General features: G+C 35.0%; 61 protein-coding genes, 7 tRNA genes, 1 rRNA gene and 1 other annotated feature (1 of these 70 running past the window's edge). Of the genes, 63 read left to right on the forward strand and 6 right to left on the reverse strand.

The window, feature by feature from the left end; genetic code table 11:
• The 8 genes from NTU58_01015 to NTU58_01050 form a co-directional block, all read left to right on the forward strand.
• Positions 1-901 (forward strand): M50 family metallopeptidase (locus NTU58_01015; protein ID MCX6764272.1); only part of this gene is annotated, 901 nt, incomplete at its 5' end.
• Positions 902-928: 27 nt separating this feature from the next.
• A complete protein-coding gene (gene ppsA / locus NTU58_01020) occupies positions 929-3,319 on the forward strand; it encodes a phosphoenolpyruvate synthase (GenBank protein MCX6764273.1) in 2,391 nt (796 codons plus the stop codon).
• A 23-nt stretch (positions 3,320-3,342) separates the two neighbouring features.
• Positions 3,343-4,236 carry a fructose-1,6-bisphosphatase gene (locus NTU58_01025; protein ID MCX6764274.1) on the forward strand — a complete coding sequence of 298 codons (894 nt, stop codon included), beginning with the start codon at positions 3,343-3,345 and terminating at the stop codon, positions 4,234-4,236.
• A 22-nt stretch (positions 4,237-4,258) separates the two neighbouring features.
• Positions 4,259-5,503, forward strand: a complete 1,245-nt coding sequence (locus NTU58_01030; protein MCX6764275.1) for a class II fructose-bisphosphate aldolase — start codon at positions 4,259-4,261, stop codon at positions 5,501-5,503.
• A gap of 42 nt (positions 5,504-5,545) precedes the next feature.
• Positions 5,546-6,016, forward strand: a complete 471-nt coding sequence (locus NTU58_01035) for a hypothetical protein (GenBank protein MCX6764276.1) — start codon at positions 5,546-5,548, stop codon at positions 6,014-6,016.
• A 68-nt stretch (positions 6,017-6,084) separates the two neighbouring features.
• Positions 6,085-6,309 carry a ferredoxin gene (locus NTU58_01040; protein MCX6764277.1) on the forward strand — a complete coding sequence of 75 codons (225 nt, stop codon included), beginning with the start codon at positions 6,085-6,087 and terminating at the stop codon, positions 6,307-6,309.
• 12 nt (positions 6,310-6,321) lie between these two features.
• On the forward strand, positions 6,322-7,032 hold the full coding sequence (locus NTU58_01045) for a 50S ribosomal protein L25 (GenBank protein MCX6764278.1): 711 nt from the start codon (positions 6,322-6,324) through the stop codon (positions 7,030-7,032).
• Positions 7,033-7,037: 5 nt separating this feature from the next.
• Positions 7,038-8,468 carry a lytic murein transglycosylase gene (locus tag NTU58_01050; protein ID MCX6764279.1) on the forward strand — a complete coding sequence of 477 codons (1,431 nt, stop codon included), beginning with the start codon at positions 7,038-7,040 and terminating at the stop codon, positions 8,466-8,468.
• 57 nt (positions 8,469-8,525) lie between these two features.
• Here the strand turns inward: NTU58_01050 and NTU58_01055 are convergent, their stop codons facing one another.
• Together NTU58_01055 and rpmE are read right to left on the reverse strand one after the other, a co-directional pair.
• The gene (locus NTU58_01055) at positions 8,526-9,275 is read right to left on the reverse strand and encodes a PCRF domain-containing protein (protein ID MCX6764280.1); all 750 of its coding nucleotides are present in this window, start codon (positions 9,273-9,275) and stop codon (positions 8,526-8,528) included.
• Positions 9,276-9,277: 2 nt separating this feature from the next.
• Positions 9,278-9,508 (reverse strand): 50S ribosomal protein L31, encoded by a 231-nt coding sequence (rpmE, locus tag NTU58_01060; GenBank protein ID MCX6764281.1) that lies wholly within the window; start codon positions 9,506-9,508, stop codon positions 9,278-9,280.
• A gap of 225 nt (positions 9,509-9,733) precedes the next feature.
• Between rpmE and rpsB the strand changes: the two genes are divergently transcribed.
• The 20 genes from rpsB (at position 9,734) to NTU58_01160 (ending at position 28,281) form a co-directional block, all read left to right on the forward strand.
• Positions 9,734-10,495 (forward strand): 30S ribosomal protein S2, encoded by a 762-nt coding sequence (gene rpsB, locus NTU58_01065; GenBank protein MCX6764282.1) that lies wholly within the window; start codon positions 9,734-9,736, stop codon positions 10,493-10,495.
• A 21-nt stretch (positions 10,496-10,516) separates the two neighbouring features.
• Entirely contained in the window at positions 10,517-11,101 is a 585-nt protein-coding gene (gene tsf / locus NTU58_01070) for an elongation factor Ts (GenBank protein MCX6764283.1), read from the forward strand.
• Between the two features lie 6 nt (positions 11,102-11,107).
• Positions 11,108-11,470 carry a hypothetical protein gene (locus NTU58_01075; GenBank protein ID MCX6764284.1) on the forward strand — a complete coding sequence of 121 codons (363 nt, stop codon included), beginning with the start codon at positions 11,108-11,110 and terminating at the stop codon, positions 11,468-11,470.
• A 156-nt stretch (positions 11,471-11,626) separates the two neighbouring features.
• Positions 11,627-11,698, forward strand: a tRNA-Thr gene (locus NTU58_01080).
• A gap of 405 nt (positions 11,699-12,103) precedes the next feature.
• A 16S ribosomal RNA gene (locus NTU58_01085) occupies positions 12,104-13,608 on the forward strand.
• Positions 13,609-13,869: 261 nt separating this feature from the next.
• Positions 13,870-13,941 (forward strand) — tRNA-Ile (locus NTU58_01090).
• Between the two features lie 121 nt (positions 13,942-14,062).
• Positions 14,063-14,137 (forward strand) — tRNA-Ala (locus NTU58_01095).
• Positions 14,138-14,284: 147 nt separating this feature from the next.
• On the forward strand, positions 14,285-14,542 hold the full coding sequence (locus NTU58_01100) for a hypothetical protein (protein MCX6764285.1): 258 nt from the start codon (positions 14,285-14,287) through the stop codon (positions 14,540-14,542).
• A 198-nt stretch (positions 14,543-14,740) separates the two neighbouring features.
• Positions 14,741-15,556: a hypothetical protein gene (locus NTU58_01105; GenBank protein ID MCX6764286.1), complete on the forward strand. Its 816-nt coding sequence runs from the start codon at positions 14,741-14,743 to the stop codon at positions 15,554-15,556.
• Positions 15,557-15,700: 144 nt separating this feature from the next.
• Positions 15,701-16,324, forward strand: a complete 624-nt coding sequence (locus NTU58_01110) for a hypothetical protein (GenBank protein MCX6764287.1) — start codon at positions 15,701-15,703, stop codon at positions 16,322-16,324.
• 147 nt (positions 16,325-16,471) lie between these two features.
• The gene (locus NTU58_01115; protein MCX6764288.1) at positions 16,472-17,608 is read left to right on the forward strand and encodes a hypothetical protein; all 1,137 of its coding nucleotides are present in this window, start codon (positions 16,472-16,474) and stop codon (positions 17,606-17,608) included.
• A 250-nt stretch (positions 17,609-17,858) separates the two neighbouring features.
• Positions 17,859-18,524, forward strand: coding sequence for a hypothetical protein (locus tag NTU58_01120; GenBank protein ID MCX6764289.1), 666 nt, complete (start codon positions 17,859-17,861; stop codon positions 18,522-18,524).
• Between the two features lie 124 nt (positions 18,525-18,648).
• A complete protein-coding gene (gene lysS, locus NTU58_01125) occupies positions 18,649-20,106 on the forward strand; it encodes a lysine--tRNA ligase (GenBank protein ID MCX6764290.1) in 1,458 nt (485 codons plus the stop codon).
• A 29-nt stretch (positions 20,107-20,135) separates the two neighbouring features.
• Positions 20,136-21,401, forward strand: coding sequence for a serine--tRNA ligase (serS, locus tag NTU58_01130; GenBank protein ID MCX6764291.1), 1,266 nt, complete (start codon positions 20,136-20,138; stop codon positions 21,399-21,401).
• A gap of 14 nt (positions 21,402-21,415) precedes the next feature.
• Positions 21,416-22,138: an alpha/beta hydrolase gene (locus NTU58_01135; GenBank protein MCX6764292.1), complete on the forward strand. Its 723-nt coding sequence runs from the start codon at positions 21,416-21,418 to the stop codon at positions 22,136-22,138.
• Positions 22,135-23,595 (forward strand): Mur ligase family protein, encoded by a 1,461-nt coding sequence (locus NTU58_01140; GenBank protein MCX6764293.1) that lies wholly within the window; start codon positions 22,135-22,137, stop codon positions 23,593-23,595. Before NTU58_01135 ends, NTU58_01140 begins: the two co-directional genes overlap by 4 nt.
• Before the next feature lie 179 nt (positions 23,596-23,774).
• Positions 23,775-25,046, forward strand: a complete 1,272-nt coding sequence (locus NTU58_01145; GenBank protein ID MCX6764294.1) for an aminotransferase class V-fold PLP-dependent enzyme — start codon at positions 23,775-23,777, stop codon at positions 25,044-25,046.
• 8 nt (positions 25,047-25,054) lie between these two features.
• The gene (locus NTU58_01150; GenBank protein MCX6764295.1) at positions 25,055-26,455 is read left to right on the forward strand and encodes a L,D-transpeptidase family protein; all 1,401 of its coding nucleotides are present in this window, start codon (positions 25,055-25,057) and stop codon (positions 26,453-26,455) included.
• Positions 26,456-26,458: 3 nt separating this feature from the next.
• Positions 26,459-27,502, forward strand: coding sequence for a peptidoglycan bridge formation glycyltransferase FemA/FemB family protein (locus tag NTU58_01155; GenBank protein ID MCX6764296.1), 1,044 nt, complete (start codon positions 26,459-26,461; stop codon positions 27,500-27,502).
• Positions 27,499-28,281 (forward strand): cell division protein FtsQ/DivIB, encoded by a 783-nt coding sequence (locus tag NTU58_01160; GenBank protein ID MCX6764297.1) that lies wholly within the window; start codon positions 27,499-27,501, stop codon positions 28,279-28,281. The genes NTU58_01155 and NTU58_01160 overlap by 4 nt, the downstream gene beginning before the upstream one ends.
• Before the next feature lie 31 nt (positions 28,282-28,312).
• Here NTU58_01160 and NTU58_01165 read toward each other — a convergent pair whose 3' ends face one another.
• Both NTU58_01165 and NTU58_01170 read right to left on the reverse strand, forming a co-directional pair.
• Entirely contained in the window at positions 28,313-30,097 is a 1,785-nt protein-coding gene (locus NTU58_01165; protein ID MCX6764298.1) for a glycosyltransferase family 39 protein, read from the reverse strand.
• Positions 30,098-30,141: 44 nt separating this feature from the next.
• Positions 30,142-31,743, reverse strand: coding sequence for a glycosyltransferase family 39 protein (locus NTU58_01170; protein ID MCX6764299.1), 1,602 nt, complete (start codon positions 31,741-31,743; stop codon positions 30,142-30,144).
• 110 nt (positions 31,744-31,853) lie between these two features.
• On the opposite strand from NTU58_01170, the gene NTU58_01175 reads away from it, so the two are divergent.
• The 10 genes from NTU58_01175 (at position 31,854) to rpmG (ending at position 37,067) form a co-directional block, all read left to right on the forward strand.
• The gene (locus NTU58_01175; GenBank protein MCX6764300.1) at positions 31,854-32,180 is read left to right on the forward strand and encodes a hypothetical protein; all 327 of its coding nucleotides are present in this window, start codon (positions 31,854-31,856) and stop codon (positions 32,178-32,180) included.
• 40 nt (positions 32,181-32,220) lie between these two features.
• Positions 32,221-32,838 carry a dTMP kinase gene (tmk, locus tag NTU58_01180; GenBank protein MCX6764301.1) on the forward strand — a complete coding sequence of 206 codons (618 nt, stop codon included), beginning with the start codon at positions 32,221-32,223 and terminating at the stop codon, positions 32,836-32,838.
• On the forward strand, positions 32,835-33,506 hold the full coding sequence (gene deoC / locus NTU58_01185; GenBank protein ID MCX6764302.1) for a deoxyribose-phosphate aldolase: 672 nt from the start codon (positions 32,835-32,837) through the stop codon (positions 33,504-33,506). Before tmk ends, deoC begins: the two co-directional genes overlap by 4 nt.
• Before the next feature lie 5 nt (positions 33,507-33,511).
• Entirely contained in the window at positions 33,512-34,987 is a 1,476-nt protein-coding gene (gatB, locus tag NTU58_01190; GenBank protein ID MCX6764303.1) for an Asp-tRNA(Asn)/Glu-tRNA(Gln) amidotransferase subunit GatB, read from the forward strand.
• A gap of 171 nt (positions 34,988-35,158) precedes the next feature.
• Entirely contained in the window at positions 35,159-35,488 is a 330-nt protein-coding gene (locus tag NTU58_01195) for a KH domain-containing protein (GenBank protein MCX6764304.1), read from the forward strand.
• 82 nt (positions 35,489-35,570) lie between these two features.
• Positions 35,571-36,242: a tRNA (guanosine(37)-N1)-methyltransferase TrmD gene (trmD, locus tag NTU58_01200; protein MCX6764305.1), complete on the forward strand. Its 672-nt coding sequence runs from the start codon at positions 35,571-35,573 to the stop codon at positions 36,240-36,242.
• 122 nt (positions 36,243-36,364) lie between these two features.
• Positions 36,365-36,449, forward strand: a tRNA-Tyr gene (locus NTU58_01205).
• Between the two features lie 92 nt (positions 36,450-36,541).
• A complete protein-coding gene (locus NTU58_01210; protein ID MCX6764306.1) occupies positions 36,542-36,799 on the forward strand; it encodes a GIY-YIG nuclease family protein in 258 nt (85 codons plus the stop codon).
• 7 nt (positions 36,800-36,806) lie between these two features.
• Positions 36,807-36,878, forward strand: a tRNA-Thr gene (locus NTU58_01215).
• A 24-nt stretch (positions 36,879-36,902) separates the two neighbouring features.
• Positions 36,903-37,067, forward strand: a complete 165-nt coding sequence (gene rpmG, locus NTU58_01220; protein ID MCX6764307.1) for a 50S ribosomal protein L33 — start codon at positions 36,903-36,905, stop codon at positions 37,065-37,067.
• A gap of 226 nt (positions 37,068-37,293) precedes the next feature.
• Here the strand turns inward: rpmG and NTU58_01225 are convergent, their stop codons facing one another.
• Positions 37,294-37,584 carry a hypothetical protein gene (locus NTU58_01225; protein ID MCX6764308.1) on the reverse strand — a complete coding sequence of 97 codons (291 nt, stop codon included), beginning with the start codon at positions 37,582-37,584 and terminating at the stop codon, positions 37,294-37,296.
• 205 nt (positions 37,585-37,789) lie between these two features.
• Between NTU58_01225 and prs the strand changes: the two genes are divergently transcribed.
• From prs to NTU58_01335, 22 genes are all read left to right on the forward strand, one after another.
• Entirely contained in the window at positions 37,790-38,731 is a 942-nt protein-coding gene (prs, locus tag NTU58_01230) for a ribose-phosphate diphosphokinase (GenBank protein ID MCX6764309.1), read from the forward strand.
• 91 nt (positions 38,732-38,822) lie between these two features.
• A tRNA-Trp gene (locus NTU58_01235) sits at positions 38,823-38,893 on the forward strand.
• A gap of 140 nt (positions 38,894-39,033) precedes the next feature.
• The gene (locus tag NTU58_01240) at positions 39,034-40,440 is read left to right on the forward strand and encodes an FIST C-terminal domain-containing protein (GenBank protein ID MCX6764310.1); all 1,407 of its coding nucleotides are present in this window, start codon (positions 39,034-39,036) and stop codon (positions 40,438-40,440) included.
• A 52-nt stretch (positions 40,441-40,492) separates the two neighbouring features.
• On the forward strand, positions 40,493-40,813 hold the full coding sequence (locus NTU58_01245; protein MCX6764311.1) for a hypothetical protein: 321 nt from the start codon (positions 40,493-40,495) through the stop codon (positions 40,811-40,813).
• A gap of 130 nt (positions 40,814-40,943) precedes the next feature.
• Positions 40,944-41,765, forward strand: a complete 822-nt coding sequence (locus NTU58_01250) for an orotidine 5'-phosphate decarboxylase (GenBank protein MCX6764312.1) — start codon at positions 40,944-40,946, stop codon at positions 41,763-41,765.
• Positions 41,766-41,778: 13 nt separating this feature from the next.
• Complete coding sequence (locus tag NTU58_01255; GenBank protein ID MCX6764313.1) at positions 41,779-42,450, forward strand: hypothetical protein; 672 nt, start codon at positions 41,779-41,781, stop codon at positions 42,448-42,450.
• Positions 42,451-42,555: 105 nt separating this feature from the next.
• A complete protein-coding gene (locus tag NTU58_01260; GenBank protein ID MCX6764314.1) occupies positions 42,556-43,317 on the forward strand; it encodes a phosphatidate cytidylyltransferase in 762 nt (253 codons plus the stop codon).
• A 125-nt stretch (positions 43,318-43,442) separates the two neighbouring features.
• Complete coding sequence (locus tag NTU58_01265; protein ID MCX6764315.1) at positions 43,443-43,658, forward strand: hypothetical protein; 216 nt, start codon at positions 43,443-43,445, stop codon at positions 43,656-43,658.
• 77 nt (positions 43,659-43,735) lie between these two features.
• The gene (locus tag NTU58_01270; protein ID MCX6764316.1) at positions 43,736-44,089 is read left to right on the forward strand and encodes a hypothetical protein; all 354 of its coding nucleotides are present in this window, start codon (positions 43,736-43,738) and stop codon (positions 44,087-44,089) included.
• A gap of 97 nt (positions 44,090-44,186) precedes the next feature.
• On the forward strand, positions 44,187-44,321 hold the full coding sequence (locus tag NTU58_01275; protein ID MCX6764317.1) for a hypothetical protein: 135 nt from the start codon (positions 44,187-44,189) through the stop codon (positions 44,319-44,321).
• Positions 44,322-44,327: 6 nt separating this feature from the next.
• The gene (locus NTU58_01280) at positions 44,328-44,993 is read left to right on the forward strand and encodes a DUF1648 domain-containing protein (protein ID MCX6764318.1); all 666 of its coding nucleotides are present in this window, start codon (positions 44,328-44,330) and stop codon (positions 44,991-44,993) included.
• A gap of 114 nt (positions 44,994-45,107) precedes the next feature.
• A complete protein-coding gene (locus tag NTU58_01285) occupies positions 45,108-46,724 on the forward strand; it encodes an efflux RND transporter periplasmic adaptor subunit (protein ID MCX6764319.1) in 1,617 nt (538 codons plus the stop codon).
• The gene (locus NTU58_01290) at positions 46,724-47,431 is read left to right on the forward strand and encodes an ABC transporter ATP-binding protein (GenBank protein ID MCX6764320.1); all 708 of its coding nucleotides are present in this window, start codon (positions 46,724-46,726) and stop codon (positions 47,429-47,431) included. Before NTU58_01285 ends, NTU58_01290 begins: the two co-directional genes overlap by 1 nt.
• A gap of 213 nt (positions 47,432-47,644) precedes the next feature.
• Entirely contained in the window at positions 47,645-48,829 is a 1,185-nt protein-coding gene (locus NTU58_01295; protein MCX6764321.1) for an ABC transporter permease, read from the forward strand.
• A 2-nt stretch (positions 48,830-48,831) separates the two neighbouring features.
• Positions 48,832-49,491 (forward strand): protein-L-isoaspartate O-methyltransferase, encoded by a 660-nt coding sequence (locus NTU58_01300; GenBank protein MCX6764322.1) that lies wholly within the window; start codon positions 48,832-48,834, stop codon positions 49,489-49,491.
• A gap of 128 nt (positions 49,492-49,619) precedes the next feature.
• Positions 49,620-49,817: a hypothetical protein gene (locus tag NTU58_01305; protein MCX6764323.1), complete on the forward strand. Its 198-nt coding sequence runs from the start codon at positions 49,620-49,622 to the stop codon at positions 49,815-49,817.
• A 252-nt stretch (positions 49,818-50,069) separates the two neighbouring features.
• Positions 50,070-50,660, forward strand: a complete 591-nt coding sequence (locus NTU58_01310) for a hypothetical protein (protein ID MCX6764324.1) — start codon at positions 50,070-50,072, stop codon at positions 50,658-50,660.
• Positions 50,661-50,687: 27 nt separating this feature from the next.
• Positions 50,688-51,398, forward strand: a complete 711-nt coding sequence (locus tag NTU58_01315; protein MCX6764325.1) for a PAS domain S-box protein — start codon at positions 50,688-50,690, stop codon at positions 51,396-51,398.
• Positions 51,395-51,946 (forward strand): DJ-1/PfpI family protein, encoded by a 552-nt coding sequence (locus NTU58_01320; GenBank protein ID MCX6764326.1) that lies wholly within the window; start codon positions 51,395-51,397, stop codon positions 51,944-51,946. Before NTU58_01315 ends, NTU58_01320 begins: the two co-directional genes overlap by 4 nt.
• A 52-nt stretch (positions 51,947-51,998) precedes the next feature.
• Positions 51,999-52,123, forward strand: a sequence feature (ribosomal protein L10 leader region).
• A gap of 7 nt (positions 52,124-52,130) precedes the next feature.
• Entirely contained in the window at positions 52,131-52,649 is a 519-nt protein-coding gene (rplJ, locus tag NTU58_01325; protein MCX6764327.1) for a 50S ribosomal protein L10, read from the forward strand.
• An 11-nt stretch (positions 52,650-52,660) separates the two neighbouring features.
• Positions 52,661-53,116: a 50S ribosomal protein L7/L12 gene (gene rplL / locus NTU58_01330; protein MCX6764328.1), complete on the forward strand. Its 456-nt coding sequence runs from the start codon at positions 52,661-52,663 to the stop codon at positions 53,114-53,116.
• Positions 53,117-53,118: 2 nt separating this feature from the next.
• Positions 53,119-53,799, forward strand: coding sequence for a PHP domain-containing protein (locus NTU58_01335; GenBank protein ID MCX6764329.1), 681 nt, complete (start codon positions 53,119-53,121; stop codon positions 53,797-53,799).
• Positions 53,800-53,804: 5 nt separating this feature from the next.
• On the opposite strand, the gene NTU58_01340 is transcribed toward NTU58_01335, so the two are convergent.
• On the reverse strand, positions 53,805-55,871 hold the full coding sequence (locus NTU58_01340) for a hypothetical protein (GenBank protein ID MCX6764330.1): 2,067 nt from the start codon (positions 55,869-55,871) through the stop codon (positions 53,805-53,807).
• A gap of 131 nt (positions 55,872-56,002) precedes the next feature.
• Here NTU58_01340 and NTU58_01345 point away from each other — a divergent pair, with 131 nt between their 5' ends.
• The 3 genes from NTU58_01345 to NTU58_01355 all read left to right on the forward strand — a co-directional run.
• Entirely contained in the window at positions 56,003-56,248 is a 246-nt protein-coding gene (locus NTU58_01345; GenBank protein ID MCX6764331.1) for an Lrp/AsnC ligand binding domain-containing protein, read from the forward strand.
• 45 nt (positions 56,249-56,293) lie between these two features.
• A tRNA-Val gene (locus tag NTU58_01350) sits at positions 56,294-56,365 on the forward strand.
• Between the two features lie 95 nt (positions 56,366-56,460).
• Positions 56,461-56,795, forward strand: the start of a protein-coding gene (locus NTU58_01355) for a hypothetical protein (GenBank protein MCX6764332.1). 553 nt of this gene lie beyond the right edge of the window; the window shows 335 of its 888 coding nt (coding positions 1-335); its start codon is at positions 56,461-56,463; the stop codon falls past the right edge of the window.

Genomic DNA, 56,795 nt, shown 5'->3' on the forward strand with positions numbered 1-56,795 from the left:
TCCATTTGGCGCTTTTGTTAAGATTTGCGGAGAAGAGGGAGAAGGAAACAAGGAACCTTGGAATTTTTTAGCTAAACCAATTTGGCAAAGAATGTTGATTATATTAGGAGGAGTAGTCAGTTTCTGGATAATTGCTGTAATTATTTTATCTTTTGTTTCGGCTCTGTGGGGGATACCTACGGGAGTAGACGATGATGAAGAATACGATGCTTTAAATCCAAACATTATAATCTCCGAAGTTTTAAAAGATTCGCCAGCCCAAAAAGCAGGAATAGAAATGGGAGATTCTATCAGAATAATGAAATTTGAAAATAATGAAATTTCTGTTAACAAAGTGAAACAAGTGCAAGATTTTTCTGCTTCGCATAAAGGAAAAGAAATTACATTAATTTTAGATAGAGGAGAAAAAAATTTACAAACTTCATTGGTTCTATCTTCTTCCTCTGCTCCTATGGGCGTTGGCTTGACAAGGGTAATTTTTATAAGATCTCCTTGGTATAAAGCTCCCATTGAGGGCGTTGTCGTAACAAAAAAATTAACAATAGGCGCAATTAACGGTTGGATTCAAATCTTTTCAAGTTTAATTAAAACAAAAGAATTGCCGCCAGGAGCGGAAATAGTGGGACCGGTAGGAATTACCCATCTTTTTTATAAAATGTCGAAATTGGGCGTTAATTATATTTTAATGTTTATATCGCAAGTCGCTATTTTTCTGGCCTTAACCAATCTTTTGCCGATTCCGGCTTTAGATGGCGGAAAAATGCTTTTTTTGACAATAGAAGCTATAAAAGGCAAGGCCGTAGATTCCAGGTTGGAACAAAAAATAACAACTGTTTGTTTTGTTCTGTTGATTTGTCTTTTAGTGGTCGCCACCATTAAAGACATAATCAGAATATTTTAAAAATTAAACTCTAAATAATAAATAAATATGGAAAAAAAATATATTCTTTGGTTTGAAGAAATTACCTCAAAAGACGTTCCTTTGGTTGGAGGAAAAAACGCTTCTTTAGGAGAAATGTTTTCTCAATTAAATCAAAAAGGAGTAAGCATCCCAGACGGGTTTGCGTTAACAGCCGAAGCTTTTTGGTATTATTTAAAGGAAAATAAAATTGATATTAAAATAAAGGAAGCTTTTGGCAGATTTAACCCAAAAAGCTTGGAAAGTTTAAAAATAACCGGAAAAACTTGCAGGCAATTGATTTTAAAATCCGAATTCCCCGAAGACCTTAAAAAAGAAATTTTGGAGAGTTATCAAAAATTATCTCAAAAATATAATAAAAAACAGGTTGACGTGGCGGTAAGAAGCTCGGCCACTGCCGAAGATTTGCCGTCGGCTTCTTTTGCCGGCCAGCACGAGACTTTTTTAAATGTTTCCGGCTCCGAAAAATTATTAAAAGCCATCAAGGATTGCATGGCTTCTTTGTTTACCAATAGAGCGATTTCTTATCGGGATGAAAAAGGATTTGACCATCTTAATATTGCCTTATCCGTTGGAGTGCAAAAAATGGTGAGGTCGGATTTGTCATCGGCCGGTATTATGTTCAGTTTGGATACGGAAACCGGTTTTAAAAACGTGATTTTAATTAACGGAACTTTTGGTATCGGAGAAATGATTGTCAAGGGTCAAATAACTCCCGACCAATTTTATGTTTTTAAACCCACCCTGAAGGAACCCTTTAAGCCGATAATTTCCAAAAGCATAGGCAGAAAAACAAAAAAATATGTTTACGGAAAAGGCGGCGGATTAAAAGAAGCAAAAGTTTCCAAGAAAGACCAGTTAAAATTTTCCATAAGCGACGAGGAAGTTTTAACCTTGGCAAAATGGGCCTTGATTATCGAAGACCATTATTCCCAGAAAGCCGGAAAATGGATGCCCCAAGACATGGAATGGGCAAAAGACGGAGAAACCGGGAAAATTTTTATTGTTCAATCCAGGCCCGAAACAATTCACGCAATAAAATCCAAGGTTAGCGTTGAAGAATATCATATAAAAACAAACCAAAAAGCGCTCCTAGAGGGTATTGCGGTGGGGAACAAGGTTGTTCAGGGGAAAGTTAAAATAATTTCCGATATTTCCAAGATGATGCAATTTACAAAAGGGGAAATTTTGGTAACTAAAATGACAGACCCTGATTGGGTTCCCTTAATGAGAATATCTTCGGCGGTTATTACTGACGAAGGGGGCAAAACCTGCCACGCGGCGATTGTAGCTCGGGAATTGAGCATTACTTGCATTGTCGGGGCCAAGAGAGCCACCAAGGTTTTAAAAAACGGCCAATTGGTGACTTTAGATTGCAGCCAGGGACTTTCGGGCCGGGTTTTTTCGGGAAAAGTTCCCTTTAAAATCGAAAGATATAATTTAGATGAGATTCCCAAGCTACCGGTAAAAATAATGGCGAATATCGGAGCTCCGGAAATTGCTTTTAAGTTTGCTTCTTTACCCGTTGACGGGGTCGGATTGGCCAGAGAAGAATTCATTGTTGCCGAAAAAATAAGGATTCATCCTTTAGCTTTGTGTCATTTAAATAAAATAAAAGATAAAAAAATAAAAAAGGAAATAGAAGAAATCACTTTCGGATACAAAGATAAAAAACAATATTTTATTGATAAACTGGCCGAAGGCATTTCCCATATTGCCTCAGCTTTCTATCCCAAGCCCGTTATTCTTCGTTTGTCCGATTTTAAAACGAATGAATACAAGGGATTGATTGGCGGCGAATATTTTGAAGGAGAAGAATCAAACCCGATGCTGGGTTTTCGGGGCGCTTCGAGATATCTTGACCAAGAATTTCTTCCGGCCTTTGAAATGGAGTGCCAGGCTATTAAAAAAGTGAGAGAAACTTTTGGATTGGATAATATTGTCGTAATGATTCCTTTTTGCCGGACTCCCGAAGAAGGAAAAAAAGTAATTCAGCTAATGCAAAAAATGGGATTGGAAAAAGGAAAAGACGGCTTAAGGGTCATTGTAATGTGCGAGATTCCTTCAAACGTGATTTTAGCGGAAGAATTTTTAGAAGTTTTTGACGGGATGAGCATAGGCTCCAACGACCTGACCCAGTTAACAATGGGCATGGACAGGGACAATGCCAGGATTTCTCATATTGCCGATGAAAGAAATTTAGCCGTTAAAAAAATGATAAGAAAGGTGATTAAGCTTTGCAAAGAAAAAGGAAAATATTCGGGAATTTGCGGAGAAGCGCCCAGTATTTGGCCGGAATTCGCCCAATTTTTGATTGAGGAAGGAATTGAAAGCATTTCTTTGAATCCGGAATCCGTGATTAAGACCATTTTAAGCTTGGCTCAGCTTAATAAAAAATGATATAATGATATAATAAAAATTTTATGAATCTCGACGATTATTTGAAAAAAAACGGGCATTCTAAAGAGCTGAGAGGTTTAGTTAATGTTATTGTTGACCAGATAAAACCCATTAAAGATGAATTTTTGGGTGGCGGCGAAAAAACCAGTATTTATAATATTTATGGGGAGGAACAGATAAAGCTTGATAAAAAAGCCAATGAAATATTGCTCAAAGCTTTTCTTGATTCTAAGCTGGTCAAACAAGCAGGCAGCGAAGAAGAAGAAAGCGTGATTCAAATGGATTCTAAGCGAGGCCATTTTGGCGTTACAATTGACCATCTTGACGGGTCATCTCTTATTCCCACTGATTTGGCCGTAGGAATTATCGTTTCTATCTACGAAAATGGCGATATAATGAGCGGACCAAAAAATATTACTCAGGCTTTCTACATTTTATTGGGCCCGCTTAACTTAATGGTTTTTGCCGATAAAAATGGCGTATCTCAATTTGTTTATAATAAAAAAGGAGTTTTTAATTTGGTAAAAGAAAAATTAATTATTCCGGAAGGAAATTTATATTCTCCGGGCGGACTCAGGAAGGAATGGACAAGTTCTCACAATTCCGTTATTGGTGATTTAGAAAAAGAAGGCTTTAAACTTCGCTATAGCGGTTCATTTGTGCCTGATTTTCATCAAGTATTGATTTATGGCGGTATTTATACTTATCCCGCCTTGATTGATAAACCGAAAGGAAAGCTCAGATTGCTTTTTGAAGTGGGACCCATGGCTTTTATAGCCGAAAAAGCTCAGGGAGCAGCTATTGACGGCAAGAACCGCATTTTGGAAATTATTCCCACCGAGGTTGATCAAAGAACCCCGGTATATATCGGGTCAAAGAAATTAACAGAAAAATTGAAAGAAAAGCTATCATTATAGCTAAAATATTTTTTAATAAAAAATGAAAGAAAATATTGAAAAGTTAGTCTATGAATTAGTTTTTGAAAATAATAAAGAGGCAGCCGAAGAAATCAAAAAAAGAGCCAAGGCCCAAGGAATAAAATTGGCCTCCACTTATAATTTATACAAAGCCAGGGCAAAAAACGAATGGAAGGGCTTTTCTGTTCCGGCTTTTAATATCAGGACTTTGACCTTTGATACCGCTAGGGCGGTCTTCAGGCAAGTTTTAAAGAAAAAAGTAGGAGCTTTCATTTTTGAAATAGCCCGTTCTGAAATTAGCTATACCGACCAAAAAATGTCGGAATATGTTCCTGTAATATTGGCAGCGGGAATAAAAGAAGGATTTAAGGGAAATTTGTTTTTTCAAGGAGACCATTTTCAAATTAAGGCCGAAAAGTTTTTCGATGATAAGCAAAAACAGGAAGAACTTTCAGTTGTGAAAAAACTCATTAAAGAATCAATAGAGGCTGGAGCTTATAATATTGACCTTGATTGTTCCACCTTGGTCAAGTTGGACGAAAAAGACCTAAGGGAGCAGCAAAAATATAATTTTGAGTTGACAGCTCTGCTGACTTCTTATGTCCGGGAAATAGAGCCAAAAAACATTGTAATTTCAATTGGAGGGGAGGTGGGAGAAATTGGAGGAAAAAACAGCACTCCAAAAGACCTTAAAGTTTTTGTTGAAGGATACAACGAAGAAATTAAAAAATTCGGCAAAATGAAAGGCTTGATAAAAATAGCAGTCCAAACCGGAGCAACCCATGGAGGAATTGTCCTGCCCTCGGGAGAGATTAAAAAAGTGGATATTGATTTTGAGACCCTAAATAAACTCTCAAAGGAAGCTCGAAAACATGGGATGGGAGGAGCGGTCCAGCACGGAGCATCAACCTTGCCGGAAGAATATTTTGATAAGTTCGTTAAGGCGGAAGCGGTAGAAATTCATTTGGCAACCGCTTTCCAGAATATAGTTTATGACAGCCCTTATTTTCCGGCTCAATTAAAAGAAAAAATATCCGACTGGTTGAAGAAAGAAGCGGAAGGCGAACGAAAGCCGGACCAGACGGAAGAGCAATTTTTTTATAAAACCCGGAAAAAAGCCTTGGGACCGTTTAAAAAAGAAATATGGGCCATTCCTCAAAAAGCCAGAGATAAAATTTCTGAAGAATTAGAAAGTAAATTTGCCCTTATCTTCGATGAATTAGATGTGGAGGGTACCGTAGATTTGGTTGAAAAATATTCTTTTTAAAATTTCAAAAAACTTTTTATTAAAAATAAAAAAATAAAAAAAATGAAAACCAAAGTCAAAAGCAAAAATGCTTTTAAAATTATTTTATGGATTTTATTATTATTTTTGACAATCGTTCTTTTTTGGCTGGTTAGAAATTGGATAATTTTGAAAAATTACGAGGCACAAAACGTTGCCATTTCTACCGACAAAGCGAATTATCAGGAAGAAGAAGCTTTAAGATTAAAAATAAAAAACGAATCCAGGGATACGCTTTGTTTTTCTAATTTTTTTCCTTATTTTTTGGAAAGAAAAGAAGACAGCAGGTGGTCGCTTTATAAATACGTGCCCTTGCAAAATAAAGATTTAATTGTAAAATGCATGACAGCCGGAGAAATCAAAGCTTTTGAAACAATATTGTTCGGGGGAAAGGGGATTCATCGCATTGCTATTCCTTTTTGCGCCAATTGTCAGGTTGGAGCGGAGTTTCAAGCCAATAAAATATATCATTCTAACGAATTTACAATCGAGTAGAATGTAAATTCGTTTACGATTAAATAATATAACCAGTTTATATAATTAAGCAGTATAAATCTAAAAAAATGAAAATTATTCAAGAAGAATCAAAATGTATCGGTTGCGGCACTTGCGCGAGTTTGTGCGCTAAATACTTTGAAATGAGGGATGACGGCAAGGCCCATTTGATAGGGTCAAACTTGATAGACAAGGAAAGCGAAAAATACGAGAAAACAATAGAAGAGCTTAGTTGCGCCAAAGACGCGGCCGAAGGATGCCCGGTTCAATGCATTGAAATAAAAAATAAATAAAAAAATAATAAAATGTTAGAAATTAACGCCAATATCAGAAAGGAGGCCGGCAGAAAAACAAAAAAACTCCGAAAAAAAGGAGTTTTGCCTGCCGTTGTATACGGGTCAAAAATGAAACCCGTATCTTTGGAAGTGGAAAGCAAAAGTTTCGGAAAAACGTACAGCAAAGCCAAGGGAAGTTCTCTTGTGTCTTTAAAAATAGAAGGAAAAAAAGAAAAATACTTGGTTTTAATTCATGATTTCCAGAAAGACCCTTTAACCGGGAAATTTATTCATGTTGACTTTTATCAGCCTTCCTTGAAAGAAAAAATTCAAATTAAAATTCCTTTAGTTTTCGAGGGAGAATCGGAAGCAGTAAAGAGCTTGGGAGGTACTTTGATTAAAAACATTGCAGAACTGGAAGTCAGGGCTTTGCCTGAAAATCTTCCCCATGAAATTAAGGTGAATATAGGAAAAATTAAAACCTTTGAAGACCATATAAAAATTTCAGACTTGGAAATTCCGGAAAACGTGGAAATATTAAAAAACCTCGGAGAAATTGTGGCTTCCGTGGTACCGCTGGCAAAAGTGGAGGAAGAACTGGAAAAACCGATAGAAGAAAAAATAGAAGAAATAGAAAAAGTAGAGAAGAAGAAGGAAACGGAAGAGTTAGAAACAGAAGAAGAGAAAAAAGAGAAAAAAGAAGAGAAAAAAGAAGAAAAATCTCAAAAAAATAAACAATAAAAAATATGAAGCTTAAAATTTTACAAATACTCCTGGTATTTGTTTTGGTTTTGGGCTTTGCTTTGCCGGCTTCCAAGTTTTTTTTAAAAGCAAACGAAAATTTGGAAGAAATTTGCCAGATAGATAAGCTTGATAAGGACTGTGAAAGTCTTTCGGCGACTGATTGCCGGCAACTTTTAGAAAAATGCGAAATTTATTTTCAAGAAAAAAGCGATAAAATCGCAGAGGATATCGGCAAAACAGAAGCTGAAAAGAAAACCTTAAAGAACCAGATTTCTGTTTTATCCGGCAAGATTACAAAGCTGAATTATCAGATTGACCAAAATAATATTATGATAAGAGACTTAGGTCTCCAGATTAACGACACCCAAGGTTCTATTGACAAAACTACCCTAAAAATTGAAGAATCAAAAAGCCAGTTGGCTGAGGTTTTAAGAGAGGTTTACGAACAAGACCAAAAATCAACGATAGAAATTTTAATCGGCAATGAAAAACTTTCTGATTTTTTTGATAACCTGACAGCCTTGGAATCTTTGAATGAAAAAAACCAGCAGCTTTTAGAAGATATTAAAAATTTAAAAAATTCATTAGAAGATCAAAAGAAGTCTTTAGGGGATGAAGAAGGACAACTAGAGTCAACGGTTAAATTGCAAATTCTTCAGAAAGCAGAGAACGATAAAAACAAAAAAGATCAAGAATATTTTTTAAAACTGACCGAAGCTGAATACCAAAAATATTTAAAAGAAAAAACAGAGGTTGAGAAGCAAACAGCGGAAATCAGGTCTCGAATTTTTGCGTTAATTGGAGTTGCCAAGGCTCCAAGTTTTGGAGAAGCGGTTGAACTGGCTAAGTATGTTGAAAAAAGTACAGGGGTTAGGGCTGCTTTTCTTCTAGCTATTATTAGCCAAGAATCAGCCATTGGAAGGAATGTTGGCCAATGTGTGCTTACTGATCTTAAAACAGGAGATGGAAAAAAGTTATCTAGCGGGGACTTAGCTATTAGGGTAATGAAACCGACCAGAGACGTTTCTCCTTTTTTAGAGTTAACATCATCCTTAGGAAGGGATCCGTATAATACCCCAGTTTCTTGTTGGATACCCATGTATTCTAAGGGAAGCCCTTATGGCTGGGGTGGGGCAATGGGTCCTGCTCAATTTATTCCTTCAACATGGAACTTGTATGCTGATAAATTAAAAACTCTTCTTGGGTTGTTTGCCGACCCCTGGGCAATAAAAGATTCTTTCACGGCAGCAGGGCTATTTTTAGCTGATTTGGGAGCTTCAGCCCAGACTTCGGCAAAAGAGAGCAGTGCGGCTTCAAGGTATTATGGCGGGTCATCCGGTTACACGGCTGGTGTAAAGGCAAGAGCAACTTGTATCCAGAGTTTTATAGACAACGGAACCATGTCTTCAAATTGCCAGGATATGATTTTTTAGTTGGATTCGTGTAATAAAAAATCTGCCTTTCGGCAGATTTTAATTACCAATTACTCATTACGCGTTACTGTTTTTAAAAGCCTTGACTATTGGCTCTAAATTTCCATCTAAAATTTTTTCCAGATTATGCCAGGATTTTTTTATTCTATGGTCGGTTATCCGGTCTTGGGGAAAATTATAAGTACGTATTTTCTCTGACCTTTCAGCCGAACCTATCTGATTTTTTCGCTCTCCCGTAATTTTTTCTTGCTCCAGTTGTTTTTGTCTTTCAAGAAGCCTTGCCGCCAAAATGCTCATTGCGTTTTCTTTATTTTCCAGCTGATTTCTTTCGGTTTGAGAGGTGACTACCAAGCCGGTTGGCAAATGAGTAATTCTGATGGCTGTTTCTCTTTTATTTACATTCTGTCCGCCCGGTCCCGATGCTCGGTAAACGTCAATTTTTAAATTTTCCGGCCGGATTTGAATTTCCGTTGGTTTTGGTTTCAATAAAACGGCACAGGTGATAGTTGAAGTATGGACTCGGCCGTTTTTTTCGGTTCTTGGAATACGTTGAACCCGGTGAACGCCGCCTTCATGTTTTAAGCTATCCCAAGCTCCCTCTCCTTTTAGTTCGAAAATTACATGTTTTAGCCCCCTCAAAGAAGTAGGATTTATATCCAAGGTTTTTTGCTTCCAACCTCTATATTGAGCGTAATTTGAGTACATTCTGAAAAGGTCTTTGACAAACAAAGCCGCTTCCTCGCCGCCGGTTCCGGCTCTAATTTCAAAAATAAGGGCCTGGGATTCTTTTTTAACTTCATTTTCCATGCTTATTTTTTGCTTTTTTCTTTGGTTTTAGCCTTAGCCAATCTTTTTTTGAATTTTTCGACTCGTCCCATCTTGTCTAGAATTTTATCTTTTCCGGTATAGAAAGGGTGGCATTTAGAGCAAATTTCAGTTTCAATGTATTCTTTTGTTGAACCAACCGTAAAAGAGTTGCCGCAGGCGCATTGGACCTTGGCATTGGGGTAGTATTTGGGATGAATTTCTTTTTTTGCCATAAATTTTTATGATACTTTTAAGTATAATTTATAAAGACAATATAATATTCTAATTTAAATTAATAAAAAAATCAAGAAAGGCAAAGGAAAACGACATGTGTTCCTAAGAGGTCTCTTGATTAATTTTTTAGTTTTGATATATTACACTTATATTGATTTTTGATATATTATTATATATTAGTTTTTGATATATTATTATATGTTTATTATTTTAATAGATTATATATGGCCATATTAAGAGAAGAAAAAGAAATTTTAGCCCATTCTAAAAACGTCTCGGCAGGAGGCGATTTTCAGATTAATGCCGATGAAATGACCAATTGCGGAGTTCATTTCGGTCATCGTACTTCCGGCTCCCATCCCAAGATGAAACCTTATGTTTCCGGGGTAAGAAATAGCGTAAACATTATTGACTTGGAAAAAACAACCGAACGCCTTGAAGCGGCTCTAAAATTCATTCAGGGCTTAATTTCTCAGAATAAAATTTTAATGATAGTCGGCACTAAAATTCAAGTTAAAAGCTTGGTCAAAGAAACGGGCCAAGAACTTGATTTGCCTTATGTTAACGAAAGATGGCTTGGCGGAACCTTCAGTAATTTCAGCGTCATTAAAAAAAGAATAGACTATTTCAAAGATTTAGAAAGAAAGAAAGCGGAAGGGGAGCTTGAAAAATATACTAAAAAAGAGAGAGCCGATTTTGACCAAGAATTAAAAAAATTGGAAATAAAATTCGGCGGTCTTAAAAAAATGGATAAACTGCCCGACGCCGTGCTGCTCTTAGATATGAAAAAAGACTGGGTGGCTTTGGAAGAGGTGAAACAAAAAAAGATTAAAATAATTGCAATCGCCGATACTAATGTGGACCCTACTTTGGTTGATTTTCCAATCCCAGCCAATGACGATGCTTTGTCTTCTGTAAGATATATTTTAGACAAAGTAAAAGAAGTGGTTAAAAAAGCAAAAAAAGAAACGAAAAGCGAGAAATAGTAAAAAATTATTTTTTTAAATATGATTTTAATTGATAAATTAAAACAACTCAGAAAGGAAACTTCCATCTCCATGAGCGATTGTGAAAAGGCCTTGAAAGAAACAAACGGAGATATTGATAAAGCAAAAGAAATTTTAAGAAAATGGGGGAAAGAAGTCTCTTTAAAAAGGGTAAGCCGGGAAACAAAACAGGGAATGGTTGATATTTATTTGCATCCCAACAAAAAAGTCGGGGTAATGCTTCAAATCCACTGCGAAACTGATTTTGTGGCAAAATCCGAAGAATTTAAAAAACTAGCGCACGAAATTTCTCTTCAAATAGCGGCTATGCACCCAATGTTTTTAAAAGAAGAAGAGATACCCGCAGAATTTTTAGACGGTGAAAAAAAGATTTACCAGGAACAGTTTAAAAACTCCGGCAAACCTCAAAAAATAGTTGACCAGATAATTGAAGGAAAATTAAAAAAATACAAAGAAGAGGTTTCTCTTTTATCTCAAGTTTGGATAAAAGATGAAAACAAAACCATAAAGGATTTGATTGATGAGTCTATAGCAAAGATAGGCGAGAATATGGCAATAAAAAAGTTTGTTCGTTACGAAATTTAGTTTTTTATGGAAGAATTAATTGCCAAAATTATATTGGGAACAAGTCTTACCGGAATAGGCGCCATTTTAATCAGAAAAATTCCGCTTTTGAAGGAGCCGGCTTTTCAGCAGATCGACATTTTAGAAGGAAAAAACATTTTTTTAAAAATAAAAGATAAAATCTTAACTTTTAAAATTTTTTCCTCGCCTGAACTATTCTTGCAGAAAATTCTTTCTAAAGTCAGGGTTTTTACTTTAAGATTCGAAAAAAAAATTGAGGACCAGCTTAAAAATTTAAGAGAAAAAGCAAAAGAAAAAAATAATTTAGGAAAGGATGACTATTGGGACGAGGTTAAAAAAAAGAAAGAAGGCGAAGATAAAAAATTTTGAAATAATAATTATGAGTTGTCTCCGGGGATAGCTCAATGGTAGAGCAATCCCGATGTTGCCACCTTAGCTCAATTGGTAGAGCAACAGTTTTGTCCCAGAAGTATCTTTCCCGATGAAATCGGGATTAGAACTTCGGGATCCCGTAAATCTAAACTCGCCGTCCTAGCTCAATGGTAGAGCAACAGTTTTGTAAACTGTAGGTTGTCGGTTCAAATCCGACGGACGGCTCACGAAATGTATGGCGAGTAAGATTTTACTGGGATAAACTGTAGGTTCGCGGTTCGAGCCCGCGAGGTGGCTTTACGGAATTTTAAGAACATCGGGATAAACTGTAGGTTGTGGGTTCGAATCCCTCTCCCGGCTTGAATTGCTTGACCCCCCCACTAATTTTACTAATAAATTTTATGCGCAGTGCGTATGCCCAATAGCTCATAAACCTTTTTTGGCGAAGCGTTGCGCCTCAAGACGGGATGTGGCTATTCGCCACTGGCGCTTCGCAAATAACTCCCGAAGTAAAATTAGTGGGGGGGTTGACAGAGGTTTTTAAAAAAGTAGTATTGAATATACAAGAACATTAAAAATTTATTGTTGTTAATTAAGTGTTAGTGTTTTAGAGTCGTTTCGAACTCTATTTTTATTGAGAGTTTGATCCTGGCTCAGGATGAACGCTGGCGGCGTGGATAAGGCATGCAAGTCAAACGGTTCCGGTTTGCGCAAGCGAATCGGAATAGTGGCGAACGAGTTAGTAACACGTAGCTACTTTCCCCGAACACGGGCATAACTCCGAGAAATCGGAGCTAATTCCCGATAGTCCCCGAGCGTAAGCGAGGGGTAAAGGCGTAAGCCGGTACGGGATAGGGCTGCGGCCTATCAGCTTGTTGGTAAGGTAACGGCTTACCAAGGCTATGACGGGTAGGGGGTGTGAGAGCACGATCCCCAACGAGGGCACTGAGACACGGGCCCTACTCCTACGGGAGGCAGCAGTCGAGAATCTTCGTCAATGGGCGAAAGCCTGAACGAGCGACGCCGCGTGCTCGAAGAAACATTGTTGTGTAAAGAGCTTTTCTGGGGGATTAATCCCGATTTATCGGGATGAATGTACTCCAGGAATAAGGGGTCTCTAAACTCGTGCCAGCAGAGGCGGTAATACGAGTGCCCCAAGCGTTATCCGGATTTACTGGGCGTAAAGTGTCTGTAGGCGGTCGAAAAAGTTTCTGGCTAAATACTTAAAGCTTAACTTTGAGGATGCTGGAAATACTGTTCGACTAGAGGATGTTAGGGGTTGTTAGAACCGACGGTGTAGGGGTGAAATCCGTTGATATCGTCGGGAATACCAAAAGCGAAGGCATTCAACTAGAACAATCCTGACGCTGAGAGACGAAAGCGTGGGGAGCAAAAAGGATTAGATACCCTTGTAGTCCACGCTGTAAACGATGGATACTGGCTATTGTAAGTGTCGACCCTTGCAGTGGCGAAGCTAACGCGTTAAGTATCCCGCCTGGGAAGTATACCGTAAACGTCGAAACTCAAAGGAATAGACGGGGACCCACACAAGCGGTGGACCATGTGGCTCAATTCGACAACAAACGAGGAACCTTACCAGGACTTGACAGACTAGTGAAACCTCTGAGAAATCAGAGACTACCCACAAGGACACTAGTTCAGGTGCTGCATGGTTGTCGTCAGCAGGTGGCTTGAGTTGCTCCCTTAAATGGGGAAACCTGCGCAACCCCTACTCTGTGTTTTATATGTCACAGAGAACTGCCCGAGACGATCGGGAGGAAGGCGGGGATGACGCCAAATCAGCATGGCCCTTTGATGTCCTGGGCTGCACACGTGGTACAATGGCCGGTACAATGGGTTGCTAAACGGCAACGTGGAGCTAATCCCACCAAAACCGGTCTCAGTTCGGATTGAGGTCTGAAACCCGACCTTATGAAGCTGGAATCGCTAGTAATCGCCAATCAGCTATGTGGCGATGAATATGTTCCTGGGTCTTGTACTCACCGCCCGTCACGTCAGAAGAGCTAATAATACCCAATATGCCTGCTTTAGCAGGTCTTAAGGTAGGATTAGTAATTAGGACGAAGTCGTAACAAGGCACCCCTAGGGGAACCTGGGGATGGATCAATTATTTAATTTTAAGTGTCGGCTATAATTGAAATCGGAAATTTGGATTTTAATTATAAGGTATTAATCGAACCGCGGAAAATTGTTTTTAACAATTCCGCGCCTGCGTGAATAGAGAGTATATTCTGCGCGGTACCTTCAAAGATCGATTGCTTAGTTCGAAACGACTCTAAGATACTAACTTAAAAAACAAAAGCCTTTACCCCCCTCCCTTATTATAAGGGAGGGGGTTTACAGTTTTTGTATTTTTAATTAAAATCATGTTATAAGGGCGTGTGGCTCAGTGGTAGAGCGCGTTCCTGATAAGAACGAGGTCGAAGGTTCGATTCCTTCCACGCCCACTTATAAAAGGGCCTATAGCAAAACAGAATTTTGATATATCAAGCTTCAGCTTGCTATAGTTTAATGGCAGAACACTACATTTGTCCCGATTGGAAATCGAGGATTCCTGATAACTTTGGTGGGCCCGTAGTTTAGTGGTAGAACGCCTCATTTGCAATGAGGAGATTGTGGGTTCGATTCCCGCCGGGTCCACCAAAGTTATCGGAACAAGTAGGGATGGAACAGTTCCCTGCCTGCCGGCAGGCAGGGATTCTGCCTAGGTCCACTGAAAGTTCGAGTCCCGTAGTCCCCGCCGACAACACCGCTTTTTAATAAGGCGGTTTTTTGGTAGAATAAAAGAACATGAAAAAAATAAGTAAATTAGCAATTCTTAGTTTTATTTTTTCAACTTTTGTTTTTCTTATTCCATTTATTGATAGATATATTCCTTATCCTTTTCCTCGCGAAACTGTTTATAGCCTTTTAGATTATGGTGGTAATTTTGCAGCTTTAATATTAGGAGTAATAGCTTTAATTTATGTTAAGAAGAAAGAATTGAAAGGACAGTGGTTTGCGATATTAAGTATTATTTTAGCGGCTATTGCTTCTCTCTATGTATAACAGGCTCTAACATGGTTCGGTAAGAAAACCTAAATTTATCACAAAAATCCCCATTATTCTCCCTAATCCTGGTTCTAACCCTTCGGCAGGCTCAGGACTAAGTCCTTCGGGGGTACTCAGGACTTATGCTACGTCTACAAGTCCCCGCAAACAACAGCCGCTTTTTAATGAGGCGGTTTTTTGGTAGAATAGGGGAATATGAACAAGAAAATATCTACACCAATAGCCATAGGGATTATTTTAATCCTATCTGTTGCATTAATAATATTTACTTATTGGCAGATTGCAGAGATAGAGAAAAATGCGAGCCAAATAATAGAAATTAAGGTTCCAGAGAAAGAAGAAATGGCGACATCAACGATAATAACGGTAACTAATTTTGAAGAATGTGTTGCTAATGGATATCAAGTTGATAATGATACTTATTCACATTATCCTTATTCTTCCTTATGTAAGACTCCTGGCGGAGATGTGTTTATAAAAGGAATTGATAATAATAGAATATACGTTGAAAAAGAGAATGGTAAGATTGTTGCGATTAATGTAGGAGAAAAAGAATTAAAAATAAATGAGATTATTCCTAACCTTGTTGAGAAGCAGGAAATATCGGCAGGAGTTAAAGAAGAGTTAGAAAGTAAAGCAAAAGAAGACCACAAAGAATGCTCTACCGAATATGAGAAATCTTTTATAGTAAAAATTTTTAAGATTGAATTAGATGACAATTTAGAAACAGAAGAATATGTTGTTGACTATTGGTGTGGAGGTCAGATTGAATTTTCTAATGTTTATAAGAAGATTGGGAATGAATGGAAAACAATTTTAGATGTTGGAGGATGGGTTGATAAGATTGAAAAAACGAAAATAAACGGAATGCATAACCTTTTGATATTTGAAGAAATGGGGCTCAACAGCCCTGGAATAGAAACTCGTTATAAATGGAACTCTTTTCTTAACATATATGAAGAAGACCAAAAATGGGATGTAATTTGGAATGTTTCAAATTTCACACAGTAAAACAGGTTCTAACATCGTCAAATTGTCGCCAAATCTACCATATAGACCCCTCCATTCTCCCTAATTCTGGTTCTAATGTCGTCTACGAGTCCCCGCTAAGCAAAACCTTTTTAATAGAGCGGTTTTTTGGTAGAATTAAATAATATGGAAATTAAAAATACATCAATAATTGAATGGGAAATAACGCCTTCGGAAAAAAGAGAAAGACTACAACAATTTATTTCAAAAACATGGTGGATAATTCTTTCTTTTATTATTTTTTCTTTCTTTAGTTTCTATTCAGGATTTTGGTCTACTAAAATTCAACATGGCACTAACGCTGCTTTAAAAGAGCTTTTATTTATTGTAATTGCAGTAGCTGTAGGTATTTTACTTATATATTTCTTTAATAAGATTAATCCATATCAATTAAGAACTTTTCGTTTAGACAATGCAGGAGTTCAAATTTCTAAAGGAAAAAAGAAGAAATCTTATTCTTGGAACGAATTTGAATGTTTTTATGTTTACACAACTTACAGGGGCTATACGCCCAATAAAGAAACGGATTTAGGAAAAATATTTAAAGCAGAAGAACAAATAATGGGTGATATTTTCTATCTTAAGAAAAAACAAACAACTTTTTTGTCTAAATTATATAAAACTTTTATTGTTATTTACTCCGAACCCAATAACCTAGGAGATATATTTAGCTTCTTAAAAGATAAACTGCCACAAAAAATAATGACAGCGACCACTGATTTTGGATTAATTTTTTATGAATTTAAATAAAGTAGTTCCTAACATAGTTCATTAATGGACTAAATCCATCATAAAAACCCCATTATTTTCCCTAATCCTGGTTCTAACGTTGTCTACGAGTCCCCGCAAACAACAACCGCTTTTTAGTAAGGCGGTTTTTTGGTAGAATGAAACAATATGAATAAAAAAATATCTACACCAATAGCAATTGGTATTATATTAATCTTATCTGTTCTTTTGGGCGGTTTTACCTTGTGGCAATGTTCAGAGATACAGAAAGAGAAAATTGAACCAACATTATTAGAGAATAAAGAGCAAACAACAGATTTGAAAGAAACGGCACAAAATCTTTTTAGTGATTATTTAGATAAATATAAAAATACAGATACGACCCTTAATGACAGAATTAAAAGTTATATAATTAATGATATTAAAATAGATATGACCGAAGACGATTGTTTTGGATTTACTGTTAATTATTCAGTTGAGACCCTTAAAGACCAAAATAATAATTTAACTAATTGGGTGGCTGGTAATGGTAAAGAGGATGGCAATTGGGTTAAAAATAAACAAGAATTTGTAGATGCAATTAAAGAAAATGGGAATTATAAAATTAGAGAAATGGGAACGGGCAGAGGTTCAATAAGTTGTATGGGTGAGCAAGACGAAACCGCTGATTGGAAGACTTATAGTAATGAGGAGTATGGGTTTGAGATAAAGTATCCCGAAAAGTGGCCTATAGACGAGGATTATAATAACGAGAATTATTACGCTAATGTTACCATTAGAGAGCAAAATGGTGAAGGTAAAATGGTTGACTTATATATTTATAATAATCCCAATAATTTATCTCTTACTCAATGGCTTGATTTTTATGACCAAAATATATGCGGTTCCGTTGGAGAAAGAAAACCAATTTCAATTGCTGGTGTTGAAGGAATTAAAGGCGCACATTACTGCGGCGATTCTTATTTAGAGGGAATTTTTTTATTAAAGGAAAATAAAGTTTATAATATCAATTTTCTGTGGGGTGGGATGGAAGAAACCGTAGGACCTATCAAAGATGAAGAAGGAATTTATAACCAAATGCTTTCTACTTTTAAGTTTATTGAAGAAACTACTGATAATATGAAAAATTGTGAAATTGATTCAGATTGCGTTGGTTCGGCTTGCTGTCACCCTGATTCATGCATTAATAAAGCATATAGAGGAGTGTGCAATGTGTTCTGTACTCAAAGTTGTGAAGGACCGTTAGATTGCGAAAAGGGAAATTGTGCGTGTGTTAATAACAAATGTGTAATAATAGCTAAATAATTTTCATAGTTTTTATCAATTTCTACCCACCCAAAGGTTCTAAACGTGTCCCGTAGTCCCCGCAAAAAAATCGCCATTTAGACGGTTTTTTGTTTTAAATAAAGTTATCCACAATCACTTTAAGGCTATTTTTGCTAAAATAACATAAACTTAATAAATTTGATTTTTCCTATTTCATTAGGAAAATATTGAATTATTTTAAAGGTCGAAGCAAAAAAAATAAAAATTTAAAAACATGACAAGTTGGTCTATGATTATCCGTGAAAGTTTACAAGGTCTTTTACAAGATTCAATATCTTATCTTCCTAAAATCCTTATAGCATTGATTGTTGTAATAATCGGTTGGCTTGTGGCCGTAGGGATTGGAAAGGTAGTAACAGAAATTTTGAGAAGAATAAAATTTGACACTCTTTTTGAAAAAGGAGTTTGGAAACACGCTTTACAAAAAGCTGAATGGAAAATCGACCCTTCAGGGTTTATCGGAGCCATAGTTAAATGGGTTTTATTCGTTTCTTTTTTAATAGCAGCCGTAGAGATTTTAGGGTTTATTCAATTTGCTATTTTTGTCACCAATATAGCTGCTTGGTTGCCGAATATTATAGTGGCAGCGGCTATTTTTGTGGTAGCGGTAATTGTCGCAGAATACTTGCCAAAAATCATCAGAGCCGGGATTGAAGGATTGGAAATAAAATACGGCAGTTTATTGGAAACATTGACAAGAGGAGCGATTTGGGTTTTTGCCGTTCTGGCCATCTTAATTCAGCTGGGAATTGCCGAGGAATTAATTATGACTTTGTTTACCGGTTTTATAGCATTTTTGGTGATTGCCGGAGGTTTGGCTTTTGGTTTGGGAGGGAAGGATGCTGCCGCAGAATTTTTGGAAGACGTGAAAAAGAAAATGAAAGAAAAAGAATAATTAAACTTTTTTACTTTTTAGCGCTAAGAAGTTATAAAAGTTGAATTTTATTTTCGGAATTGAGCCCTTTAAGAGGGCTCAATTCTTTTGACTTATTGGGCAAATAAAGTAAAATAAAAATAATATGTTAAACGCGGATATTAGAAAAATTAGATTAGAAAAACTGGAAAAAATAAGAAAATCAGGCACCAATCCCTATCCCGGAACAACCAAAAGAACCCACCAAATCAGCGAGGTTTTAGCTGATTTTAAAAAATTAGCTTCTTTGAAAAAAGAGGTGATTTTGGCCGGACGAATTAAATCGCAAAGAGGCCATGGCAGCTTAACTTTTTTAGACATTGAGGATGGTACCGGAAAAATCCAAGGTTTTTTAAAAAAAGACGGCCTGGGCGAGAAAAGCTATCAATTTTTTACAGATAATTTTGACATCGGTGATTTTGTTGAGCTAAGAGGCATTTTGTTTGAAACGAAAAAAGGGGAGAAAACCATCGAGGCCCGGGATTTTAAAATGTTAGCAAAATCCCTTTTACCTTTGCCGGAAAAATGGCACGGGATTCAAGATGTTGAAGAAAGATTAAGAAAAAGATATTTGGATATTTTGTTTAACGCGGAAGTAAAAGATATGATTTTGAAGAGGGCTGTTTTCTGGAATTCAATGAGGGAATTTTTGGTAAAAAAAGGATTCTTGGAAGTTGAAACTCCGGTTTTTGAAGTTACTGCCGGCGGAGCCGATGCAAGGCCTTTTATAACCCACCACAATGCCTTAGATTTGGATGTTTATTTGCGTATTTCAATGGGCGAACTTTGGCAAAAAAGATTAATGGTTGCCGGTTTTGAAAAAGTTTTCGAACTTGGGCGCCAATTCAGAAACGAAGGAATGGATGCGGAACACTTGCAAGACTATGCTCAAATGGAATTTTATTGGGCCTACGCTGATTATGAGCAGGGAATGGAGTTGGTTGAAGAAATGTACAAATACGTCGCTAAAAAAACATTCAGGACCTTAAAGTTTAAGACAAGAGGTTTTGATATTGACCTTTCAAAAAAATGGGAAAAATATGACTACGGTAAAATTATTAGTAAAGAAACCGGCATAGATATTTTTCAGGCAAGCTTAACTGAAATGGAAACTATTTTAAAAAAACTTGGCATTGATTATGACAAAAAAGGATTTAATAAAAAAAGAGCAATTGATAATTTATGGAAATATTGTAGAAAAAATATTTCAGGCCCCGGGTTTTTAATCAATATTCCAATTGAAGTGTCTCCTTTGGCAAAAAGAAAAGAAAAAGATCCAAAAGTGGCCTTAAGATTCCAGGTAATTTTGGCCGGTTCTGAAAACGGCAACGGCTATTCAGAGCTTAATGACCCAATTGATCAGGCGGAAAGATTCAAGGAACAGCAAAAATTGCGCGACAAAGGCGACCAGGAAGCCCAAATGTTTGACGCTGAATTTGTGGAGGCTTTGGAATACGGGATGCCGCCAACCTGCGGATTTGGAGTATCTGAGAGGTTGTTTTCATTTTTAATGGATAAACCCATGAGAGAATGTCAGATTTTTCCCTTAATGCGTCCTAAATAAATTTAAAAAATAAAATTTAAATAAATATCGTGTTAGACATTAAATTTATTCGCGAAAATATTGATAAAGTTAAAGAAGGTTGCCAAAATAAAAAGGCAAAAGTCGACATTGACCTGCTTTTAAAATTGGACGAAAAAAGAAAAGAAGCTTTAATTAGCCTCGAAGGGTTAAGAGCAAAAAAGAACAAAGCCACCAAAGAGATAGTCCAAAGTAAAACAAAAACAGAGAAGCAAAAGATTGTTTCTGCAATGAAAAAAATCGACAAAAAAGAAGAAGTTTTGCAGGAAAAATTTAATAAACTTGAAAATGATTTTAACGATTTAATGTTGAAGGTTCCCAACTTGCCCTCAAAAGAAGTGCCTTTAGGCAATGATCAAACCGGAAACGTTGTTTTAAGAGAAGTGGGCGAAAAAACTAAATTTGATTTTAAAATAAAAGATTATTTTGAGATAGCGAAAACGTTTGACCTGATTGACACGGAAAGAGCGGCTAAGATTTCCGGAACGAGATTCGGCTTTATAAAAAATGAAGCAGTTTTTTTACAGTTCGCTTTGATAAAATTTACTCTGGACATTCTAATTAAAAAAGGTTTTTTACCGATTCTTCCGCCGGTTATGTTAAGTCCGGAGATGATGAAGGGAACGGGACATCTGTCGGAAAAAGATTCAGAGGAGAAATATTTTATAGAAAAAGACAAACTTTACTTAACAGGCTCCGCTGAACAGCCGTTAGTTTCGATGCACAGCGGAGAGGTTTTCCAAGAAAAAGACTTGCCAAAGAGATACGTTGGTTATTCAACTTGTTTCAGAAGGGAAGCCGGTTCCTATGGGAAAGACACTAAGGGAATTTTCAGAGTTCATCAGTTTGATAAAATTGAGATGTTCAGTTTTTGTCTTCCTGAAAAATCGGAAGAAGAACATAAAAATCTTTTATCAATTCAAGAAGAATTGATGGGGCTTTTAAAAATTCCCTACCGAGTAGTTCAAATTTGTACCGGAGACTTGGGTTTTCCGGCAGCAGCTGCCTATGACATCGAAGCTTGGCTGCCCAGCGAAAATCGATACCGTGAAACTCACACCACCTTTAACGACACTGATTTTCAAGCAAGAAGGCTGAATATCCGTTTTAGGAATTCAAAGAACAACAGGCTTGAAATTGTCCATGCTTTGAATGGCACGGCTTTTGCTTTAGGCAGAATTTTAATTGCCATAATTGAGAACAATCAGCAAAAAGATGGAAGCATTAAAGTGCCGGAAGCTCTTTGGGAATATTTAAATTTTAAAGAAATCAGATAAAATTTCTTTTAAAAATGGAAAATAATCAAAAATCCATTGTTATTCTCCATGGATGGTATAGTTTAAAAGAAAGATGGCAAAAAGTGAAAGAAATAGTTGAAAAAGAAGGAATAAAAGCCGAAATTCCGGATTTACCCGGTTTTAAAGAAGAAACGAAATTGAATAATCCATGGAGCTTAAATGATTATCTTAATTGGATGGAAAAATTCATTGAGGACAAAAAAAATTCAGGAGAACTAACTGAACCATTTTTTTTATTAGGTCATTCTTTCGGAGGGAGAATTGCCATTAAATTTGCAATAAAACATCCTGAAAAATTAAAGGGTTTAATTCTGTTGTCTGCTGCCGGAATTAAATCTAAAGAAAATTTCATTGCAAATTCTTCATTAATTTTTAAACAATTACATTTTTTGCCGGGCTATGATTTATTCCGAAAATTTTTTTATAAGTTTATTTTAAGAAAAACTGATTATATAAAATTAGAAGGTATAATGAAAGAGACTTTTAAAAATGTGATTAACGAAGATTTGAGTGATTTATTAGCTGAGATTAAAGTAAAAACCTTAATTTTATGGGGAGGGAAAGATAATGTAACTCCTCTTTCTGACGCTTATTTTATGAAAGAAAAAATCGTAAATTCAAAGCTGGAAATTTTAGAAGGTTTAAATCATACGGCTTATTTTGAAAATCCGGAAATTGTAGGACCTAAAATTTTAGATTTTATTGAAGAAAAATGAAATATTTAATTATTTTTTTATGGTTTTTGCTTTTTTTCAAAAAATTATTTTTTTGGGTTTGGCTTTGGCAATTAAAAGAATATCACGTCGGAAGATTTAAAGCTCATTTTCAGACGACAAAAGGCAAAAATATAATAAACAAATATTTATTGATTGCCGAGGCGGTTTTGATCTTGGGTTTGTTTTTTTATGATTTTTTTGTTTATGTTTTAGTTTTGGTTTTCCTGGCGGAAATATTAAAAAGTTTTTATTCCCGCGATTTAAGAATTCCGGTTATTACCAAAAAAACTTCCTTAATTTTGGGAGCCGGATTTATTTTGGAAATTTTAATTATAATCTATTTTTCAATCTTGCCCGATAGAATTTTTTATATTGCCTTATTGACCCTCAGTATTCTTTCCCCTTTGTTTTTTTCGGGCTTGATTTTTTCTTTTGAGCCTTTTGCTATTTTCTGGCGGAATAAAACAATTAAAAAAGCGACACAAAAAATAAAAGAATTCAAAAATTTAAAAGTCATCGGCATTACCGGAAGCTACGGGAAAACCTCAACCAAAGAATTTTTAGCTCAAATTCTTTCCGAAAAATTTAAAGTAGTAAAAACCAAAGAACATCAAAATTCGGAAGTTGGAGTTTCAAGGTGTGTTTTAAACGATATAAAGGCAGAACATCAGATTTTTATTTGTGAAATGGGGGCTTATCAAAAAGGGGGAATAAAGCTTTTGTGCGATATTGTAAGCCCCAAAATTGGCATAGTGACCGGCGTCAACGAACAACATCTGGCAACTTTTGGGAATATGGAAAATTTACTTTCAGCCGAGGGCGGCAAAGAATTGATTGATAGTTTGCCCAAAGAAGGAGTAGCGTTCTTTAATGAAAAAAACGAATATTGTCGTGATTTGTATGAAAAGAGTACCATCAGAAAAATTCTTTATGGAAGAGAAGCCGCTTTTTCGGGCGGAGAAAACATTTTGGGAGCTATGGCGGTGGCAAAAGAAATTGGGATGAAGGACGAAGAAATTTTTTCCGTCGTAAAAAAGATTAAAAATAAATTTCCGGGCATTGAAATTAAAAAAATCAGTAATTTAAATATTATAGATGCTACTTATTCCGCTAATCCCAATGGAGTGCTGGCTCATTTGGAGTATTTAAAAAGCTTTAAAGGCAAAAGAGTTATTATTATGCCTTGTTTAATTGAGTTGGGAGAAAAAGCCAAAGAAATTCATTTTAAAATAGGGGAGAAAATCGGGGAAGTTTGTGATTTGACGATTATAACAACCGAAGATTTTTTTGAAGAAATAAAAGAAGGGGCAATGAAAAAAGAAATGAAAGAAGAAAATATTTTATTTATGGAGAGCCCGAAAGAAATTTTTGAAAGAATAAAAAATTTTTCCAACAAAGAAGACGTGATTTTATTGGAAAGCAGAATCCCTAAAAAATTATTTAATTTTTTTAAATAAAAAAAGAGGGTGTAATTTAATTACAACCCCCGGTTGTTTTAAAGGATCAGCGTTTTTTCAGAAGATATTCCGGTATTCCTGCAATATGATATATTACTATCTTAGCTGCTAGAAAACGGAGAGCTATTCTTTCTTTAATTAACCACATATCCATCTTTTCACCTCTTAATTAATATACCATGAAAAAAATATTTAATCAAGAACCAAAAACAATATTAATATCTTTATCTCCCAATACTGAAAAAGACGATGTTCAGCTGGCCAAAAAAACAATTGGCGATTTTAAGTCATGGAAAAAGGGGGAACAAGTTAAAACCTTAGAAGGAGAGCTAAAGAGATATTTTGCGGTTAAATATACGGTTCTTTTTAACAGCGGACGGGCTTGTTTGTCGGCAATTTTAGAGGTTCTTCAAATAAAAGAGGGAGATGAGGTTTTACTCCAAGGTTTTACCTGTAATTCAGCAATAATTCCTATTTTACGAACAAAAGCAAAGCCTGTTTTTGTGGACATAGAAGATACCCTGAATATGAGCCCCGATGATTTGGAAAAAAAGATTAGCCCCAGGTCCAAGGCAATAATGGTTCAGCATACCTTTGGTTTTCCCGCTCAAATGGATAAGATCATGGAAATATCCAAAAAACATAATTTAATTTTAATTGAGGATTGTGCCCATTCTCTAGGGGCTAAATTTCAAGATAAGTTGTGCGGAACAATGGGAGATATCGCTTTTTTCAGTTTTGGCCGGGATAAAATCATTTCTTCGGTTTTTGGCGGTTTTATCACAACAAACAATAAAGAGCTTGGCCGAAAAATCATTAATTTTAAAGAGAAATTGAACTATCCCTCCGGTTTTTGGATTTTTCAGCAATTATTGCACCCGATTTTAATAAATAGCCTAATTTTTCCGCTTTATCGTTTTCCGACTTTAGGAAAATTTTGTTTGATATTTTTTCAGAAAATTAGAATTTTATCAAAAGCCGTTTCTTCAAAAGAAAAAAAGGGCAAGTTTTCCAAGGGTAATTCTAAGAAATTTCCCAATGCTTTGGCAATTTTAGCCCTGAACCAGTTTCAAAAACTGGAAAGATTTAATTTCCATCGCCGGGAGATAGCCAAAATTTACGAAGAAAATTTGAAAGAAAGTCCCGCGTTTTTACTTCCTTTTTCAAAAAATAAAGAACAAAAAGAAATTATTTTTATGAAATATCCGGTTTTAGTTCAAGATTCCGAAAAGATTTTGAAAGAATTCAGAAAGAAAAGAATTCTTTTAAATGACGGTTGGCGGAAAGTACCCGTTGTTCCCCCGGGAAACGATATTAAAAAAATGGGTTATATTTTTGGTTCCTGTCCGAAAGCCGAAGAAGTTGCATCAAAGATTTTAAATTTGCCGACTCATATTAACCTGTCAAAGGAAAAAGCAAAAGAAATCGCAGATTTGCTGAAGAAGTTCTGATAATTTTTATGATTAGGAAAATTATTTTTATTGTTTTAATCCTGATAATTGGATTTTTGTGTGGAATTTTATTTTTTAATTTTTTTATAGAATCAAAAATTAGTTTTTCTTATCCCAATCTGACCTTTCCCGATAAAAAAATTATTAAAAATGAAAAAGAGCGGGAAATTAAAATCGTTCCTTTTTTTGAAGAATTAAAGAATGAAATTATTTCCCAAAAAGCCACCTCCTCTTTTTTGGAGATAAATTTTCCGGAAATGAAAACAAGAATTTGGCAAGAAGGGGAGTTGAAAAAAGAAGTTGAAATTTTGGCAAAAGGAGACCCTCAGGAATGGGGAGGAACGGCAGCAGGCCTATATAAGATAATTTCCAAATACAGAATAGCTTTCTCCGCAATAGCTGAAGTTTATATGCCTTACGCGATGAATTTTTACGGCAAATATTATCTTCACGGTGTTCCTTATTATGAAGAGGGAAATAAGCGTTTTGTAAACGTTACCGGCGGCTGTGTTCAGCTTTCTGATAAAGATTCGGAAACCATTTTTAATTTAACAGAAAAAGAAATTCCGGTTTTGGTTATTGATAAATATAAAGATAATTATTTGCCTTATTTCAAAAAAGAAATAAGTGACTTTCCCTCGCTTTCGGCTAAAAGTTATTTGGTGGCAGACTTGGATTCGGGGTTTGTATTGGCTGATAAAAAAATGGAAGAAAAACATCCGATTGCTTCTTTAACTCAGTTAATGACCGCGGTTGCAGTAGCTGAAAACATCGATTTAAGAAGGTCTATCGAGATAACTCCAAGCATGTTAAAGCCCTTGGGAACAACTACTGGTTTAGTTTCCGGGAAAACCTTCAAGGTGGTGGATTTGTTTTATCCTATGCTTATTGAATCTTCAAATGATGCGGCCGAGGTTGTAAGCAATCTTTTAGGTCGGGAGAAAACCATCAGATTAATGAATGAAAAAGCAAAAGCAATTTTGATGCAGGATACTATTTTTGTCGACCCTCATGGTTTAAGTGAAGAAAACATTTCTACGCCAAGGGATTTGTTTTATTTGGCAAGATACATTTTGAATAACCGTCCTCCTATTTGGAAAATCACCAAAGAAGAAAAAGTGAATTCTTACGGAGAATTAACCTTCACAGGCCTTTTAAACAAGAATTTATTTTCGACTGATACTGATTTTATCGGCGGAAAAACCGGCTATATTAAAGAGTCAAAATATAATGGAATATTTTTATTTGAGTTTTCAGACAAAGATAATATAAAAAGAAAAATCGTAATTATTCTTCTGGGTTCGGAAAACTGGCTTACCGATTCAGACAGCCTAAAAGACGATGCGAATAAGACCATTGATTGGGTCAAAACTAATTTTTTCACCAAAGAAGAAGTTAAAAATAATTAATTTATGAATTTAAAAGAAATAAAGGAAAAGAATACCTGGGAAAGCTTTTTTAAAGAAATAAGAGAAAAAACATTTCTTCAGTCTTGGAATTGGGGAGAATTTCAGAAGGCAATGAGAAATAAAATCTGGAGATTGGGGACATATGACAATGAAGAATTGGTTGCCTGCGCTTTAATTACAAAAATTCAAGCCAAAAGAGGGAAATTTTTATTGATACAACATGGACCCTCCTTCGCTAAAGCTTCGGAGGGCAATGCCCATATTAGATATGAAATGCTAAAGAATTTATTGGAAGAATTAAAAAGAGTAGGCAAAGAAGAAAAAGCGAATTTTATCCGGATGAATCCTCTTTGGGAATTAAATCAGGAAAATCAAGACATTTTGATGAACTTGAGATTTAAAAAAGCCCCGATACACGCAAATGCCTATGAAGCCACCTGGAAACTTGATATATCGCTTTCTGAGGAAGAAATTTTACAGAACATGCGAAAAACTACCCGTTATCTCATCCGCCAGGCAGTAAAAAATCAAGACATTACGATTGAAAAGAGCGAAAAATTGGACGGTCTTGGCATTTACCAAAATCTTAGTAAAGAAGTGGCAAAAAGGCAGAAATTTGTTCCTTTTTCAGATGAATATATAAAAAATGAATTCGAAGTTTTTTCAAAAGACAATCAAGCTCTTTTATTTTTTGGAAAATATAAGGGAGAGATAGCGTCAGCAGCTTTGGTCGTTTTTTGGTCGGGCATCGGTTTTTATCATCAGGCAGCATCCCTTTCAAAATACGCCGAATTTTCAATTCCTTATTTGTTGCAATGGGAGGCAATAAAAGAGGCAAAAAAAAGGGGATGCAATTTTTATGATTTTTGGGGTTATATTGATCCTCAAAAATTTCCAAAACATCCTTGGTCCGGCCCCACTTTATTTAAAATGGGCTTTGGCGGCGGTGCTTATGAATATGTAAAAACCCAGGATTTTATTCTTTCTCAAAAATATTGGTTCAATTGGATGATTGAAAAATTGAGGAAAATTAAAAGAGGACTATGAAAAAAATTAAATATTATGGGAAATTTAATAAATACCGGTCGAGGAGAAAACGAAAAATATTTTATTTTATTCCTGTTTTATTATTTTTTACAATTTTTTATTTAATTTATTTTTCTCCATTTTTTCAAATTAAAAAAATTGAAATTTCCGGAAACCAAAAAATTTCCTCAGATAATTTAAAGGGTCCGATAGAAGATAAATTAATAAAAAAGATTTTGTTTTTTAATTCCAAAAGCTTATTTTTAGCGGACTTAAAAGAAATTGAGGAAAGTATTTTAAAAAAATATCCGGAAATTGAAAAAGTTAATTTTTTCAAAAAAATTCCCGATAAATTGATGGTTTTAATAAAAGAGAGAAGCCCCGTTGCTGTTCTTGAAAAAGACAACAATTATTTTTTAATTGATAAATCAGGAATAGTTTTTGAAAAAACCGAAGAAAAACAAAATTTTTTATTGATAAAAAAGCCGGAGTTTACCCAAGAAATAAAACTTGGGAATAACTTGATTGAAGAAGAATGGATGGGCCAAATTTTAAAAGTTGAACCTGAGTTTAAAAACAAAAACTTGGAATTTCGAATTGACTTCGCAGAAATTCTAAACGAGCAAAGGTTAAACGTTAAAACTTCCGAGGGTTTCGAAGTTTATTTTGACCTTTTGGGAGATATTTCCCAGCAAGTTTTAAATTTAAGCGTGATTTTAAAAGAAAAGATTTCTCCGAAAGAGCTGAGAAATCTTGAATATATTGATTTAAGATTTGGAAATCAAGTTTACTACAAATAAATTAAATAACACTTGGGGTGATAGCCAGTTTTTATTTTATATAGTAAACAAAGATTGAATTACCAATAAAAGCTACAGGATTATATTGATTAAGCCAATCATAATAGTCGGTTCTTTCCGTGTAATCCGGCAAAGCCATGGCCCGTCCTCCCTGAAGTTGGTTGGCAGACACCACCAAATAATTGCCCTTTGGCAAGTCGTTCGGAGATTTTTTCCCATCCCATCTTACATATTTTCCTTTTATGTAATAATCAAGGTCAGCTCCGCCGAAATAATCAATGTAGATTTTGTTAACATTGTTTTCTTCCATCCAGCTTTTTAATCTTTTAAAATCCTGCCCCCAATCCAAATTTGAATCAACCACATATTTATATCCGTTTTTAGGGCCGCCGACCGTTTCATTAAAGTAAGTTAAAAAATAAGGAAAAACCATTAAAGAAGAACCAATATACCAGCCGAGTAAAATTATTATCAAAAATAAAGCTGCTTTTTTAAAAGGAGCTTTTTTGATGTTATTTAAGAAGTTATTAATACCAAGGCAGGTCAAAATGAAGATAAAGGGCAGAGAAGGCAAGAGGTGCCTGACTCCTATATTAAGGGAGCCTGCCATTGAGGTTATCCAGTATATCAATACAAAAATCATCATTGAAAATTCTGTAAAATGATTTCTCACCCAATTCTTGATGTTATTTAGAATTTCTTTGAAAACTATTTTTTTAATTAAAACGGCGCTCGCTAAAATGGAAATTAGAGTGAGAAGGTGGAAAGCTAAGGGCAATTTTATAAAATAAACGACCGGAAAATAAAACCACCAACCGGCGGCCGAAACCATTCCAAAGAAATAAGTGGTGTTGCCGGTAGCAGTTCTGTTGGTTGCCATTAAAAGGCCTTCCGCATATTGGGCTATCGGCCGGGTTACAGGGTTTTTTGTCATTGCGAGATTCAAATTGATAATGGGTTTTGGAATGGCAGTGGTTTCCAGGAAAGCTTTGGTTTCGCTATATTGCAAGTCGGAAGGATAGTTTATCATATGATATCCATAAACAAGCCAGATAACACCGAGAGCTAAGAAAAGCAAAGCGAAGCCCGGGAAAATATATTTTAATAAGTTTTTAAATTTATTGCCGTTTTCTAAAAATATAAAAACAATTGTAATTACCGCGAAAAAAGGAAAAAGCAAAATCAATGAAAATTTAAATAATAAAGATATTCCCAAGGCTAATCCACCAAAAATGATATTTTTCTTGGACGGATTTTTAAGAAATTTTAAATAATAATAAGTAGCTAGGGTAGCCCCGAGGGCAGCGGCCACATCGGTGGTTACGAATCTTCCATTGGCGATAAAAGTGGGAGAAAAAGAAAAAACAGTCAAAACCAGGAGAGCTAATTTATTGCCTCCCAATTCTTTTGCCCAGCGGAAGGCGAACCATCCTAAAAATAATAAAATCAGAATCATCGGGACTCGGGCCCAGAATATTATTTTATCGGCATCGTTTCCGGAGCGGTATAAAAAATCCGAACCGAAATTAAATTGCACCCACCATCTTCCCTGGGACCCTTCCTGCCAAGCAGGGCTGTCTTTGGGAAAATTGATATTCATGAACAAAAGCGGAAGAGCGGAAAAATCTTTAACCAAAGGGGGATGCTCAGGATTTAATCTGTAATCTTTTTGGGTTAAATAGGAGTAGCCTGCCGGCAGATGGGCCAGCTCGTCAAAGGTTAGAGCATCGCCTTTCATGCTTAAAGCCGATATTAAAAAAATAAAAGCCAAAACAACAACGCAGATAATATTAGTTAATTTGTTTGATAATTGCATAATTTTTAAATTTTATTTTATCCTAATAACTTGGAGATGATATTTTATTTTTCTATTTCAAAAATAACAAAAGTTTCTTTTTCTATAATTTTTGCTTCAGGAAACTTTCTTTTCAGTTCATTAAAAAGCGAGTTTTTGTATATTGGAATAATAACGGTATTTTTATCGCCCAAAACAATTTTATCCAAATCTTGGGCTTTAATATAATTGGCTCGAGTTGTACCGAATTTAGTATTTTCAATAAACATCGGTGTTTGGCCGGGAATTGAGATGCCATAAAGCGGATATTGCAGTTCATTAACAATGACATATGTTTTTACGTTATTTGGCAAAGAATTAAGGTAATTTCCAATATCAAAAAGACCTTGGTCAAATGCTCCTTTGACTGCCGGACTTTGACCCCAAACAACAAAATATCTGTTGTATTCTCCATACGAGAACCAAGAAAGACAAAGAATTAATCCCAGAAACAAGGCGATCTTGGATTTTACTTTCAGAAAATCTTTTATTTTTTGATAAAGAAACACAAACCCTATGGCTGATAATATAAAAGCCGGAGGGATGGCCCCAATTGACCTTAAGGCGTGGGGAATGCCTTCGTAAGTTAAAGCGCTGGGTAAAATCATTACAAAAAGCCAAATTAATATGGTCGAATAAACAAGGAGCTGCGGATAATCTTTGTTTTTTAAGAAATAAAGAGATTTTTTGATTGAAAGGACAAATCCGATTAAAAATGCAATACCTATCGGCCAGAATAAAAGCGGCGACGGCCATGGGAAAATAGGAGAGAGAGCTATGTTGTGTCTCCAGTTGGGGTCTCCGTAAAAATTAAACATTCCCAAGTGAATCACAAAACTTCTTACAAAGCTTTTTATGGGATTAGGTTGTGAAAAAACCGAGACACCGGTTGCCCGACCGATAAAGTCTCCGGGATGTTGCATGAAATAAAAACCAATGGGAATAGCCACAATAACAATAGAGATAAAAATAAAAAAAGAGAAAAGAAAGAATTTTTTAAGAATTTTTTCCTTGTAATAAATCAAAAGCCATATAATAAACAAGAAAGCCAAAAGAAGTACGGCCAATCTAAAGGAAATATAAGTGTGAAAACCCAAACCGAAAATAGCCCCGCCGATTATCAAATCCAAAATTTTTTTAGTTCTAAGTCCTTTAAATAAAAAATAAAGAGAAAAAACCAAAATAAAAGGAGTAAAAATTGCTCTAAATCCCATTCTTGAAAAATTTACATGCCAAAAAGAAATAGCCAGAAAAAAAGAGGAAAGCAGAGCTATAAAATCCGAGACATTGGGCTTAAAGTTAGAAAGTTTAAAAATTTCTTTGGTGAACAAAAAAATTCCCAAAACCGTCAAAATTCCGATAATGGCCGAAACAATTTTTATCGACCAAATACTGATTCCAAAAATTAAAAAGGAAAACCCTATTAAGTTTATAAACAATCCTTCCCGGCCGTTGTTTTCCGGGTAAAAAATCTTAAAGTCATGATTTTTTATCGCCGACAGCGCATCAGTTCCGTTCATTGCGACATCGGGATAGAGGCCCGGTGGAATCGAATTCAGTTTCCATAATCGAAAGAAACAAGCTATTGAAAGAATAATAATTAAAAGAAGTAATATTTTTTTATTCATTAAGACATTTTAGCAATAAAATCAATTAAATAGAAGCAATCAATTGTGGATTTTGACAAAAGAAGCCCAATTTGTTATTTTTAAAATTAGTTATTTTACAAGGTGAGAAGATGGATGGAAAACAATTAAAAATAATAAACCCCGCCTTACAAGACCTTAAAAGATTAGAGGTTATTCAAGGGTTCAACGATAAGTTGGTAATAAACAGAGATTTATTCAGAGTGGATATTATAGTATATCCAAACTGGGGAAAGAAAATTCTTTTTCGTTTGATAAACGGTTTTAATTGCGAAGAAGTAAAAAAATGCAAAGAAGATAGAATCTATTATTTAAGCGTGTTTGAAGCAACAACCAAAGCCAGGATCAAGGCGGAAATTATCAGAATTTTATTAATTGAAATGAATAAAACAGGAATAAAAAACAATAATGCTCATTAATGAGCTTTTTTTGTTTAAAAATTATGATAATATGAAATATATGCAAAACAATAATTATCCTGGAAAATTTATCGTTTTTGAGGGATTAGATGGTTCCGGCCAATCAACTCAAGTCAGTCTTATGAAAGAATATTTGGAAAAAAAAGGATTTAAAGTTTTTTCGACCAAAGAACCGACTAAAAATTTAAGCGTTGCCCAAGAAATAAAAGATGTTTTGGAAAAAAAGAAAGAAACTTCCGCCGAGAATCTCCAAAAATTATTTGTCAAAGACAGAAAAGAGCATTTAGAGAAAGAAATTTTACCGGCCCTGGAAAGAGGGGAAATGGTTATTTCTGACCGTTATTTTTTCTCTACTTTTGCTTTCGGCACTGCCGACGGGTTGGACTTAGAATGGCTTATTCAGTTAAACAAAGAATTTTTAATGCCGGACGTTACTTTTTTATTAAAAGTGAAGCCCGAAACTTGCCTGGGAAGAATTACCAAAAGAGGAACCGAAAAAACCCTTTTTGAAGTTAAAGAAAAAATGCATAGAATTTGGGCGATTTTTGAAAAATTAGTTCCAAGATTCAATAATGTTTTTTTAATTGACGGAGAAAAATCAATTCAAGAGGTTTTTGAAGATTCAAAAAAAATAATAGAAAATAACCTAAAAATATGAAAAATATCAATCAAATAGCCAAAATTATCGACCAAACCAACATTGATTTAAAAGCAACCATTGAAGATATAAAGAAAACCTGCCAAGAAGCTAAAGAATACGGATTCAGAGGAGTTTGCATTAATCCCAAATGGACAAAATTGGCAAAAAAAGAATTAAAGGGAAGCAATACCAAGGTTATAATCTTAATTGACCCGCCAATGGGGCAAAGCACAACCTTGCAGCGAGTTAGAGCTTGTAAAAAAGCTAAAAAAGACGGAGCCGACGAGACAGACGTGGTAATGAATATTATTGATTTAAAATATGAAAGATATGGCAAAGTTTTAAAAGACCTGAAAACGATTTGTAAGATTCTGCCTACTAAAGTGATAATCGGTTCGGGGTTTTTGACAGACGGGGAAATTGAGAAAGCTTCAACATTGGTCAAGGAAGCCGGTGCCATTTGCGTGAAAACAGCCACATCAAAAGACCCGCTTGAAAGCCGGGAAATGGAAGAAAAGGCCAAGCATGTGGCAATTATGAAAAAGTCAGCCCCGGGATTATTGATTAAAGCTTCCGGCCGTGTTTCCAACTTAGAGGATTTGAAAAAAATGGTGGAAGCCGGCGCTGATTTAATCGGCACGAGCTACGGCGTTCAGATAATAAAAGAAACGTTTAACCAAAAATAATTTATATGGCGAAATTAAAGCCGGTAATTGGATTGGAGATTCACGTTGAATTGGGGACTAAAACCAAAATGTTTTGTTCTTGCTTGAATGACCCGGACCAAAAAAGTCCGAATTTTAACGTTTGTCCGGTTTGTATGGGGCACCCCGGAGTTTTACCGGTTGCCAACGAAGAGGCGATTGAAAGGGTTATAAAAACTGGAATTTCTTTAAATTGTGAAATTTCAGAAGACTCGAAATTTGACCGAAAAAGTTATTTTTATCCCGACCTGCCCAAAGGTTATCAAATCAGCCAGTTTTACATTCCTTTTTGCAAACAAGGATTTTTAAAAATAAATAATAAAAAAATAAGAATCAGGGAAATTCATTTGGAAGAAGACACGGGCCGGCTGGTTCATCCCGTGGACGAAGATTCCAGCTTGGCTGATTTTAACAGGGCGGGGATTCCCTTAATGGAGCTGGTTACCGAGCCCGATATTAATTCAGCCAAAGAGGCCAGGGAATTTGCCCAAGAACTTCAGCTTATTTTAAGATACTTGGACATTTCAAAGGCTGATATGGAAAAAGGACAAATGAGGGTGGAGGCGAACATTTCAGTCGGGAAAAACAATAAACTGGGTACAAAAGTGGAAATAAAAAATATTAATTCTTTCAGGTCCGTAGAAAGGGGAATTGATTATGAAATAAAAAGACAGACGGAACTTTTAGAATCGGGGGAGCAAATTGTTCAGGAAACCAGGGGCTGGCTGGAAGAAAAGGGCGAAACCCAGAGCCAGAGGACAAAAGAGGAAGCCCATGATTACAGATATTTTCCGGAACCGGATTTGCCCGTCTTTAAAACAGGAACCAAAAATTATATTTCAAGAATAAAAAGACAACTTCCCGAGCTTCCCAATCAAAGAAGGGAAAGATTTAATAAAGAGTATAATTTATCGGAAAGGGAAATTGAAATTTTTGTGCAAAACAAGGATTTGGGCGAATATTTTGAAAAAGTTTATTCGGAGTTGAAAGATTGGGTTTCTTCGGTTGAAATGAAAAGAAAAATTTCCAAAAAAGAAGAAACAAAGCTGATTAAGCTTTGCACGAATTATCTTTTAACCGACCTACAATTTTTAATTAAAGGAAAAGCCTTTGAAAAAGAAAAATTTCCCATAACTCCGGAAAATTTTGGCGAGTTCATCACTTTGATTTATGAAGGAAAAATTTCTTCAAAAATCGGAAAAATGTTGTTGCCGGAAATGTTTAAAACGGGCGGGGACCCTTCTCAATTAATCAGAGAAAAGGGCTTGTCTCAGATCGATGACCGTTCTGAAATTGAAACAAAGGCCAAAAAAATAATTTCTGAGAACCAAAAAGCCATTGAAGATTTCAAAAAAGGCAAAGAAACGGCCCTTCAGTTTTTAATTGGCCAGTTTATGAAGGAGACAAAGGGCAAGGTTAATCCCCAAAAAGCCGCAGAAATTTTAAAGGACCTTTTGAAATAAAAGTTTGACAAAAGATTTCAAGAGAGTAAAATAGGCAATACACATACTGAATAAACAGATAAAGTAATAGTAGTTTCAAATGACCGATTTTCAGAATTTTTAAAGGATAAAATCGGAAGCAAAGGTCGGAGCTACTAACAAAGATTAAAAGATTGTTAAATCAAGGAAAACATGACAAAAGATACCAAAGATAAGGACTTTCTTGAGTTTATTATAAAAAACTTGGTTGACCATCCTGACGATGTCAAAATCGACCGAAAAGTAGACGAAATGGGAGTTTTACTTTCTTTGACAGTAAACCTCGAAGACATGGGACAGATTATCGGTCGTCAAGGAGAAACAGCCAGAGCAATTCGAAATTTAGTTCGAATTGTCGGTCTTAAAAATCACGCCAGAGTGAATTTAAAGATCGAAGAGCCGGAAGGCTCTACCAGGCCTGCCAGGTCTGACTCAGGTCCAAGGAGAGGATCTGAAAGAGATTTGGGGGATTTAAATTTGTAAATTCAAAGTTTACAGAAAACAGAAAACCGTGCTATCATTTTAATGAAAGCACGGTTTTCGTTTAACCGTAGTTTTTTACCATATGATTCAGTTTGATATTATTACCATTTTCCCTCATATTTTTGATTCTTATTTAAAAGAATCTCTTATTCAAAGGGCCGTTAAATCCGGTTTAATTAAGGTTAAAGTTCATAATTTAAGAGATTTTGCCCCTGATTCCAGAAAAACGGTTGATGACCGGCCTTTTGGCGGAGGAATCGGCATGGTGATGAAAGTGGAGCCGATTTTTAAAGCAGTTAATAAGATTAAATCCGCCAGTGGGCGAACAAAGGTTATTCTTTTTACTCCTCGGGGTAAAAAATTTGATCAAGAGTTAGCTTACCAATTTTCAAAGCTTAAAAAAATAATTTTAATTTGCGGCCGTTACGAGGGAGTGGACGAAAGAGTGGCAAAAAATATTGCCGATATCGAACTTTCAATCGGGGAATACGTTTTAATGGGAGGGGAGTTGCCGGCGGAAATTTTGATTGAAACAATCTCCAGACTGATTCCCGGGGTTTTGGGGAACCCCCAATTATTAAAAGAAAGAATTCCTTCAAAAGCTGGCAGGGGAGGCAGGGGATTTATTGAATATCCTCAATATACCCGTCCCGAAATTTTTAATAAATGGAAAGTTCCTAAATTGTTGTTATCGGGAAATCACAAAAAAATTCAGGAATGGCGAAAGCAAAACGGAAAGATTGTTTCGTCCTAAGTGGTTCGATAAACTCAATATAAATTCCGCCGAAGGATCGAAGGATTTATCCTGAGCGAAGCCGAAGGATTGAAAAATAGATTTTAATATAGTATAATTTTTGTGTATCAAAGGTAATAAAGGGGTAGGTTGCAGAGTAGCTAATGCACCAGTCTGTAAAACTGGCGCCTTCGGGCTTCGGGGGTGCAAGTCCCTCCCTACCCACCACGTAAAGAAAATTTTAAAAAAAATTTTCCACGTGGTAGGCGCGTGATGAAATTTTATATAAATTTCATTTTACGCGCCACCATGTAGAACATATGTTTTATACTTATCTTTTGGAGAGTAATATCGATAAAAGTTGGTACATTGGTTATACAAAAGATTTAAGAGAAAGATTTCTAAGTCACAATAAAGGAGAAAACATAGCAACAAAGAATAAAAAACCATGGAGATTAATTTATTATGAAGCATATATAAATATAATTGATGCCAAGAAAAGAGAAAAATTTTTAAAATCAGGTTCAGGAAGAAAATTTCTTAAACGGCAAATTAGTAATTATTTAATAAAAACCTAATTAAATTGCCGATGTAGCTCAGTGGTAGAGCAACTCCATGGTAAGGAGTAGGTCGCCAGTTCAAGTCTGGCCATCGGCTCTCGAAATTAATAACAAAAAAAATATGGCAAAAAAGAAAAGACCGTTTGTAAAACTTCAGTGCCAAACCTGCAAAAGAGTTAATTATCATGTTAATAAATCCAAGGCTTCGCGCGAGAAAAAACTGGAATTGAAAAAATTTTGCAATTGGTGCAAAAAACATACGCCTCATAAAGAAAGCAAGCGTTAGGCACCTACTATCTTTTTGAATGGGAAGAGATAATAAATCTAAAAGAACTAACCGCTGTTTAATATGGCGGTTTTTCTTATAACGTAGATTTTGAGACTCCTCTATTTTTGTCTAAATTTAACCTAATTAAATAGTCGTACAAGGCGAATTTAACAGGTTTTAAATAAAAAAGCCGGACGGATTCCGTCCGGCAAATTGCATCCGATTCAAGGTAAATCAGTACATCTCATCCATTTATCTTATTATATACTTTTTCGTCAACCCAGTAGTATGGTCCTTTTGGATATCCCGGATGACTCTTGAGGTCTGTAATACCAAACTTGGCAAACAGTCTGCTCCTAATTTGGTCCCGCGGAAGACTTGATAACTCTTGGATTTCGGCCTCGGTCAGTTTAACAGAACCAATCTCAGTTTCCTCGCTATGGTTTTCCCGGGAAAGTGCAATAGTTTTATCAAGATGTCTTACTCCGTCTCTTTCTCCATCTGCGTTTTCTTTCTCGAATAAATACAATTTCATTTTCTTGCCTCCTTTTTTAATAAGCCATTTCCACCCTACCTCTATTTTCGCTTAATTTCAAATAAAAAATCGCCCTATAAGCGATGAACGTATAATTTGCAATCTATATTTTGCACGACATATTGCATAAAGAATCGCCATTTAGGCGGTTTTTTGGTTTGACAAATTAGTGATTTAGAGTAAAAAGATAGAGGAGGTTGAAATATTGAAAGGAATAAAGATTTTTTCAGGAAAGTCTCATCGGAAATTAGCAAAAAGAATTTGTCGGCAATTAGAGGTTCCGTTAAGCCCTTTGAAAATTGAGGAATATGGTAATGGATGTTCTGAAGTAATTTTAGAGAAATATGTTCGCAACAAAATCGTCTTCTTGATTCAGACATCTTCACCCAAAAATTTATCTAAACATCTATTGCAGCTTTTACTGATGACTGAAACTGTTTCAGAATGTGGTGCTAAAAAAATAATCGTAATAATGCCTTATGTTTCCTATTCTCGTTCCGACAAGAAGCACAAGAAGTGTCGTAATAAAATGATTATCGCTGGAAAGTGGTTAATAAGGGCTTTGGAGAAAAACGGAATGAATAAATTCATCGGAATTGATTTTCATTCAAAGAGGTTCGAGAAGTTTTTCTCCCCAGAAACAGAAGTTCATCATCTTTCCGCTTTGCCTTTAATTGTTAAAGCTCTGGAAAAAAAGAACCTTAACCCTGAAAGTACTATCATATTAGCTCCCGATAAAGGAGCTTGTAAAAAGACTTCCCATTTGGCAAAAGAACTAAAAATACCGTTTGGTTGGGTTGAGAAAAAAAGAATAAGCGATACTAAGGTTGAAATAGAGAAGATACACGGTGAAGTCGCTGGCAAAGATGTCATTGTTTTAGATGACGAGATTTCTACTGGAGGCACCATTAAAACTTTAGCCGATAAACTTACAAAACTGAAAGCGAGAAGTTTAACTATTGCAGTTACTCATGGCCTTTTCTTAGGAAAAGCACTCAAGAATTTTCAAAAGATTAAAATACTAAAAAAAATCATAGTTACTGATACTGTTCCCATTTCAAAAAAAGTCAAACGCCATTTGCCATTGGAGATTCTGCCTATAGACGAACTTTTAGCTGAAAAAATAAAAGAAATTTGTAAAAATTAGAGGGGATATTTTTTAAACATCCTCTTTTTTATTTTAAATTATTGTTTGACTTTTTAACCTATATTTTATAAATTTAATAAAGAAAAACGATGGGGGCATAGTTCAACGGTAGAATAATGGTCTCCAAAACCATTGATCTCTGTTCGAATCAGAGTGCCCCCGCCTTCGCTTCGCCGAAGCTTTAGCGTAGGCGAGCTTCGTCTCAGCTACGGCGAGGCAAGCCCGCCAACAAAAATATCCGAAATTTTTTCGGGTTTTTTGTTATTATGCTATAATAAATAAAAATAATTTACAAAAATTTTATGTCATTTGTCTATACGGGAATCGGCGTTTCCCAAAAAGATAATTTAATAGAAGCTGCCAAAGAAGCAGCCGAACAAGCAAAAAAAGAATTGGGAGAAGGAAAAATCCCAAAGCTTTTAATGTTTTTTTGTATTTTTACCTATCCTATAAAAGAATATAAAAAAGCAATAGAAACCGTGTATGGCGTTTTCGGCGATAAAGAGGTCCCTTTAGTCGGAGGCAGTGTTATAGGTTTTTTTGCCAAGGATAAATATTATTTCGACGTAAAAATGGTTGGCAGGATTGTCGGTTCTATGATACAAGGATTGGGCAAAGTTTTTAAACCGTTTAAATTTAACGGAGTTGGTGTGGTGGCTTTGTCTTCAGATTATTTAAGCATAGGAACAGGAATAGGTTTGGATGTAGATAAAAACCCTGAAAAAGCCGGTAAAGATTCAATTACTCAGGCCTTAGATAATTTGCAATATAATCCCTCGGTTGCTTATCTGGCAATGTTAAAAAAAGGCGCTCGGGACCTTACCAAATTTCGGCCAATAAATGGATTTTTGCTGACTCCCGGGTTTTTTCCGAAGGGTAAAGCCAATACTCTCTTTGATAATCAAATTCTTTCCGGAATAACTTCAATAACCAAGAGAAATGTCAGGTTGGCTGGCGGAGGATTGTGCTCCGAATTTGTGGTTGATCCAAATCATGTTTTAATATCTCCTGGAAGTGTTTTTTTTAACCACGAAGTTTATCAAAACGCCGTGACATCTATTGTTTTCGGTTCTGATTTAGAAATCGGATACGGAACCGCTGCCGGAGCTAATCCTTTGGGAGTATCCGTGGTTATTACCAAAGGGGAAGGGTATGTAATTGAAGAATTAAATGGAAAACCGGCCGTGTCTTTTTTGGCAGAGATAGTCGGAAAATATACTGATATTAAAAAAGAAACTTTTTTAAACAATCCTTGGATTTTAGCTTTCAAAGGAATTTATATGGCTCTTCCCGAGCCTTTAGGGGACTTTTATTGGCCCGTAGTTATAGCCGGCCGGGATGGAGAGAAGATAAAAACAGTTGTCCCTATTAGAAATGGATTAGCTTTAAATTTGATAAAAACAGCAGGTAAGTCTGCCGAAGAAGCGCCAAGCCAAGCTACTAAAATGATGATTGAAGACGCTCAGTCTGAAAATTTTGAATTTGTTTTATTTTCTTCTTGCGCTGGCCGGGGTTCTGTTTTAGGCAAGAAATATTTCCAAGAGATAGAAGGAATTAAAAAAGTTTTAAATAATAAAGAAACTCCGATTTTCGGCCTTTGTTCTTGCGGGGAACAGGCTTTTTATAAATTAGGACAGGTAGTTGGCACGGCCGGTATTTTTACTTTAATGGGCATTTCCAATCGTCTTGTTTCTGAAACTAAAGAATAAATTTTATTGACTAAATTATTAATTTAGAATAAAAAGATGGAGGAGGGTTGAAATGAGTCCTTTAAAAGATGAAAATACTGATAAATCCCAAAAGCTAAAAGCAGAAGATTATTGCGTTGAATTTAGAATCCTGGCAAAAATTTACGAATACACAGAAATCAAGAAAAAACCAATTTGGTTTTCAAGGTTGGTTTATTGTTTCAGGGGAAAGATTTTTAGAAACGAAATATCTAAAGCAGAAGACAGATTATATCATTGGGGCATAATTGATAAAAAGTATAAAGACGCAGAGGGTTTGTGGACGTGTTGTTATCTTATTGAAGACGAAGCAGTGGATTTTGCAAGAATGCTTTACGAGAAAATAAATTTATGAAAATTTTCTCGTTTTTTTATTGACAAATAATGTTTTTTAGAGATAATTAAAAAAGGAGGAAAACTCTTTTTTTAATTGGAGTTAGTACTTTTAAATAAAAAAAACATGGAAAGAAAAGGAAGGTGAAAAAATGAGTGGAAAAATGAACGCGAAAGATAGGCTGATTTTAGCTTTAGACCCCAATAGAGAAGAAATAAAAAAATGGATGAGAACGGAGCCGACAAATAAGGTTAAAGAAAAAATAAGAGAAAAAGTAGTTTCTATTCTGGACGAGCTGGAAGGAGAAGTTGGTTTTGTGAAGGTAAACTATGTTTCCAGCATGGTTCCTGATATTATTGATATCATTCAGCAAAGGAAAATTGGTGTTTGGCTGGACGGAAAATACAAAGACATTCCAGGAACTGTTGAAGGATGGACAATGGGTGCAATTCTGAACAACGTAGATAAAATAACAATTCACGCTGACGGTGGATTAAAAATGATTCAGTACGCAACAGAAATAGCAAAAATAACGAAAGAAATAAAACAGTTTCGAGACATTGAAATTTTTGCAATCAGCGTTTTAACCAGCATTGGCCCTGAAGTTCTTAGTAACGAACTGAAAATACCCGGAAATCTTATGAATAAAGTTATGGTATATGCCAAATTAGCTGAAAAAGGAGGAGTGGATGGAGTTGTGGCCTCTGCTATGGAATCGCCCGTTTTAGCAAGAAAATTAAAATCAGGAATGCACATTATTACACCAGCGATAACACCAAACTGGGCAATAAAAAGGGATGATCAAAATAAATCTAGAATTACTACTCCTTACCAAGCAATAATCAGCGGATCAACTAAAATTGTAGTAGGCAGCGCCATTATTGATGCTGAAACATACGGAAAAACGAGAATTGAAGCAGCTCAAGCCATTGTAGCTGAAATTGATCAAGCCTTGACCAGCAGGAATTTCTAGGGAGGAATTTTTGATGACACCAGTCACCAATAGTGAAGATAAAATTTTAGAACCTTTTAAAAAATATGATGCTATCTGGTTGCACGACGGTAATTCTAAAAATCCTCACGCCGAATTGACCACAGGAAAATGCAGTAACGCTTACTTTAATTGTCGTAGAGTTCTAAAAGATCCATTCGCCAATTTTAATTTAGCCAGAGAACTGGTTCTGCAATTAAAGCAAAAAGGAATAGAAAACATTGATTGGGTTATAGGCTCTCCGATGTCGGCAATAACTTTTTCTTACGAAGTAGCTAAGGGGTTTGAAGCTTTTCACGGTTTTACCGAGAAAGATCCTCTTGATCCCAAGAAAATGGTTTGGAAAAGTGAAACCATCCCAGAGGGTTCTAATGTTCTACAGATTGAAGAATTAATTACAACGAGTCATACTTTCAAAGAAGTTCGTCGGGCTATCCTAGAAGGAAACCTAGAAAAAATCAATCTTCTGCCAATAATCGGAACTATTATTCATCGTCCGCCAAAACTCCCCGTGGAATACGAAATCAATGGTCAGAAAATTGAAATCGTGGCTTTGTTTGAAAAAGAAGTTTGGGCAATAGATCCTTTAGAATGTCCTTTATGCAAGCTTGGTTCTGTCCCTTATCCTCCGAAAAGTCATTGGAAAGAGTTAATCGGAAAAAAATAACCAAAATATAACCCACTGGAACTATTTCAGTGGGATTTTTTATTATTCGTGATTTGCTTGACTTTTTATATTTAGATGTTAAAATATTAAAAGGAGGTTAGTACATTGTCAAATATAAATGATAAAACTTTAAATCAGAACGATACAGAAAATAATTTTAGAAAAAGATTGATCACTTTCGCTGTTTTATTAATCCCAATAGGATTTCTTTTTTTGATTATTATTCCGTCTTTTTTTTCAAAATATTTTCCTTTTTTAACGAGTTTTGCTTTAATTTTTTTAGCTTGGCAATGCGTTAAAGAAATTGGGAAAATAGAAAAAGGCAGAAATCAAGAAAAGTTATCCTTGCTGTCAATTTTTTTCGCGATATATATATTTATCGCCCTAGGCATGTATTCCTATTTGATATTCAGCGAGAACGGGTTTTTGTGGCTTATAGTTGCAATTATTGGCGTCGCTTTTTTTGATTCGTTCTCTTATCTGATAGGAAAAACTGTGCGATTTTTTATGAATTTTTTATTCCTGAAAAAATTTATTAAAAAACAAATAAAAATTCATAAAATGGTTCCGACTATTTCTCCCAAGAAAACTTGGGAAGGAGCAGTAGGAGGCTTTATCGCTTGCTTAATAGCCGTTGGCATATCGGGGAAATTACTTCTTTTATTGGATTTTTGGCAGATAATAATTACAGGAACTTTTATCGCCGTGCTTGCTTTTCTAGGCGATTTATTCGAATCGTTTTATAAAAGAAAAATGGAAATAAAAGATTCGGGAAGTGTTTTACCGGGCCACGGTGGTTTACTCGACAGAATCGACAGCGCCTTATTGGTTATTTTTGGGATCATTCTTTTAAAGCTGATTTTCTGATCTTTCTAAAAATGGGCAGGTAATTTATATTTGCCCATCTTTTTATTTACTTGACATCTGTCTTAATATGAGTTATTATGTAATCAGCAATTTCAAAGGTAAATAATTGCAGAGAGGTAATAGAAATGAAATTTGTTAATGAAAAATTGACCGAACATCAAAAGCTAGGGATAAAACTGCTAGGAATTTCAGCGATATTAGGAATACTTTCGGTAGGGGCATTTCTTTTAGGAGCAGGAGAAGTGATTTATGAAGCACTTTTTGGTTGTTTTGCTTTATCTTTTAGCACAGGCATGATTTCGGCGACATGGGAAACGATAGGAGTAAACATTTATTATTAATTAAAATTAAGAAATGATTTTTATCTCATTTCTTTTTTTTATTCAAAAATAATGGTAATATTAATTAATATACTTTTATGCCCCAAGCTTTAAATAAGGAAAAAAGTAAAAGCGCCTTTGACGAAGAAGTTTATAAAAAACTGGGAATAAATGAATTGATTTTGTTTTGTGTTTACTCGGTGAATAACTCTCAAGAAAATTGCACAATTGAAAGATTGGTAAAAGAATGTTTTACGCTGTTTCCCAAAGCTTTTAGCTTTAATAATTTTCCCCAATGGCCCGATTCCAGGAAATTAGACCGCCCGCTTCGCGCCTTAAGAAACAAAAAACTGATTAAAGGGGACCCTAAAAGTAAATTTTCCTTAACCGACCTCGGAAAAAAAACAATTAAAGACACTGCCAAATTTTTAACCCAAAAAAAATTATGGTAAAATAAATTATATCAAATATGAGGCCTTACGAAGTTATTCTTACAATCATCGCTTTTATCGCAACCATTTTAATTTTGCTGACTATTTTTAAAACGTTATGAAACCTTACGAAATTCCGCTTGTAATTATTAGTTTTATTTTAGGCATTTTTCTTCTTTCAGTTGCCCTTTCAAGTACAGCTCCTAATTGGTTGGCTTTTGTGGGAGGTTTTATTAAAACAATAGTAAAATAAAAAAAGATGAAAAAAAATATTTTAGTTAAAATAACGATTTTATTTATAATATTCGTGTCTTTCGGGATGAGCGCTTTTTTTTATCCCGTACTTCCCGATAAAATGGCTTCCCATTGGAACATTAAGGGAGAGATAGACGGTTATCTGTCTAAAACTTGGGCTTTATTTTTGATGCCCGCAATTTCCTTGATATTATTTTTATTTTTCATTTTAATTCCCAGAATAGACCCCTTAAGGGAAAATATCGAAAAATTTATAAAATATTATTACGGGTTTATTATAGTTTTAATTTTATTTTTATATTATATTTACTACATTACTCTTATTTTAAATATCGGATTTAAATTTAATATTATCCAATTATTAATTCCCGCTTTTGCCGGCCTTTTTTATTATCTGGGCATTCTAACGGAAAACTTAAAAAGAAACTGGTTTATCGGCATTAGAACTCCCTGGACATTGAGCAGTGACAATGTTTGGTTAAAAACCCATAAAACCGGAGGGAAACTTTATAAAACTTGCGGAGCGATTACGCTTTTGGGGATATCTTTTCCTGATTTTGCCATTTTTTTAGTTATTTTACCTATAATTTTATTTTCTTTAGGCTTGATTGTTTTCTCTTATTTTGAATATAAAAAAGAGGAAAAAAAATCCAAAAGAAGAAAAAAATAAATAATTTTTTTTGGTATTTTTTAAATAAAAAAAGGCTTGATGCCTTTTTTAACGGAAATTAATCTCCAATAAGTTAAAATAAAATCTATGTTTTTAAACTTAAATATCGCGTTTATGAAAAAAAAGCCGATTATTTTAATTATTATAGTTTTAATTTTAATTTTGTTGGGAAGTTATAAGTTTTTTTTTGGTGTAAAAAAAGAAGTTTATAATTTTGATACGGCAAAAATTGGAAACGTTGTTCAGGAGGTATCTGCTGTTGGCCGAGTTCAGAAAGGAGAGCTGATAAATTTAGGCCTTAAAGATGTCGGTAAGATTGATAAAATTTATATTAAGGTTGGAGACGATGTTAAATCCGGAGAAAAATTATTAAAAATTGAAACAACCCAGCTTTCAATTCAGCTCGTTGAAGCTAAAGCTGCTTTAGATTTGGCAAACTCAGAATTAAACAAGTTATTAGTCGGTGAAACTCCGGAAAAAATTAAAGTTATTCAGACAGGGGTTGATAATGCCAAAATTACTTATGAAAATGCAAAACAATCATTGACCGATATTACTAATTCAGCCGAAGAAAATTTAAATTCATCTTATGAGGATGCTTTAATTATTTTGGAAGATTCTTATTTGAAAGCTTACAACGCTTTCAATTCCGCGGATTTAATCAAAAGAACGTATTTTACCTATAATGACCAGGAAAGCATAAATTTTAAAGAGAAAAAAGAAATAATAGAAAATTTAAAAAACCAGATTAAATACTATTTGGATTTGGCAAAAGCAGACCCAAAAAGCCAAAATATTGATATTGCCTTAACCAAAATAAAAGACAATTTAGATGATATTTACGATGCTTTAAGCGTGATTCGAAATCTTTGCGAAGGAAATTACCGGGACATTGTTTCTTCGACTGATAAAACTTATTTAGACACCCATAAAACAAACATTAATACCGTTTTAGCCAGCATTGTTAGCGCTGAACAATCTATTTCTTCAACAAAATTAACCAATAATTACAATATAAATACCGCTAAAGCTTCGGTTCTTTCAACGGAAGGGGCTTTTAAAAAAGCACAAGACGAAATGTCTCTGATGTTGGCCGGTCCCCGGCAAGAAGATATTGATTTATACCGGGCTAAAAAAAATCAGGCTGGAGCAAGGCTTAATATTTTGGAAAATCAAATCGCAGAAGCTGTTTTAAAAAGTCCTGTGGATGGAAAAATAACAAAGATAAATAAAGAAATAGGTGAGCAAGTATTGATGGGCGAGGCGGTTATTTCTTTAATCCCGGCAAAACCATTTCAAGTTGAAACGGATGTTTCCGAATCGGATATCGGAAAAATTAAAATTGGAAATTACATCAAAATTATTTTAGATGCTTTTCCGGAAGAAGAATTTTCAGGGAAGGTGATTGAAATTGACCCTGCCGAAACCGTAATTGCCGGCGTAATTTATTATAAAATCAAAGCCAGCCTTGAATCTGAAGATGAAAGAATCAAACCTGGGATGACGGCAAATCTTACCGTTATTATTGACTCGAAAGAAAACGCCTTGGTTATTCCCCAAAGAGCGGTTATTGAAAAAAATGGCAAGAAATTTACAAGAATCTTAAAAAACAAGGATAATTTTGAAGAAATAGAAATACAGACCGGTTTAAGGGGAAGCAGCGGTGTAATTGAAATTTTATCCGGCCTGAAAGAAGGAGATAAGGTTATTACTTCAATAAAAGAGAAATAATGATAGAGGTTAGGAATATTAAAAAAACTTATAATGGCATTGTCCCCACCAAAGCTCTTGATGGGGTTTCTTTTGATATTGCAGAAGGAGAGTTTGTGGCCATTATGGGACCATCTGGTTGCGGTAAATCAACCTTAATGCATATTATGGGTTTTTTAGATAAGCCGAGCTCCGGAACTTATAAATTAAAAGGAAGAAGTATGGATGATTTTAATGATGACGAACTGGCGAGAATAAGAAACAAAGAAATGGGTTTTGTTTTCCAAAGTTTTAATTTACTTGCGAGAACCTCTGTTTTGGAAAACGTTAAACTTCCTTTGACTTATAGCGGGCTATCTTCTGAAATGGAGGATAAACTGGCAATAAAGGCCTTGGAAGCAGTCGACCTTTCCAAGAGGGCTCCTTATTTATCAAATCAATTATCCGGCGGAGAACAGCAAAGAGTGGCGATAGCTCGAGCAATAGTAAATCATCCTTCGGTTATTTTTGCCGACGAACCAACGGGAAATCTGGACAGCAAGTCCGGCCAGCAAATAATGGATATTTTGCAGAAAATTAATGATGAAGGGCGTACGATAATTTTGGTTACTCACGAAAAATACACCTCGGAAATGGCCAAACGTCTTATTCAGCTGAAAGACGGAAAAATAGTCAGCGATGAAAAAATTGCCTATAGAAGGCTCGCCAAAGACGGTTTGATCAAATAAATTTTATGAACCCCGTTAGAAGTCCTAGACATAAAAAATTTAAGTTAAATTTTTTATGTTTATTGCTAGCGGGGTATAAAAAAAATAAAAGTTCGTCAAAAATCAACAACCTGTTGCTTTATAAGACGAACTTCTAACTGGGTGAAACTATTATATTCTTTTAAAACAGCTGTTATCGGCTTAAAAACGCACAAAGTTCGTTCCTTTTTAACCATGCTTGGAATTATTATCGGAATTGCGGCTGTAGTGGGAATGATGTCTTTGGGAGCCGGAGCTCAAAACTTGATAGTGGGCCAAGTGATGTCTTTAGGTTCCAATAATGTTTTTATTGAGCCGGGATCTTTTGACCCTAAAAAAACTTCAATGATGGAAGCGATGATGGAGCAGATGGAAATAAAAACCTTAAAAATCAGCGATTGCGAAGCGATAACAAAATTGAATAACGTAGAATCGGCATCTCCGATAGTTATGGGAATGGGAAGGGTTGTATATAAGGGTATTGATAAAAAAATAAGTTTTCTTGGCACCAATGAAAGTGCTCAAAAAGTTTTAGAAAATAAAATTGTTTTGGGCCGGGAAATGACGGAAACGGATATTAAATCCCGGGCCGCTGTTGCTATTTTGGGTTATAAAATTAAACAGGATTTATTTGGCGATGAAGATCCGATAGGTTCGACGATAAGAATTAAAAATGTAAATTTTAAAGTAATAGGGGCGGCGGAAGAAGTGGGAAGTCAGATGTTTCTTTCGATTGATGAATATATATTTGTTCCGGTTACCGCCGCTCAGAAGCTTTTGTTGGGAACGGATCATTTAAATAATATTATAATGAGAATAAAGGACGAAAAAAAATTAGATGAAACGATAGAAGATGTGCGCTTTCTCTTGAGGGAAAGGCATAATATTTACAATCCCGAGAATGATTTAAGTAAGGATGATTTTAGGATAATGAGCCAAGAAGAAGCCGCCAGCACCTTAACTTCAATTACCGGAATCTTTACTTTATTTCTTTCAAGCGTCGGCGCTATTGCATTGGTCGTGGGGGGCATTGGAATAATGAATATTATGTTAGTTTCCGTGACTGAAAGAACAAGAGAAATCGGTTTAAGAAAAGCTGTAGGAGCTCGGAAAAAAGATATTTTGTTACAGTTTTTATTGGAAGCCATCGTGCTTACCATTATAGGAGGAATTATAGGCATTATTTTGGGGATTATTTTTTCTTTTATCGGGGGCATAGCCATTAGTAATATTTTAAGCGTAGGATGGAAATTTTTTATTTCCTTGAAAGCCATAGCATTGGGTTTTGGCTTTTCGGCTATGACCGGACTGGTTTTTGGAATTTATCCGGCTCGTAAAGCCGCTAAATTAAATCCAATTGAAGCTCTTCGTTACGAATAATTATGGCAAATTTAGTTGATTCTTTAATAAAAGAGGGGTGGCTAAAGACTCCCGAAATAATTGAAGCTTTCAGAAAAATAAAAAGAATAGATTTTTTGCCAAAAGACCTTAAAGATTTAGCCGGACTGAATCAGGCTCTGCCTATTGGTTTTGAGCAAACTATTTCCCAGCCATTGGTAGTGGCTTTTATGTTGGAAAAATTGGAACCTAAAAAAGGAGATAAAATTTTAGATATAGGTTCGGGTTCCGGTTGGACAACCGCCTTGCTTTCGGAAATTGTCGGGAAGGAAGGAAAGGTGATTGCCATTGAATTGGTTCCCGAATTGGCGGAGTTTGGCAAGAGAAATGCAGAAAAATATAATTTCGTGAAAGCGGGAAGAGCCTCTTTTATTTACGCCGATGGCTCAAAGGGATATCCCAACATAACCTCTTGTCCTGAGCTTGCCGAAGGATTTGATAAGATTTTATGTTCAGCTTCAGTTCACAAAAAAATTCCTTCTGCCTGGAAAGACCAGTTAAAAATAGGAGGCAGAATTGTGACTCCCATTGATTCTTCGATTTGGTTATTGATTAAAAATCCGCCGACTGGCGGAGCAAAGAGTGATAAATTTGAAGAAATTGAGTTTCCCGGGTTTTCTTTCGTGCCCTTAATCGTTAAATAGATAAAAAATTTATTAATATTTTTTATTTTAGATTGAAAATTATCCCTGCCTTTCACGCGTAATTTCGGATTTGAAAGTATTTCAGCTTCGTTGTATCCTAGATATAATGTAAGTAATATTTTTAAAACATGGAGGAAAAAAATTATTATTTAAGAAATTTCGTGCCGGTAATTATGGGCTGGTTTCTTTTGTGCGGTCTTTTTGGTTTTTTCTTTATTTTGGCCCGAGCCAGTTTTACGACAACCGACAAGGAAAAAGTTTTTATCATTAGTTGGTTTCTATTGGTGGTAATAATCCAAATTTATACTTTTTTATTCAGCGGATGATTAAAATTAATCGGAATTAATTTTGAAAACAGAGATTCTTTTTTAGTCAACAAGCATATTTTAAACAATAAAATTAATCCTGAAATCTCCGATAAAGATTTAAAAGACCTTTTTTACGCTTTAAAAAAAGAACCGTTTATTATTTTAAAAAGAACCTTTATTTACGGATTAATCGGCGCTATTTTTTTTGCCGTTATAATATACGTATATAAAATTTCATTTTTAGACATACTCACGATTTTAAACGGCGGCTTGATTTCTTTGATAGTTTTGACTCTTTTTTTGATATTTTTCGTGGAAAGATTTTTTAGCGGTTTCTTAAGAGAGTGCAGAAAAATTCTGAAAGAAAGGGGAATTTATCCGGGCGAAGAAGAATGGTTGTCGACCCTTAAAAGCAGGTTCAATTATTTTATTATTCTTCTTTTTTTGGTGGTTGTTATCGTGGTAAGCTTTGTTTCGATTTTTAATCTTTATTTGCTGGCCATTATCGCCCTGGGCCTTTTAATTTCGATCATGATAAGCAAGGAATTGTTCGCCTCCGTTTATTTGGTTTTTGAAGAAGTTAAAAATTTCAGCACCGAACTTTCTCAGAAAGAAAAAGCGGAATATTTCACAGGCAGTTCTTATAAAGAAGTTTTTAATTTATCCAAAGATTTAAATAAAAGCGCTCAAGATATTTATACTGCCAGAGACAAAGAAAGAAAAGCCAAAAAAGAATTGCAGGAAAAATTGGATGAACTGGATAAATGGTACAGGTTTTCAGTCGGCCGTGAGTTAAAAATGGTGGAGTTAAAAAAAGAGATATCAAAACTCAAAGAGGAAAAAGACGATTCTGATAAATAAAATAAAAGACAATAAGCAAGTTTTTTTATGGAAAAATTAGCGATAGAAGAATCATTGTTTTTATATAAAAATATTTTCGATAAAATAATCGAACCGGTGGTTATTTTTGACCCAAATGGAAATATCAACTATGTCAACGAAACATTGATTAAAATAGGAGAATACGGCTTAAAAGAAATTCAATCAAAGCCGATTATTTTTTTGCTTCCCGACCGGGAAAAAAATCGTATCGAGAGTTTAATCCGAGAGGTTTTAAAAGAAGGCAAGACTTACCGAGATTTTAACACTTTTTTCCAGACAAAAAATAAAAAGGAGATACCCATTGCTCTTACTTTAATTCCGTTATTGGAAGGAAAAAAAATAATCGGAGGATTTGCCATTATTGTTGATATAAGACAATTGGAGGGTTTGCTTGAAGGTTTAAATCGGGCCAGGTCGGAATTAGAGCAAAGAGTAAAAGAAAGAACCCGTGATTTGGAACAAAAAACATCAGAACTGGAAAAAGCGAAGATGGCCATTGAGGAAGCAAAAAACATTCTTGAAGTTAAAGTGGCCGCCAGAACCCGCGAGTTGAAAGAGCTTAATGAAAAACTGGAAGAAAAAGTCGGGCAAAGGACTAAAGAGCTTCAAGAAAAATTAAATGAACTTGATAAATGGTACAGATTAACGGTTGGCCGGGAGTTAAAAATGATAGAATTAAAGGAAGAAATAAATAAATTTAAAAAAAGAATGTTGTGATTGCAATTGAAAAAAAAATAGAAAACAGAAAAATAGCCATTGTTATTTCTTTCAGGGATTTTAGGGATGAGGAGTATTTTATTTCAAAAGAAATTTTAGAAAAAGCCGGAGCTAAAATATTTACCGTAAGCGACTTGCCGGGCAAGGCTTTCGGAAAAGAGGGAGGGGAAGCGGAAGTAGATTTATTATTGGAAAAATTAAATCCGGAAGAATTTGATGCCGTAGTTTTCATGGGAGGGCCGGGAGCGTTGAAGCATTTGGATAATCCGCTTTCTTATAATATAGCGAAAGAAACTGTTTTGAAAGAGAAAATATTAGCCGCAATTTGTATCTCACCCGTTATTTTAGCTAAATCAGGCGTTTTAAGGAATAAAACGGCTACGGTTTGGACGGGAACCTTTGATAAGAGCGCTTTAAAGTTTTTTAAGGAAAATTGGGTAAATTACCAAGATGGAGAGGTGGTGATAGAGGAAAAAATAATTACTGCCAGAGATTCCGAAGCAGTTCAAAAATTTGCCGGAGCCATAATTACGGCATTGACTCTTTAGTGGCCCCGATTTATCGGGACTACTACGGGGGTTGACAAGTTAATATAGTTTTATATATAATGGCATTATCCCGTAGACAGCAGGCTCTGCGACAAGCTCATAAGACCTGCCGAGGAAAAAGAATATATGTTTTTATTCTATTTTTCGTCTGCGGAGAGCAGACTTTTTGATTTATAAAAAAAACATGCCAATCACAAAAAAACAAAAACAAGAAATTATTGAGGACTTAAAAGAAAAAATCAAACAGCAAAAAACGATTATTTTTGTTGATTTTAAGGGACTGAAAGTAAAAGATGTTTTTGATTTCAGGAAAAAGTTAAGAAAAGTGAATTCTTTATTTAAGGTATCTAAAAAGACCTTATTTAGAATAGCCCTTAAAGACCTGGACTCGGCTTTGTCCGAGAAGGTTGAGAAGTTGGAAGGACAAATAGGGCTTATTTTCGGCTTTAAAGATGAAATTTCAGCGGCAAAAGTTGCTTATAATTTTGCCAAAGAAAAAGAAAATCTTAAAATATTGGGAGGTTTTTTTGAAGGAAAAATTATTGATAAGGAAACGATTGCGGAATTAGCTAAAATTCCGGGCAAAGAAGAGTTGTTGGGCAGGTTGGTCGGAGCTATTGCAGCTCCCATTACTAATTTTGCTTGTGTTTTACAAGGAAACATTAAAGGTCTGATTTGCGTGTTAAGCGCAATTAAAAAATAATTAAAAAAAATATGACAGAAGAAAAAAAATCCGCCCCCGCTGAAGCTACGGCGGAAAAGGAAGAAAAAATAAATGTTCCCGAAAAGTTTAAAAGCTTGGTAAAAGAGATAGAAACTCTTTCGGTTTTGGACTTGGCGGAACTGGTAAAAGTTTTAGAGAAAAAATTTGGCGTTTCAGCAGCTCCTCAGATTATAGCTGCCCAGCCAACAGCTGCCGGAAGTGCAGAATCCTCAGGCGCATCAGAAAAATCAATTTTTACCATAGAGTTGAAAGAAGTGGGAGTAAAAAAGATAGAAGTGATTAAAGCAATCAGAGATATTACCCAGAAAGGATTGAAAGAAGCCAAAGACTTGGTTGATGCCGCCGAAAAAGCAGCTCAGGTGGTGAAAGAAAACGTCAAGAAAGAAGAAGCCGAAGAAATTAAGAAAAAATTAGAAACTGCCGGAGCAAAAGTTGAACTTAAATAAAAGTGAAAATAGATTTTCACATCCATACTAATTTTTCTTGCGATGCCCTAAATTCTCCCGAAGAGGTGGTTTTGAGCGCCATTTCAAAAGGTTTTGATTGTATTTGCATTGTTGACCATGGAACAACGGAAGGAGCTTCAAAAGCTCTTTCTTTCGCTTCTAAAAAGCCGATTTTAGTGATTCCTTGCATTGAAATCAACAGCAAAGAAGGGGATATCATCGGATTCAACATCAAAGAAAATATTGCGAACGGCTTTACGGCAAGGGATACAATAAAAAAGATAAACCTGCTGGGGGGAATCGCAATAATCGCTCATCCCTTTGCTTGGCCTAAAAACTTTAAGGGTAATTTAGAGAAATTTGTAATTGAAAACAAAGATCTATTTTTCGCAGTAGAAGTTTTAAACGCCAGCGCTCAAGATTGGGCTAATAAAAAGGCCCTTGGGCTTGTTAAAAAATTTAACCTGCCATTTACGGCAGGTTCTGATGCTCACGAAGCAAGTTTTATAGGCAAGGCTTTTTTGGAAATTTCAAAAGATTGTTTTTCTGCCGGAGAAATTTTAGAAGAAATAAAAAAAAGAAACGCCTTGCCAAGGGGAGAAAAAGTAAGCTTTCTTCTGAGAATGAAAAATCTTTTTTCAACGAACATCAGGAAATTAAAAAAAGGAAAAACAAGGGCGTGATTTTTTTAAAGTTTAAACTCAAGAACTTTTAAGCCGTTTATCAAATAAGCGGTTTTTTCGTCTTTAGAAATAATAAAATCCTTGATATCATTTAAATCATCAAATTTGTATTGCTTTAAAAGCACTCCTTTTTTATCTAAAACAACGATTCGGTTTTGAGCTTGGGTCAAAATATAAAGATAAGAAAACTCGGCTTGGGTGAAAATTTTAGCCGGTTTTTCTATATAAGGGAAAAAATCCAAATTAATATCTTCCTGCGCTTCTCCTTTATAATATTTTGAAATAGTTTGATTTTCGTTTAAAAGCCAGAGAGAACCGTCGATTGCCATTGAAAGGGGAGCGTTCGCCGGTTTTTTTGTTTCGGGGCTCAGCCAAGCTTCTCCGGAAATTTTATTTTCCGATTCTTTGAAGCTGAACTTTATAATTTCTTTTTTGTTTGATTCTAAGAAATATAAATTAGAGCCGAAAATCGCAAAATCAATAAAATTAAAATCAGGATAGGGGTTCTCAATGGTTTGCGGAGCAATTTTTTCTTTTTTGTTTAAATAAATTAATTTATTGTTATTTGACAATAAAATTGGAAAGTCCTTCAAAATCGCCCCGAGTTTTACGGTTTCCGGAATTTCGACAAAATCATTGCTTTTTTGTTTTAGATTAAAACTGTAAACCTTATTTGATGAGTTATTTATAAAATAGAGATTCAAGCCTGCTAAAAGTATTTTTTGGGGAGAGAAGTTTTTGCCCTCAAAGTCAAAAACAGGATTTAAATTCGGGTTTTGGATTGTTTTGTTTAAAGCAAAAAGCTCTTTTTCTATTGAATTTTTTACTTCAAAAAATTCTTTTTCAAGAGGATTTTTTGACGAAAGATAACCGGATATCTCTTTCCAGGCTTCTTGGTAAAGCAGGTTCGATTTTTTTTCGTCCCGGTAGATTAAGGCGTTTTCCGCCTCACTTGCTTTTTGTTTGATTTGTTCCAGTATTCCTTGGAATTTTATTATCTCTTTTTGTTTGTTTTTTTCGGACAAATACATTCCAGAACCCGCCATCAATATTAAAATAAAAATTATTAACAATATTTTTTTGGAACTGAAAACCCTTAAAAAGGATATTTTTTCGGGAAGCTTAATCCTGATTTTAGGACGGATATTTTTTATTTTTTCTTTTAAATAAATCCCGACAGATTTTATTCTTTTTAAATCCAACGTTTTCTTTAAATCGAAGATTTTTTTTAAGTAAAAAAATAATTTTTCTAAAATATTTTTAGTTCTTCCTGATAATTCTTTTATGTTTTTTACTTTTATCAAATCCCCGAAAGCGGGCAGCTTAAAATCAATTTTCTTTTTTGAAACAACGGGTTCCCTTACGTTAACTGTTACATTCTGAGCGGAATCCAAGGATATTAAAATAAAAACGCCGGAAATCTCAGACAATAACCCTCTTTTTTTGTTTAAAACCTTTTTTATTTCTTCTTCTATCGCTTTTTGGGGCAGATTTTTTTCAAAAACCAATATAATTTCCGAGAAAAAATCTTCTTTTGAGAAAAGTTCATAAGCCTCTTTAGTTAAAATTATTATTTTATCTTGCTGAGCCAGTTTCCCCGAAATAATTTTAGAAAATATTTTTAAAGGATAAGATTCCGAAAAACTTCTTTCCAGTTCTTTCCCGATATCCATTATTTTCCGTTCCCGGCATAAAATTACCTTAATATCCCCAACTTTAGTGAAGTTTAAATTAAAATCCTTTAAGCTTATCTGGGCAAAATTTAAATTTCCCAGCCAGTCAACGTTTCCATTTTTTTCCTGGTTTTCCAGAAACTTATTGGCTTCTTTCAAACTGTTTCTTAAAGAAGATTCAGCCGCTGATTTCGCTGAGATGTGGTAAAAACTGTTTTTTATCGTTAAAGCCAGATTGCTTAAAAATTGATAATTCTGGGGAAGAGCATTGGTGAGTTCTCCTACCATATAAAGATTTCCCAGTTTTTGTTCGTAAATATTTTCCGGTTCGTAAACAAAACTGTCAAAGACTAGGCCTTCTTTCTTTTTGGGGTTAAAATGAAATTCGAAAATTTGCATGGTTTATTATATCGTTCTTTTTCTATTATAACGGACTGCGTCCGGTATATCAAATTTAATAAAAGCCATTGACGAATTTTTAATTTTTAGTATAAATAAATTAGTTCCAAAGATAAAAAGGAGGTGAGAATTTGCCGATAGGCTTTGTTTTATTAACAGTGAGACTTGGTCAAGAAAAAGAAATATTTAAAAAGCTTGTAAAGATTCCGGAAATTTTGGAGACGAATCCCGTTTTGGGAGAGTGCGACTTTTTACTGAAAATTAAAGGAAAAAACCGTAAAGAAATGTCAAAAATGATTATGGAAAAGATTAAATCCATAAAGGGCACCAGGTTAGCCGAATTTTTGCCTAGCAAAAAATATCGAGAAGGGAAATAAAAAAATCCCTTCTTTTTTCTTTTTAAAATGATAAACTAAAAAATCGGGCACTTAGCTCAGCGGCAGAGCGCTTCGTTCACATCGAAGAGGTCGTAGGTTCAAATCCTGCAGTGCCCACTTTTTACAAGGAATAGCGATTTTAAAGCCATTGGGCTTGTTTTTTTTTATGTTTGTGTTAAAATATGATTATAAAAAATTAGGAGGCATAAAAGTTGTTTAAAAAATTAAAAGAAATAGCTGAAGGAAGAACCGATTTGTTAACCATCAGATGTTCAAATGCTTGGCTGGAAAGAAATCCGGAACCTACTATTTTCGTGGAATTAAACGACGAGATGGAAGTTTTAATATCCTCTCGAGATCGAAGAGAGCATTTCAAAACCGCTTCCCCTTGGTTGGCTGAACAGCTTGAGAAGTGGAGGAACTCTGACGTCCAAAAAATAACAGTAGCTACCAAAGAATATCCCCTTGAGATCTTTGCCGGCGACACCGCTTTAATTTTGGTAATCGAAGGCAAAAGATATCTTTACAGCGCCCATAGAGATATTTA

The organism is Candidatus Nealsonbacteria bacterium (assembly GCA_026396195.1).
Classification (GTDB): domain Bacteria; phylum Patescibacteriota; class Minisyncoccia; order Minisyncoccales; family JAGGXC01; genus JAPLXH01.

What these genes read in the sequence shown, in the direction of transcription:
- NTU58_01115 (MCX6764288.1), top strand. Translation starts at nt 16,472, where the DNA reads ATGAATAAAAAAATATCTACACCAATAGCAATTGGTATTATATTAATC.
- NTU58_01050 (MCX6764279.1), top strand. Translation starts at nt 7,038, where the DNA reads ATGAAGCTTAAAATTTTACAAATACTCCTGGTATTTGTTTTGGTTTTG.
- NTU58_01210 (MCX6764306.1), top strand. Translation starts at nt 36,542, where the DNA reads ATGTTTTATACTTATCTTTTGGAGAGTAATATCGATAAAAGTTGGTAC.
- NTU58_01100 (MCX6764285.1), top strand. Translation starts at nt 14,285, where the DNA reads ATGAAAAAAATAAGTAAATTAGCAATTCTTAGTTTTATTTTTTCAACT.
- NTU58_01315 (MCX6764325.1), top strand. Translation starts at nt 50,688, where the DNA reads ATGGAAAAATTAGCGATAGAAGAATCATTGTTTTTATATAAAAATATT.
- NTU58_01175 (MCX6764300.1), top strand. Translation starts at nt 31,854, where the DNA reads ATGGATGGAAAACAATTAAAAATAATAAACCCCGCCTTACAAGACCTT.
- NTU58_01225 (MCX6764308.1), bottom strand. Translation starts at nt 37,584, where the DNA reads ATGAAATTGTATTTATTCGAGAAAGAAAACGCAGATGGAGAAAGAGAC.
- NTU58_01105 (MCX6764286.1), top strand. Translation starts at nt 14,741, where the DNA reads ATGAACAAGAAAATATCTACACCAATAGCCATAGGGATTATTTTAATC.
- NTU58_01340 (MCX6764330.1), bottom strand. Translation starts at nt 55,871, where the DNA reads ATGCAAATTTTCGAATTTCATTTTAACCCCAAAAAGAAAGAAGGCCTA.
- rpmE (MCX6764281.1), bottom strand. Translation starts at nt 9,508, where the DNA reads ATGGCAAAAAAAGAAATTCATCCCAAATACTACCCCAATGCCAAGGTC.
- NTU58_01280 (MCX6764318.1), top strand. Translation starts at nt 44,328, where the DNA reads ATGAAAAAAAATATTTTAGTTAAAATAACGATTTTATTTATAATATTC.
- NTU58_01120 (MCX6764289.1), top strand. Translation starts at nt 17,859, where the DNA reads ATGATTATCCGTGAAAGTTTACAAGGTCTTTTACAAGATTCAATATCT.
- NTU58_01265 (MCX6764315.1), top strand. Translation starts at nt 43,443, where the DNA reads ATGAAATTTGTTAATGAAAAATTGACCGAACATCAAAAGCTAGGGATA.
- NTU58_01295 (MCX6764321.1), top strand. Translation starts at nt 47,645, where the DNA reads ATGCTTGGAATTATTATCGGAATTGCGGCTGTAGTGGGAATGATGTCT.
- rplL (MCX6764328.1), top strand. Translation starts at nt 52,661, where the DNA reads ATGACAGAAGAAAAAAAATCCGCCCCCGCTGAAGCTACGGCGGAAAAG.
- NTU58_01030 (MCX6764275.1), top strand. Translation starts at nt 4,259, where the DNA reads ATGAAAGAAAATATTGAAAAGTTAGTCTATGAATTAGTTTTTGAAAAT.
- tsf (MCX6764283.1), top strand. Translation starts at nt 10,517, where the DNA reads ATGATTTTAATTGATAAATTAAAACAACTCAGAAAGGAAACTTCCATC.
- NTU58_01245 (MCX6764311.1), top strand. Translation starts at nt 40,493, where the DNA reads ATGAGTCCTTTAAAAGATGAAAATACTGATAAATCCCAAAAGCTAAAA.
- NTU58_01075 (MCX6764284.1), top strand. Translation starts at nt 11,108, where the DNA reads ATGGAAGAATTAATTGCCAAAATTATATTGGGAACAAGTCTTACCGGA.
- NTU58_01290 (MCX6764320.1), top strand. Translation starts at nt 46,724, where the DNA reads ATGATAGAGGTTAGGAATATTAAAAAAACTTATAATGGCATTGTCCCC.
- trmD (MCX6764305.1), top strand. Translation starts at nt 35,571, where the DNA reads ATGATTCAGTTTGATATTATTACCATTTTCCCTCATATTTTTGATTCT.
- NTU58_01040 (MCX6764277.1), top strand. Translation starts at nt 6,085, where the DNA reads ATGAAAATTATTCAAGAAGAATCAAAATGTATCGGTTGCGGCACTTGC.
- NTU58_01055 (MCX6764280.1), bottom strand. Translation starts at nt 9,275, where the DNA reads ATGGAAAATGAAGTTAAAAAAGAATCCCAGGCCCTTATTTTTGAAATT.
- NTU58_01195 (MCX6764304.1), top strand. Translation starts at nt 35,159, where the DNA reads ATGACAAAAGATACCAAAGATAAGGACTTTCTTGAGTTTATTATAAAA.
- rpsB (MCX6764282.1), top strand. Translation starts at nt 9,734, where the DNA reads ATGGCCATATTAAGAGAAGAAAAAGAAATTTTAGCCCATTCTAAAAAC.
- NTU58_01025 (MCX6764274.1), top strand. Translation starts at nt 3,343, where the DNA reads ATGAATCTCGACGATTATTTGAAAAAAAACGGGCATTCTAAAGAGCTG.
- NTU58_01140 (MCX6764293.1), top strand. Translation starts at nt 22,135, where the DNA reads ATGAAATATTTAATTATTTTTTTATGGTTTTTGCTTTTTTTCAAAAAA.
- NTU58_01240 (MCX6764310.1), top strand. Translation starts at nt 39,034, where the DNA reads ATGTCATTTGTCTATACGGGAATCGGCGTTTCCCAAAAAGATAATTTA.
- NTU58_01035 (MCX6764276.1), top strand. Translation starts at nt 5,546, where the DNA reads ATGAAAACCAAAGTCAAAAGCAAAAATGCTTTTAAAATTATTTTATGG.
- NTU58_01255 (MCX6764313.1), top strand. Translation starts at nt 41,779, where the DNA reads ATGACACCAGTCACCAATAGTGAAGATAAAATTTTAGAACCTTTTAAA.
- lysS (MCX6764290.1), top strand. Translation starts at nt 18,649, where the DNA reads ATGTTAAACGCGGATATTAGAAAAATTAGATTAGAAAAACTGGAAAAA.
- rpmG (MCX6764307.1), top strand. Translation starts at nt 36,903, where the DNA reads ATGGCAAAAAAGAAAAGACCGTTTGTAAAACTTCAGTGCCAAACCTGC.
- gatB (MCX6764303.1), top strand. Translation starts at nt 33,512, where the DNA reads ATGGCGAAATTAAAGCCGGTAATTGGATTGGAGATTCACGTTGAATTG.
- NTU58_01145 (MCX6764294.1), top strand. Translation starts at nt 23,775, where the DNA reads ATGAAAAAAATATTTAATCAAGAACCAAAAACAATATTAATATCTTTA.
- tmk (MCX6764301.1), top strand. Translation starts at nt 32,221, where the DNA reads ATGCAAAACAATAATTATCCTGGAAAATTTATCGTTTTTGAGGGATTA.
- rplJ (MCX6764327.1), top strand. Translation starts at nt 52,131, where the DNA reads ATGCCAATCACAAAAAAACAAAAACAAGAAATTATTGAGGACTTAAAA.
- NTU58_01285 (MCX6764319.1), top strand. Translation starts at nt 45,108, where the DNA reads ATGAAAAAAAAGCCGATTATTTTAATTATTATAGTTTTAATTTTAATT.
- NTU58_01275 (MCX6764317.1), top strand. Translation starts at nt 44,187, where the DNA reads ATGAAACCTTACGAAATTCCGCTTGTAATTATTAGTTTTATTTTAGGC.
- NTU58_01270 (MCX6764316.1), top strand. Translation starts at nt 43,736, where the DNA reads ATGCCCCAAGCTTTAAATAAGGAAAAAAGTAAAAGCGCCTTTGACGAA.
- NTU58_01170 (MCX6764299.1), bottom strand. Translation starts at nt 31,743, where the DNA reads ATGAATAAAAAAATATTACTTCTTTTAATTATTATTCTTTCAATAGCT.
- NTU58_01165 (MCX6764298.1), bottom strand. Translation starts at nt 30,097, where the DNA reads ATGCAATTATCAAACAAATTAACTAATATTATCTGCGTTGTTGTTTTG.
- NTU58_01155 (MCX6764296.1), top strand. Translation starts at nt 26,459, where the DNA reads ATGAATTTAAAAGAAATAAAGGAAAAGAATACCTGGGAAAGCTTTTTT.
- NTU58_01305 (MCX6764323.1), top strand. Translation starts at nt 49,620, where the DNA reads ATGGAGGAAAAAAATTATTATTTAAGAAATTTCGTGCCGGTAATTATG.
- NTU58_01250 (MCX6764312.1), top strand. Translation starts at nt 40,944, where the DNA reads ATGAGTGGAAAAATGAACGCGAAAGATAGGCTGATTTTAGCTTTAGAC.
- NTU58_01135 (MCX6764292.1), top strand. Translation starts at nt 21,416, where the DNA reads ATGGAAAATAATCAAAAATCCATTGTTATTCTCCATGGATGGTATAGT.
- ppsA (MCX6764273.1), top strand. Translation starts at nt 929, where the DNA reads ATGGAAAAAAAATATATTCTTTGGTTTGAAGAAATTACCTCAAAAGAC.
- NTU58_01045 (MCX6764278.1), top strand. Translation starts at nt 6,322, where the DNA reads ATGTTAGAAATTAACGCCAATATCAGAAAGGAGGCCGGCAGAAAAACA.
- deoC (MCX6764302.1), top strand. Translation starts at nt 32,835, where the DNA reads ATGAAAAATATCAATCAAATAGCCAAAATTATCGACCAAACCAACATT.
- NTU58_01110 (MCX6764287.1), top strand. Translation starts at nt 15,701, where the DNA reads ATGGAAATTAAAAATACATCAATAATTGAATGGGAAATAACGCCTTCG.
- NTU58_01160 (MCX6764297.1), top strand. Translation starts at nt 27,499, where the DNA reads ATGAAAAAAATTAAATATTATGGGAAATTTAATAAATACCGGTCGAGG.
- NTU58_01150 (MCX6764295.1), top strand. Translation starts at nt 25,055, where the DNA reads ATGATTAGGAAAATTATTTTTATTGTTTTAATCCTGATAATTGGATTT.
- NTU58_01300 (MCX6764322.1), top strand. Translation starts at nt 48,832, where the DNA reads ATGGCAAATTTAGTTGATTCTTTAATAAAAGAGGGGTGGCTAAAGACT.